The organism is Streptomyces sp. NPDC093089 (genome assembly GCF_044754405.1).
GTDB lineage: Bacteria > Actinomycetota > Actinomycetes > Streptomycetales > Streptomycetaceae > Streptomyces.
Genome location: NZ_JBIVPA010000005.1, coordinates 481,933 through 536,640, shown reverse-complemented (window position 1 = coordinate 536,640; position 54,708 = coordinate 481,933). Strand labels below are relative to the sequence as shown.

The 54,708-nt window shown below is 72.5% G+C and carries 58 protein-coding genes (1 of these 58 only partly in view); 22 read left to right on the top strand and 36 right to left on the bottom strand.

Features of this window, described 5'->3' with window-relative positions; translation table 11 throughout:
• The 3 genes from ACIQFX_RS15145 to ACIQFX_RS15135 form a co-directional block, all read right to left on the bottom strand.
• Positions 1-850: the 5' portion of an SPFH domain-containing protein gene (locus ACIQFX_RS15145; RefSeq protein WP_402462807.1), read on the bottom strand. The gene continues 92 nt to the left of window position 1, outside the view; only the first 850 of its 942 coding nucleotides appear in the window; it begins with the start codon at positions 848-850; its stop codon lies off the left edge, out of view.
• 93 nt (positions 851-943) lie between these two features.
• Positions 944-1,372: an NfeD family protein gene (locus tag ACIQFX_RS15140; RefSeq protein ID WP_402462804.1), complete on the bottom strand. Its 429-nt coding sequence runs from the start codon at positions 1,370-1,372 to the stop codon at positions 944-946.
• 76 nt (positions 1,373-1,448) lie between these two features.
• Positions 1,449-2,246, bottom strand: a complete 798-nt coding sequence (locus ACIQFX_RS15135; RefSeq protein ID WP_402462802.1) for an ABC transporter ATP-binding protein — start codon at positions 2,244-2,246, stop codon at positions 1,449-1,451.
• Between the two features lie 135 nt (positions 2,247-2,381).
• Here ACIQFX_RS15135 and ACIQFX_RS15130 point away from each other — a divergent pair, with 135 nt between their 5' ends.
• Complete coding sequence (locus ACIQFX_RS15130) at positions 2,382-3,173, top strand: hypothetical protein (RefSeq protein WP_402462799.1); 792 nt, start codon at positions 2,382-2,384, stop codon at positions 3,171-3,173.
• Positions 3,174-3,449: 276 nt separating this feature from the next.
• Here ACIQFX_RS15130 and ACIQFX_RS15125 read toward each other — a convergent pair whose 3' ends face one another.
• The 3 genes from ACIQFX_RS15125 to ACIQFX_RS15115 form a co-directional block, all read right to left on the bottom strand.
• Positions 3,450-3,695: a chaplin gene (locus ACIQFX_RS15125; RefSeq protein WP_402462797.1), complete on the bottom strand. Its 246-nt coding sequence runs from the start codon at positions 3,693-3,695 to the stop codon at positions 3,450-3,452.
• Positions 3,696-3,847: 152 nt separating this feature from the next.
• Positions 3,848-4,492, bottom strand: coding sequence for a response regulator (locus ACIQFX_RS15120; RefSeq protein ID WP_402462794.1), 645 nt, complete (start codon positions 4,490-4,492; stop codon positions 3,848-3,850).
• Complete coding sequence (locus ACIQFX_RS15115; protein WP_402462791.1) at positions 4,485-5,630, bottom strand: GAF domain-containing sensor histidine kinase; 1,146 nt, start codon at positions 5,628-5,630, stop codon at positions 4,485-4,487. The genes ACIQFX_RS15120 and ACIQFX_RS15115 overlap by 8 nt, the downstream gene beginning before the upstream one ends.
• A gap of 429 nt (positions 5,631-6,059) precedes the next feature.
• Between ACIQFX_RS15115 and ACIQFX_RS15110 the strand changes: the two genes are divergently transcribed.
• On the top strand, positions 6,060-6,872 hold the full coding sequence (locus ACIQFX_RS15110) for a transglycosylase SLT domain-containing protein (protein WP_402462788.1): 813 nt from the start codon (positions 6,060-6,062) through the stop codon (positions 6,870-6,872).
• A 77-nt stretch (positions 6,873-6,949) separates the two neighbouring features.
• Here the strand turns inward: ACIQFX_RS15110 and ACIQFX_RS15105 are convergent, their stop codons facing one another.
• Positions 6,950-9,499 (bottom strand): FHA domain-containing protein, encoded by a 2,550-nt coding sequence (locus tag ACIQFX_RS15105; protein ID WP_402462785.1) that lies wholly within the window; start codon positions 9,497-9,499, stop codon positions 6,950-6,952.
• Positions 9,500-9,696: 197 nt separating this feature from the next.
• Here ACIQFX_RS15105 and serB point away from each other — a divergent pair, with 197 nt between their 5' ends.
• Positions 9,697-10,911 (top strand): phosphoserine phosphatase SerB, encoded by a 1,215-nt coding sequence (serB, locus tag ACIQFX_RS15100; protein ID WP_402462782.1) that lies wholly within the window; start codon positions 9,697-9,699, stop codon positions 10,909-10,911.
• Positions 10,912-10,989: 78 nt separating this feature from the next.
• Here the strand turns inward: serB and ACIQFX_RS15095 are convergent, their stop codons facing one another.
• The 4 genes from ACIQFX_RS15095 to ACIQFX_RS15080 form a co-directional block, all read right to left on the bottom strand.
• The gene (locus ACIQFX_RS15095) at positions 10,990-11,508 is read right to left on the bottom strand and encodes a SixA phosphatase family protein (protein WP_402462780.1); all 519 of its coding nucleotides are present in this window, start codon (positions 11,506-11,508) and stop codon (positions 10,990-10,992) included.
• A gap of 35 nt (positions 11,509-11,543) precedes the next feature.
• On the bottom strand, positions 11,544-11,747 hold the full coding sequence (locus ACIQFX_RS15090; RefSeq protein WP_402462777.1) for a hypothetical protein: 204 nt from the start codon (positions 11,745-11,747) through the stop codon (positions 11,544-11,546).
• Between the two features lie 228 nt (positions 11,748-11,975).
• The gene (locus ACIQFX_RS15085) at positions 11,976-12,092 is read right to left on the bottom strand and encodes an SGM_5486 family transporter-associated protein (protein WP_367828203.1); all 117 of its coding nucleotides are present in this window, start codon (positions 12,090-12,092) and stop codon (positions 11,976-11,978) included.
• Between the two features lie 17 nt (positions 12,093-12,109).
• On the bottom strand, positions 12,110-13,462 hold the full coding sequence (locus ACIQFX_RS15080) for a CynX/NimT family MFS transporter (RefSeq protein WP_402462774.1): 1,353 nt from the start codon (positions 13,460-13,462) through the stop codon (positions 12,110-12,112).
• A 63-nt stretch (positions 13,463-13,525) separates the two neighbouring features.
• Between ACIQFX_RS15080 and ACIQFX_RS15075 the strand changes: the two genes are divergently transcribed.
• Positions 13,526-14,227 (top strand): FadR/GntR family transcriptional regulator, encoded by a 702-nt coding sequence (locus ACIQFX_RS15075; protein WP_402462771.1) that lies wholly within the window; start codon positions 13,526-13,528, stop codon positions 14,225-14,227.
• Here the strand turns inward: ACIQFX_RS15075 and ACIQFX_RS15070 are convergent.
• From ACIQFX_RS15070 to fabG, 3 genes are all read right to left on the bottom strand, one after another.
• Complete coding sequence (locus ACIQFX_RS15070) at positions 14,175-14,582, bottom strand: hypothetical protein (protein ID WP_402462768.1); 408 nt, start codon at positions 14,580-14,582, stop codon at positions 14,175-14,177. The genes ACIQFX_RS15075 and ACIQFX_RS15070 overlap by 53 nt on opposite strands.
• Positions 14,583-14,755: 173 nt before the next feature.
• Entirely contained in the window at positions 14,756-15,532 is a 777-nt protein-coding gene (fabI, locus tag ACIQFX_RS15065) for an enoyl-ACP reductase FabI (RefSeq protein WP_402462766.1), read from the bottom strand.
• A 5-nt stretch (positions 15,533-15,537) separates the two neighbouring features.
• On the bottom strand, positions 15,538-16,254 hold the full coding sequence (gene fabG / locus ACIQFX_RS15060) for a 3-oxoacyl-[acyl-carrier-protein] reductase (RefSeq protein ID WP_376488679.1): 717 nt from the start codon (positions 16,252-16,254) through the stop codon (positions 15,538-15,540).
• A gap of 228 nt (positions 16,255-16,482) precedes the next feature.
• Between fabG and ACIQFX_RS15055 the strand changes: the two genes are divergently transcribed.
• The 3 genes from ACIQFX_RS15055 (at position 16,483) to tyrS (ending at position 20,806) form a co-directional block, all read left to right on the top strand.
• Complete coding sequence (locus ACIQFX_RS15055) at positions 16,483-18,006, top strand: TldD/PmbA family protein (protein ID WP_402462763.1); 1,524 nt, start codon at positions 16,483-16,485, stop codon at positions 18,004-18,006.
• An 82-nt stretch (positions 18,007-18,088) separates the two neighbouring features.
• The gene (locus ACIQFX_RS15050; RefSeq protein WP_402462760.1) at positions 18,089-19,480 is read left to right on the top strand and encodes a metallopeptidase TldD-related protein; all 1,392 of its coding nucleotides are present in this window, start codon (positions 18,089-18,091) and stop codon (positions 19,478-19,480) included.
• Between the two features lie 51 nt (positions 19,481-19,531).
• On the top strand, positions 19,532-20,806 hold the full coding sequence (gene tyrS, locus ACIQFX_RS15045; RefSeq protein WP_402462757.1) for a tyrosine--tRNA ligase: 1,275 nt from the start codon (positions 19,532-19,534) through the stop codon (positions 20,804-20,806).
• Positions 20,807-20,879: 73 nt separating this feature from the next.
• Here the strand turns inward: tyrS and ACIQFX_RS15040 are convergent, their stop codons facing one another.
• A complete protein-coding gene (locus ACIQFX_RS15040; protein WP_367828212.1) occupies positions 20,880-21,155 on the bottom strand; it encodes a GlsB/YeaQ/YmgE family stress response membrane protein in 276 nt (91 codons plus the stop codon).
• A gap of 169 nt (positions 21,156-21,324) precedes the next feature.
• Between ACIQFX_RS15040 and ACIQFX_RS15035 the strand changes: the two genes are divergently transcribed.
• Positions 21,325-21,669, top strand: coding sequence for a DUF3099 domain-containing protein (locus ACIQFX_RS15035; RefSeq protein ID WP_402462754.1), 345 nt, complete (start codon positions 21,325-21,327; stop codon positions 21,667-21,669).
• A 125-nt stretch (positions 21,670-21,794) separates the two neighbouring features.
• The gene (locus ACIQFX_RS15030; RefSeq protein WP_402462751.1) at positions 21,795-22,070 is read left to right on the top strand and encodes a hypothetical protein; all 276 of its coding nucleotides are present in this window, start codon (positions 21,795-21,797) and stop codon (positions 22,068-22,070) included.
• Here ACIQFX_RS15030 and moaA read toward each other — a convergent pair.
• From moaA to ACIQFX_RS15015, 3 genes are all read right to left on the bottom strand, one after another.
• Positions 22,053-23,042 carry a GTP 3',8-cyclase MoaA gene (gene moaA / locus ACIQFX_RS15025; protein WP_402462748.1) on the bottom strand — a complete coding sequence of 330 codons (990 nt, stop codon included), beginning with the start codon at positions 23,040-23,042 and terminating at the stop codon, positions 22,053-22,055. The genes ACIQFX_RS15030 and moaA overlap by 18 nt on opposite strands.
• Before the next feature lie 151 nt (positions 23,043-23,193).
• The gene (locus ACIQFX_RS15020; protein WP_402462744.1) at positions 23,194-24,819 is read right to left on the bottom strand and encodes a cation acetate symporter; all 1,626 of its coding nucleotides are present in this window, start codon (positions 24,817-24,819) and stop codon (positions 23,194-23,196) included.
• Positions 24,816-25,190 carry a DUF485 domain-containing protein gene (locus ACIQFX_RS15015; RefSeq protein WP_402462741.1) on the bottom strand — a complete coding sequence of 125 codons (375 nt, stop codon included), beginning with the start codon at positions 25,188-25,190 and terminating at the stop codon, positions 24,816-24,818. The genes ACIQFX_RS15020 and ACIQFX_RS15015 overlap by 4 nt, the downstream gene beginning before the upstream one ends.
• Before the next feature lie 274 nt (positions 25,191-25,464).
• Between ACIQFX_RS15015 and ACIQFX_RS15010 the strand changes: the two genes are divergently transcribed.
• Positions 25,465-27,000 (top strand): S8 family peptidase, encoded by a 1,536-nt coding sequence (locus ACIQFX_RS15010; RefSeq protein ID WP_402462738.1) that lies wholly within the window; start codon positions 25,465-25,467, stop codon positions 26,998-27,000.
• 84 nt (positions 27,001-27,084) lie between these two features.
• Complete coding sequence (locus ACIQFX_RS15005; RefSeq protein WP_402462735.1) at positions 27,085-28,383, top strand: CoA transferase; 1,299 nt, start codon at positions 27,085-27,087, stop codon at positions 28,381-28,383.
• A 216-nt stretch (positions 28,384-28,599) separates the two neighbouring features.
• Here the strand turns inward: ACIQFX_RS15005 and ACIQFX_RS15000 are convergent, their stop codons facing one another.
• The 8 genes from ACIQFX_RS15000 to ACIQFX_RS14965 all read right to left on the bottom strand — a co-directional run bounded on the left by ACIQFX_RS15000 (position 28,600) and on the right by ACIQFX_RS14965 (position 36,314).
• Complete coding sequence (locus tag ACIQFX_RS15000; RefSeq protein ID WP_402462732.1) at positions 28,600-29,643, bottom strand: zinc-dependent alcohol dehydrogenase family protein; 1,044 nt, start codon at positions 29,641-29,643, stop codon at positions 28,600-28,602.
• 18 nt (positions 29,644-29,661) lie between these two features.
• Positions 29,662-30,327, bottom strand: coding sequence for a lysoplasmalogenase (locus tag ACIQFX_RS14995; protein ID WP_402462730.1), 666 nt, complete (start codon positions 30,325-30,327; stop codon positions 29,662-29,664).
• Entirely contained in the window at positions 30,324-31,211 is an 888-nt protein-coding gene (locus ACIQFX_RS14990; RefSeq protein ID WP_402462727.1) for a sterol desaturase family protein, read from the bottom strand. Before ACIQFX_RS14990 ends, ACIQFX_RS14995 begins: the two co-directional genes overlap by 4 nt.
• A gap of 114 nt (positions 31,212-31,325) precedes the next feature.
• Positions 31,326-32,051, bottom strand: a complete 726-nt coding sequence (locus ACIQFX_RS14985; protein WP_402462724.1) for a VIT family protein — start codon at positions 32,049-32,051, stop codon at positions 31,326-31,328.
• Positions 32,052-32,075: 24 nt separating this feature from the next.
• Positions 32,076-33,320 (bottom strand): amidohydrolase family protein, encoded by a 1,245-nt coding sequence (locus ACIQFX_RS14980; protein ID WP_402462721.1) that lies wholly within the window; start codon positions 33,318-33,320, stop codon positions 32,076-32,078.
• Positions 33,320-34,600 carry an amidohydrolase family protein gene (locus tag ACIQFX_RS14975; RefSeq protein WP_402462718.1) on the bottom strand — a complete coding sequence of 427 codons (1,281 nt, stop codon included), beginning with the start codon at positions 34,598-34,600 and terminating at the stop codon, positions 33,320-33,322. Before ACIQFX_RS14975 ends, ACIQFX_RS14980 begins: the two co-directional genes overlap by 1 nt.
• An 18-nt stretch (positions 34,601-34,618) precedes the next feature.
• Positions 34,619-35,503, bottom strand: a complete 885-nt coding sequence (locus ACIQFX_RS14970; protein ID WP_402462715.1) for an SDR family NAD(P)-dependent oxidoreductase — start codon at positions 35,501-35,503, stop codon at positions 34,619-34,621.
• The gene (locus ACIQFX_RS14965) at positions 35,490-36,314 is read right to left on the bottom strand and encodes an acetoacetate decarboxylase family protein (RefSeq protein ID WP_402462712.1); all 825 of its coding nucleotides are present in this window, start codon (positions 36,312-36,314) and stop codon (positions 35,490-35,492) included. The genes ACIQFX_RS14970 and ACIQFX_RS14965 overlap by 14 nt, the downstream gene beginning before the upstream one ends.
• Before the next feature lie 96 nt (positions 36,315-36,410).
• Between ACIQFX_RS14965 and ACIQFX_RS14960 the strand changes: the two genes are divergently transcribed.
• The 6 genes from ACIQFX_RS14960 (at position 36,411) to ACIQFX_RS14935 (ending at position 41,841) form a co-directional block, all read left to right on the top strand.
• The gene (locus tag ACIQFX_RS14960) at positions 36,411-37,079 is read left to right on the top strand and encodes a TetR/AcrR family transcriptional regulator (RefSeq protein ID WP_402462710.1); all 669 of its coding nucleotides are present in this window, start codon (positions 36,411-36,413) and stop codon (positions 37,077-37,079) included.
• Complete coding sequence (locus ACIQFX_RS14955) at positions 37,076-38,050, top strand: DEDDh family exonuclease (RefSeq protein ID WP_402462707.1); 975 nt, start codon at positions 37,076-37,078, stop codon at positions 38,048-38,050. The genes ACIQFX_RS14960 and ACIQFX_RS14955 overlap by 4 nt, the downstream gene beginning before the upstream one ends.
• A gap of 64 nt (positions 38,051-38,114) precedes the next feature.
• A complete protein-coding gene (locus ACIQFX_RS14950; protein ID WP_402462705.1) occupies positions 38,115-38,348 on the top strand; it encodes a hypothetical protein in 234 nt (77 codons plus the stop codon).
• Positions 38,349-38,443: 95 nt separating this feature from the next.
• On the top strand, positions 38,444-39,259 hold the full coding sequence (locus tag ACIQFX_RS14945) for an SURF1 family protein (protein WP_402462702.1): 816 nt from the start codon (positions 38,444-38,446) through the stop codon (positions 39,257-39,259).
• Positions 39,260-39,293: 34 nt separating this feature from the next.
• On the top strand, positions 39,294-41,081 hold the full coding sequence (locus tag ACIQFX_RS14940) for a glycoside hydrolase family 15 protein (protein WP_402462699.1): 1,788 nt from the start codon (positions 39,294-39,296) through the stop codon (positions 41,079-41,081).
• A 4-nt stretch (positions 41,082-41,085) separates the two neighbouring features.
• Positions 41,086-41,841 (top strand): SDR family oxidoreductase, encoded by a 756-nt coding sequence (locus tag ACIQFX_RS14935; protein WP_402462696.1) that lies wholly within the window; start codon positions 41,086-41,088, stop codon positions 41,839-41,841.
• Positions 41,842-41,989: 148 nt separating this feature from the next.
• Here ACIQFX_RS14935 and amaP read toward each other — a convergent pair whose 3' ends face one another.
• From amaP to ACIQFX_RS14910, 5 genes are read right to left on the bottom strand one after another with little or no spacing between them, the layout of a single operon-like run.
• Complete coding sequence (gene amaP / locus ACIQFX_RS14930; protein ID WP_402462693.1) at positions 41,990-42,577, bottom strand: alkaline shock response membrane anchor protein AmaP; 588 nt, start codon at positions 42,575-42,577, stop codon at positions 41,990-41,992.
• Between the two features lie 36 nt (positions 42,578-42,613).
• Complete coding sequence (locus ACIQFX_RS14925) at positions 42,614-43,255, bottom strand: DUF6286 domain-containing protein (RefSeq protein WP_402462690.1); 642 nt, start codon at positions 43,253-43,255, stop codon at positions 42,614-42,616.
• Positions 43,252-43,596, bottom strand: a complete 345-nt coding sequence (locus tag ACIQFX_RS14920; protein ID WP_402462687.1) for an Asp23/Gls24 family envelope stress response protein — start codon at positions 43,594-43,596, stop codon at positions 43,252-43,254. Before ACIQFX_RS14920 ends, ACIQFX_RS14925 begins: the two co-directional genes overlap by 4 nt.
• 7 nt (positions 43,597-43,603) lie before the next feature.
• Positions 43,604-43,795 (bottom strand): hypothetical protein, encoded by a 192-nt coding sequence (locus tag ACIQFX_RS14915; protein WP_376489442.1) that lies wholly within the window; start codon positions 43,793-43,795, stop codon positions 43,604-43,606.
• Positions 43,796-43,837: 42 nt separating this feature from the next.
• Positions 43,838-44,314 carry an Asp23/Gls24 family envelope stress response protein gene (locus tag ACIQFX_RS14910; RefSeq protein WP_402462683.1) on the bottom strand — a complete coding sequence of 159 codons (477 nt, stop codon included), beginning with the start codon at positions 44,312-44,314 and terminating at the stop codon, positions 43,838-43,840.
• Between the two features lie 92 nt (positions 44,315-44,406).
• Here ACIQFX_RS14910 and ACIQFX_RS14905 point away from each other — a divergent pair, with 92 nt between their 5' ends.
• Complete coding sequence (locus ACIQFX_RS14905; RefSeq protein ID WP_402462680.1) at positions 44,407-45,102, top strand: hypothetical protein; 696 nt, start codon at positions 44,407-44,409, stop codon at positions 45,100-45,102.
• 122 nt (positions 45,103-45,224) lie between these two features.
• Here ACIQFX_RS14905 and ACIQFX_RS14900 read toward each other — a convergent pair whose 3' ends face one another.
• The 3 genes from ACIQFX_RS14900 to ACIQFX_RS14890 all read right to left on the bottom strand — a co-directional run bounded on the left by ACIQFX_RS14900 (position 45,225) and on the right by ACIQFX_RS14890 (position 48,353).
• Positions 45,225-46,025, bottom strand: a complete 801-nt coding sequence (locus tag ACIQFX_RS14900) for an enoyl-CoA hydratase/isomerase family protein (protein WP_402462677.1) — start codon at positions 46,023-46,025, stop codon at positions 45,225-45,227.
• Between the two features lie 130 nt (positions 46,026-46,155).
• Positions 46,156-46,377 (bottom strand): helix-turn-helix domain-containing protein, encoded by a 222-nt coding sequence (locus tag ACIQFX_RS14895; RefSeq protein WP_024756249.1) that lies wholly within the window; start codon positions 46,375-46,377, stop codon positions 46,156-46,158.
• A gap of 377 nt (positions 46,378-46,754) precedes the next feature.
• Complete coding sequence (locus ACIQFX_RS14890; RefSeq protein WP_402462675.1) at positions 46,755-48,353, bottom strand: ABC-F family ATP-binding cassette domain-containing protein; 1,599 nt, start codon at positions 48,351-48,353, stop codon at positions 46,755-46,757.
• 268 nt (positions 48,354-48,621) lie between these two features.
• Here ACIQFX_RS14890 and ACIQFX_RS14885 point away from each other — a divergent pair, with 268 nt between their 5' ends.
• Positions 48,622-49,509, top strand: a complete 888-nt coding sequence (locus tag ACIQFX_RS14885; RefSeq protein WP_402462672.1) for a neutral zinc metallopeptidase — start codon at positions 48,622-48,624, stop codon at positions 49,507-49,509.
• Between the two features lie 67 nt (positions 49,510-49,576).
• The gene (locus ACIQFX_RS14880) at positions 49,577-49,981 is read left to right on the top strand and encodes a VOC family protein (protein WP_402462670.1); all 405 of its coding nucleotides are present in this window, start codon (positions 49,577-49,579) and stop codon (positions 49,979-49,981) included.
• Positions 49,982-50,002: 21 nt separating this feature from the next.
• On the opposite strand, the gene ACIQFX_RS14875 is transcribed toward ACIQFX_RS14880, so the two are convergent.
• Both ACIQFX_RS14875 and ACIQFX_RS14870 read right to left on the bottom strand, forming a co-directional pair.
• On the bottom strand, positions 50,003-51,415 hold the full coding sequence (locus tag ACIQFX_RS14875) for a hypothetical protein (RefSeq protein WP_402462667.1): 1,413 nt from the start codon (positions 51,413-51,415) through the stop codon (positions 50,003-50,005).
• Between the two features lie 115 nt (positions 51,416-51,530).
• A complete protein-coding gene (locus tag ACIQFX_RS14870; protein WP_402462664.1) occupies positions 51,531-52,658 on the bottom strand; it encodes an alpha/beta hydrolase in 1,128 nt (375 codons plus the stop codon).
• Positions 52,659-53,033: 375 nt separating this feature from the next.
• Here ACIQFX_RS14870 and ACIQFX_RS14865 point away from each other — a divergent pair, with 375 nt between their 5' ends.
• Positions 53,034-54,305: an anion permease gene (locus ACIQFX_RS14865; protein ID WP_402462661.1), complete on the top strand. Its 1,272-nt coding sequence runs from the start codon at positions 53,034-53,036 to the stop codon at positions 54,303-54,305.
• 12 nt (positions 54,306-54,317) lie between these two features.
• Positions 54,318-54,539: a hypothetical protein gene (locus ACIQFX_RS14860; protein ID WP_402462658.1), complete on the top strand. Its 222-nt coding sequence runs from the start codon at positions 54,318-54,320 to the stop codon at positions 54,537-54,539.
• Positions 54,540-54,708 lie beyond the last annotated feature (169 nt).

Genomic DNA, 54,708 nt, shown 5'->3' with positions numbered 1-54,708 from the left:
CGGAGAGGCCCTTGAGGGCGTCGCCGATCTCGCTGGGCACGATCCAGAGCTTGTTGGCGTCGCCCTCGGCGATCTTCGGGAGCATCTGGAGGTACTGGTACGACAGGAGCTTCTGGTCGGGGTCGCCCGCGTGGATGGCCTCGAAGACCGTGCGGACGGCCTGGGCCTCGCCCTCGGCGCGCAGTGCGGCGGCCTTGGACTCGCCCTCGGCGCGGAGGATCGCCGACTGCTTCTCGCCCTCGGCGGTGAGGATCGCGGACTGGCGGGTGCCCTCGGCGGTGAGGATCGCGGCGCGCTTGTCGCGCTCGGCGCGCATCTGCTTCTCCATCGAGTCCTGGATGGAGGTCGGCGGCTCGATCGCCTTCAGCTCGACGCGGTTGACGCGGATGCCCCACTTGCCGGTGGCCTCGTCGAGGACGCCGCGGAGGGCCGCGTTGATCTCCTCGCGGGAGGTGAGGGTCCGCTCCAGGTCCATGCCGCCGATGATGTTGCGCAGGGTGGTGACGGTGAGCTGTTCGATCGCCTGGATGTAGCTGGCGACCTCGTACGTCGCCGCGCGGGCATCGGTGACCTGGTAGTAGATGACCGTGTCGATGTTGACGACCAGGTTGTCCTGGGTGATCACCGGCTGGGGCGGGAACGGTACGACCTGTTCGCGGAGGTCGATCCGGTTGCGGATCGAGTCGATGAACGGGACGACGATGTTCAGCCCGGCGTTGAGCGTGCGCGTGTAGCGGCCGAAGCGCTCCACGATCGCCGCACTCGCCTGCGGGATGACCTGGATCGTCTTGATCAGGGCGATGAAGACGAGCACCACCAGAATGATCAGGACGATGATGACTGCTGACATCGTGTTCCCCGTGCCCTTCGCTGCCGGTTGACTGCCGGGTGGCCTTACGTGATCAAGTTTCCCAGATGGCGTAGCGTCATGGGTGAGGTTCGGTCACATGACGACCGCTGTCGCCCCGTCGATCTCGACCACGTCGACCTGTTCGCCGGGTTCGAAGCTCTGTCCGATGTCGAGCGTGCGGGCGGACCAGACCTCGCCGGCGAGCTTGATGCGGCCTCCGCCGCTGTCCACCCGTTCCAGCACCACGGCCTGACGCCCCTTCAGGGCGTCGACGCCGGTGGCGAGTTCGGGCCTGCCGTCGCGATGGCGGGCGGCGATCGGGCGTACCACCGCGATGAGCGCCACCGACACCGCGACGAAGACGAGCACCTGCGGGACGACGCCGAAGCCGAGGGCCGCGGTCACCGCCCCCGCGACCGCCCCCACGGACAGCATGCCGAACTCCGGCATCGCGGTCAGGACCAGCGGAATGCCGAGCCCCACCGCGCCGATCAGCCACCAGACCCACGCGTCGATGTCCACGTGGTCATGGTAGGGCGGGTGGGGCTCTCCGGGACAGGGCGCGGGCGGCTGTGCGGGACGCCGGCGCTCCGTACGGCTACTTCAGGGGCAGACCGTGCGCGGTCCAGCGGTCGCCGACGCGCTCGACGACGAGCGGCAGGCCGAAGCAGCGCGAGAGGTTGCGGGAGGTCAGCTCCATCTCGACGGGGCCGGCCGCGAGGACCTTGCCCTGACGGATCATCAGGACGTGGGTGAAGCCCGGGGCGATCTCCTCGACGTGGTGGGTCACCATGATCATGGAGGGGGCGTACGGGTCGCGGGCGAGGCGGCCGAGGCGGCGGACCAGGTCCTCGCGCCCGCCCAGGTCGAGGCCGGCGGCGGGCTCGTCCAGGAGGAGGAGCTCGGGGTCGGTCATCATCGCGCGGGCGATAAGGGTGCGCTTGCGCTCGCCCTCGGAGAGGGTGCCGAACCTGCGGTCCAGGTACTCGTTCATGCCGAGCCGGTCGAGGAAGGCCTTGGCGCGGTCCTCGTCGACCGGGTCGTAGTCCTCGTGCCAGGTCGCCGTCATGCCGTACGCGGCGGTCAGCACCGTCTGGAGGACGGTCTGGCGCTTGGGGAGCTTCTCCGCCATCGCGATGCCGGCCATGCCGATGCGGGGGCGGAGCTCGAAGACGTCGGTGCCGACGCCGCCGAGCTGCTCGCCCAGGATCCGGGCGGTGCCCTTGGTGGGGAAGAGGTAGCTGGAGGCGATGTTCAGAAGGGTCGTCTTGCCGGCGCCGTTGGGTCCGAGGATCACCCAGCGCTCGCCCTCCTTGACCGACCAGGAGACCTCGTCCACCAGAGCCCGTCCGTCGCGGACCACGGATACGTCCACCAGCTCCAGTACATCGCTCATGAGCGCGTTGTCTCCCCTTGCGGTCGAGTCGTGTCGTCGCCTTGCGCCGATGGGCGCGGCGTCCAGGGGAAAACCTACGTTATCGACGGAGCGGACCGGTCCGTAGGGCGTCCTTAGAGTCCTTAGTCTGGAGGGATGCTTTCGGAACCACGTTCAGGACGCCTGGCCGCCTGGGGCAACGCCCTGCTGGCCGGGGCGGTGTCGCCGGACGACGCGGCGCTGGCCATTGTCGGGGAGGACGCGGTGCACCGCGTGGAGGGGCTGCCGGGTGAGGCGGGGCCGGTGGGGCTGACGCTCGCGCTCGGCCGGCTGCGGCGGCTCGGGGTCACCGGGTGGCGGGTGGCGCTGCCCGCGCCGGGGCATCCGCTGGGACTCAGCGGCCCGCCCGACTTCAACGCGCGCGCGTTGGAGGCGGAGGAGGCCGTGGTGGGCTTCGGCGCGCCGTACGGCCTCGTGCCGGAGGTCTCCGAGGCCGGGCCGGTGGGCGACGTGCACGTGGAGGTCCTCTGGCGGTGTCTCGCGGTACGGGAGGCCCCGCCCGCGGACGTGCCCTCGCTCGGCGAGGCGGAACGGGAACTCGCCGAGGCGCTCCGCGACGCGACGGCCGTCCTCACCCGGCTCGACGTCGCCGCCTCCGGCCCCGCGGCGGACGCGGCCCGCGAGGCGTACCGGGCCCGGGCGGAGGTGGGCCGCGAGGTCCTCGCGCCCGGCTACCCGCCGCGGGCGGTGCGGGTCCTCGAACTCGCCCAGCGCATCGGGCTCCTCGTGAACCTCGCGTACGACCACGGGCACGGGGGTGCGGTGAGTGCCTCGGAGATGGCGGCGCGGGGGGAGGCGTTGCGGCCGGTGGAGAGGGTGGCTCGGAGGGCGCAGGTCGCGGCGTACAACGCGTACGTGGAGGAAAGGGAGCAGGAGCGGGGGTTCTAGGCGGTCGCCCTTGGCCCTCGGCCGGATTCTCGGCGCTCGGACGTGGACCGGGTGAAGGGGACGGGTCGGGGGCCCGTGGGGTCGGGGGGCGGGGGCGGGCGGCGCCCTATGGGGGTTGTGCCCACCCGTTCCGCCCTGCGGAACGATTGCCCACAACCGGGGGGGGCCGTAGCCGGCTGGCTGCGAGCGGGGCAGCGGGGGCGGGCGGCTGACGCAGGGGTGGTGCCGGGGAACGGCGGCGGCCCCCGGGGGTGTCCGGGGGCCGCGGGGGGTGGGTCAGGCGTTGAGGGCGGTGTTGCCGAAGGCCGGGTTGAGCAGGCCGATGACGTTGATCGTGTTGCCGGAGACGTTCACGGGGACGTGGACGGGGGCCTGCACGAGGTTGCCGGAGGCGACGCCGGGAGAGTTGAGGGCCTTGCCCGTGGCGTCGGCACCGCCGTGGGCGGAGGCGACGCCGGCACCGGCGGCGACGATGCCACCGGCGACCATGGTGAGGGCGGCGGCCTTCTTGAGGTTCTTCACTTGGTACATCCTCCTGGTCATCGCTGCGGCAGGTCCGCCGCAGTACGCCTTGGAGAACGCCGGATCCCCCGTCGGGTTGCGCCGAACGGGGGATATACACACGACGGTATGAAGTACTGAACGGTCGTGCGCCCGGCGCGTAGGGGGGCGCGTCAGTCGGTGAGACCGTGGCGTACGGCCCAGAGGGCGGCCTGGGTGCGGTCCGCGAGGTCGAGCTTCATGAGGATGTTCGAGACGTGGGTCTTGACCGTCTTCTCGGAGAGGACGAGGGCGCGGGCGATCTCGCGGTTGGAGCGGCCGTCCGCGATGAGCCCGAGGACCTCGCGCTCCCGCTCCGTGAGGGTGGTGCCCCGCCCCGTGCCCCCCGGTGAGTCGTCCTGGGCGAGGAGCGCGCCGGCGACCTCGGGCTGGAGCAGGACGTGTCCGGCGTGGACGGAGCGGATGGCGCCGGCGAGGGCGTCGGGGTCGATGTCCTTGTAGACGTATCCGGAGGCTCCGGCGCGGAGCGCGGGAACGACCGTGCGCTGCTCGGTGAAGCTGGTGACGATCAGGACCCTGGCCGGGTTGGCGAGCTCGCGGAGCCGCTTGAGCGCCTCGATGCCGTCGGTGCCGGGCATCTTCACGTCCATGAGGACGACGTCGGGGCGGAGCTCCTCGGCGCGGGCGACGCCCTCGGCGCCGTCGGCGGCCTCCCCCACCACCTCGATGTCGTCCTGCACCTCAAGGAAGGTGCGCAGGCCGCGGCGGACGACCTGGTGGTCGTCGACCAGCAGGACTCGGATCGGCCGGTCAGCCACCGGGAACCTCCATCTCGATCGTGGTGCCCTCGCCGACGGCGGAGGTCACGGTGAGCGCTCCGCCGACGCCGCTCGCCCGGTCCCGCATGGAGACCAGGCCGAGGTGGCGGCCGGCCTTGCGGACCGTACGCGGGTCGAAGCCCTTGCCGTCGTCGGTGACGGTGAGCCGGGCGCCCTGGCCGCTGCGGGCGAGGGTGACGGTGACGTGTGCGGCGTCGGCGTGCCGCAGGGCGTTGTGCAGGGCCTCCTGGGCGACCCGGAGCACGGCCTCCTCCTGGGAGGCCGGCAGGGCCCGGGCGCCCCGGCCGTCGAAGGTGACCCGGGCGGTGTGGGCGCGGTCGAGGACCTGCACCTGGGTGCGGAGGGTGTGGACGAGGCCGTCCTCGTCGAGGGCCGCGGGGCGGAGCTCGACGACGGCGGCGCGCAGTTCGTCGGCGGCTTCGGCGGCGAGGGCGGCGACCTGCTGGAGCTCGCCCTTGGCGCGGGCCGGGTCGCGGTCGACGAGTGCGGCGGCGGCCTGGGCGGTCAACCGCAGCGAGAACAGCTTCTGGCTGACGGCGTCGTGCAGCTCGTGGGCGAGGCGGGAGCGCTCCTCGGCGATGGTGAGCTCGCGGCTGCGCTCGTACAGGCGGGCGTTGGTGAGGGCGATGGCGGCGTGCTGGGCGAGGATCGACAGCAGTTCCTCGTCCTCGGCGGTGAAGCCGCAGCCGCCGCTCTCCTTGGGGCAGCGCTTGTTGGCGAGGAAGAGGGCGCCCAGGATCTCGTCGCCGTCCCGGACGGGGAGGCCGAGGAAGTCGGACATCTCGGGGTGGGCGGCCGGCCAGCCCTCGAAGCGGGGGTCGAGGCGGACGTCGGCGAGCCGTTCGGTCTCGGCCTTCTGGAGCATGGCGGCGAGGATGCCGTGCTGCCGGGGCAGGGGGCCGATCGCCTTCCACTGCTCCTCGCTGACCCCGTCGACCACGAACTGGGCGAAGCCGCCGTGGTCGTCGGGGACGCCCAGGGCCGCGTACTCGGCGTCGAGCAGCTCGCGGGCGGAGGCGACGATCGTCTTGAGGACGTCGCGGACCTCCAGGTGGCGGCTCATCGCGAGGAGGGCGGTGCTCACGGCGGCCAGGCCGGAGCTCGGTCGATGGCTCATGTGTTCACCGTACCGGCGGGGTGTGACCGTCCGTATCCGTCCGGGGACGGCGTGGGAGGGGCCCGGGGACCTAGGTCGCAGGACCGGGGAGGGCGTCTCGCCCCTGGGAGGACGGGCGCTCACCGTGTGCATTGCCGCTGCAACGACCGGTGAGGTTGTTACGGGGTCGATGTGAGGCCGGGCATAGGACCCACATCACTTACGAAGCCGCCTAGTGGAGGCGAGAGGCGCAGGAAGGGGCAGTGAGGGCTGGCCCGGGAGGGGTGTCGGCGGCCGGTGCGCAGGCCCCTGATCCACTACCCGGGATCGTACGTCACACCTTTGCCACGAGATTTTGCGGCCGCTAAGAATTGCCCCCGTCGCCGTCGAGCAAGGCGAAGCAGCACCGCCCCGGCGGAGCGACCCCCAGCGATTCGAAGAGGTTTCTGCATGTCTGCGAACACCCCTGGCCACAGTCGTGGTCTGAAGAAGACCCACAAGGCCACGATCGCCGGCGTCGCCGCTCTGGGCGCCGCAGCGCTCACCCTCTCCCTGGTGCCCGGCAACGGTTCCACCGAGACCGAGCCGCAGGCCCTGTCGGGCACGCAGCAGGTCGCCTGGTCGTACGACGCGGCCAGCCCGCAGGCGAAGGCGCTGGCCGCCAGCGTCAGCGAGCAGCAGAGCACCGTCGGCCTGAAGGCCAAGCAGGAGGCCGACGCGAAGGCGAAGGCCGCCGCCAAGGCGAAGGCGGACGCCAAGGCCAAGGCGGACGCCAAGGCCAAGGCCGCGGCGAAGGCCAAGGCCGACGCGAAGGCGAAGGCGGCCGCGAAGGCGAAGGCCGACGCCAAGGCCAAGGCGGCCGCGAAGGCCAAGGCCGACGCGAAGAAGCGTGCCGCGGCGAAGACGGCCGCGAGCCGTTCCGTCGCCCGTACCCCCGTCTTCGCGAACAACCTCGACGGCTGGATCCGCGAGGCGCTGTTCATCATGGACAAGCACAACATTCCGGGCAGCTACAACGGCCTGCACAAGAACATCATGCGCGAGTCCAGCGGCAACCCGCGGGCCATCAACAACTGGGACATCAACGCCATCAACGGCGTCCCGTCCAAGGGCCTGCTCCAGGTCATCTACCCGACCTTCAAGGCCTACCACGTGAAGGGCACCGCGTTCGACCAGTACGACCCGGTCGCCAACATCGTCGCCGCGGCCAACTACGCCGCCGACCGCTACGGCTCGATCGACAACGTCAACAGCGCGTACTGATCCGCTGTCGCACCCCGTACGCCGGAGGGCGGCACCCCTGTGCGGGGTGCCGCCCTCCGGCGTACTGCCGTGCGTGACTACTTGCGCATGACCTCGGGCTCGTGGCGGCGCAGCAGACGCGCCACGGCGACGCAGCAGACGGTGGCCATGAACAGCTGGATGCCGAGGTCGAGGCTCCACTGGCCGACCGTGTGCTCCCACAGCGGGTCGGTGTTCGTGGGGTCCTTGTGGTCCCACGGCGGCATCAGGTGCGCCAGGTCCAGGGTGGCGCCGGCGCCGGCGATGCCCCAGCGGGAGGGCATGAGCCAGGCGAACTGCTCCAGGCCGGGCGAGTCGTACACCTGGAAGAGGATGCCGGTGAACACGACCTGGATGATCGCGAACATGACGAGCAGCGGCATGGTCTTCTCGGCGGTCTTCACCAGCGCGGAGATGACCAGGCCGACCATCATCGAGGTCAGGCCGAGCCCGATGACCTGGATGCACAGCTCGACGGCCGGCGGCATGAGCAGGCCCTCTTCGGGCAGCGCCCGCGTGGAGAAGCCGATGGCGCAGATGATCACGCCCTGGAAGGCCGTGATCAGGCCGAGGACGATGACCTTGGACATCAGGTACGCGGAGCGGGACAGGCCGACGGCACGCTCCCGCTCGTAGATGACCCGTTCCTTGATCAGCTCACGGACCGAGTTGGCCGCGCCGCTGAAGCACATGCCGACCGCGAGGATCAGCATGATCGTGCCGGCGTCGCCGTTGAACCGGGACGGGGGCGTGGGCTTGCCGAGGCCGAAGTCGGCGGGGATGACGACGGACACCGCGCCGAGGACGGCCGGCAGGATCACCATCAGGGCCATGAAGCCCACGTCGGAGGCGATCACCGAGACGTAGCGGCGGATCAGGGTCCACAGCTGGGAGCCCCAGCCCTGCGGCTTCGGCGGGCGGGACATCGCCTGCTGCGGCATCTGGACGGGCTGGGCGGCGACGGCGTCGATGTCCGCGGCGTACATCTGGTAGTGCTGCGAGCCCTTCCAGCGGCCCGCCCAGTCGTAGTCGCGGTAGTTCTCGAACGCGGAGAAGACGTCGGCCCAGGTGGAGTAGCCGAAGAAGTTCAGCGCCTCCTCCGGCGGACCGAAGTAGGCCACCGAGCCGCCGGGGGCCATGACGAGGAGCTTGTCGCACAGGCCGAGCTCGGCCACCGAGTGGGTGACGACGAGGACCGTGCGGCCGTCGTCCGCGAGGCCGCGCAGCAGCTGCATGACGTCGCGGTCCATGCCCGGGTCGAGGCCGGAGGTCGGCTCGTCCAGGAAGATCAGCGACGGCTTGGTGAGGAGCTCCAGGGCGACGGAGACGCGCTTGCGCTGGCCACCGGAGAGGGAGGTGACCTTCTTCTCCTTGTGGATGTCGAGCTTGAGCTCGCGCAGCACCTCGTCGATGCGGGCCTCGCGCTCGGCCGTGGCGGTGTCGCCGGGGAAGCGGAGTTTGGCGGCGTAGCGCAGCGCCTTCTGGACGGTCAGCTCCTTGTGCAGGATGTCGTCCTGCGGGACCAGACCGATGCGCTGGCGCAGCTCGGCGAACTGCTTGTAGAGGCTGCGGTTGTCGTAGAGGACGTCGCCCTCGTTGGCCGGGCGGTAGCCGGTCAGCGCCTTGAGCAGGGTGGACTTTCCGGAGCCGGAGGGGCCGATGACGCCGATCAGCGACTTCTCGGGGACACCGAAGGTGACGTCCTTGAGGATCTGCTTGCCGCCGTCGACGGTGACCGTGAGGTGGCGGGCCGAGAAGGAGACGGAGCCGGTGTCGACGAACTCCTCGAGCTGGCCGCCGACGATCCGGAACGTGGAGTGGCCGACGCCGACGATGTCCTGCGGGCCGAGGAGGGCGGTGCCGCCCTTGGCGATCGGCTGGCCGTTGACGTACGTGCCGTTGTGCGAGCCGAGGTCGCGGATCTCGAAGCGGCCGTCGGGCGTGGCGTGGAACTCGGCGTGGTGCCGGGAGACCTGGAGGTCGGAGACGACCAGCTCGTTCTCCAGGGCACGGCCGATGCGCATGACGTGGCCGAGGGAGAGCTGGTGGAACGTGGTGGGGCTGCGGTCCGCGTAGGCCGACGACGCCCCCGCGGCGGCGCCGTGACCGGGCCCGCCCTGGGGGGCGCCCTGCTGGTGCGGGAACTGCGGCTGCTGCGCGGGCGGCTGCTGCCAGCCCTGCTGCTGCGGCGGGCCCTGCGTGGCCCAGTCCGCCTGGGCGGCGGCCTGGTCGGCGGCCTGGTGCGCCGCCACGGGCTGTGCCACCGGAGGCTGCTGGGCCTGCGCCTGCTGCGGCGCCGCCTGGGCGCCGGCGGCGAGATTGAGCCGCGGACCGTCGGTCGCGTTGCCCAGGTGCACGGCCGAGCCGGGGCCGATCTCCATCTGGTGGATCCGCTGCCCCTGGAGGAACGTGCCGTTGGTGGAACCGTGGTCCTCGATGACCCAGCTCCGGCCGCCCCAGCTGATCGTGGCGTGCCGCCACGAGACCCTGGCATCGTCGATGACCAGGTCACCCTGCGGGTCCCTGCCCAGGGTGTACGACCGGGACGGATCGAGCGTCCAGGTCCTGCCGTTCAATTCCAGTACGAGTTCTGGCACTCCGAGCCCCACTACTTGTCCCCCGATGTACCCCCGCCTGCGGGAGTCCAGGGATGTCGAATCATCCTGGGGAACTATTTCAGGCCCGGTCCCGTCTCGGAAAGTCGGGCCGTGTGAAGACCTTCGGGGCGTCCCCTCGACGACTCGGGTGTCCGCTACGCGGGACGGGGGGTCAGGCGGCGCGCGGTCACCGATACGGTGGAACCACCATGAGCGCATCGCAGACCTCAGACGTTCCCACCCTTCTCGTCAAGATCTTCGGGAAGGACCGTCCCGGGATCACCGCGGGACTCTTCGACACCCTCGCCGCCTACTCCGTCGACGTCGTGGACATCGAGCAGGTGGTCTCCCGGGGCCGCCTCGTCCTGTGCGCGCTCGTCACGGAGCCGACCGTCGCCACGGCCGGCGAACTCCGGGCCACCGTGCACAGCTGGGCCGAGTCGCTGAAGCTCCAGGCCGAGATCATCTCCGGCACCGGTGACAACCGGCCGCGCGGCGAGGGCCGCTCGCACGTCACCGTGCTCGGGCACCCCCTGACGGCGGAGCAGACGGCTGCCATAGCGGCCAGGATCGCGGAGACCGGCGGCAACATCGACCGCATCTTCCGCCTGGCGAAGTACCCGGTGACGGCCGTCGAGTTCGCGGTCTCCGGCTGCGAGACCGAGCCGCTGCGGACGGCCCTGGCCACCGAGGCGCACTCCATCGGGGTCGACGTAGCCGTGGTCTCGGCCGGACTGCACCGGCGCGCGCAGCGGCTGGTGGTGATGGACGTCGACTCGACCCTGATCCAGGACGAGGTGATCGAGCTCTTCGCCGCGCACGCGGGCTGCGAGGACAAGGTCGCCGAGGTGACGGCGGCGGCGATGCGCGGCGAGCTGGACTTCGAACAGTCGCTGCACGCGCGGGTGGAGCTGCTGGCCGGCCTCGACGCGTCGGTGGTCGACAAGGTCCGCGCCGAGGTGCGGCTGACGCCGGGGGCCCGGACCCTGATCCGTACGCTCAAGCGGCTCGGCTACCAGGTGGGTGTCGTGTCGGGCGGTTTCACCCAGGTCACCGACGACCTGAAGGAGCGGCTGGGGCTCGACTTCGCCTCGGCCAACACGCTGGAGATCGTGGACGGCAAGCTGACCGGCCGGGTGACGGGCGAGATCGTGGACCGTGCGGGCAAGGCGCGGCTGCTGCGCCGGTTCGCCACGGAGGCGGGTGTGCCGCTGGCGCAGACGGTGGCGATCGGCGACGGGGCCAACGACCTGGACATGCTGAACGCGGCCGGGCTCGGGGTGGCGTTCAACGCCAAGCCGGTGGTGCGCCGGGCCGCCGACACGGCGGTGAACGTGCCCTTCCTGGACACCGTGCTGTACCTGCTCGGCATCACGCGCGAAGAGGTCGAGGCCGCGGACGGCGGCGAGGAACTGCTGCACTGAGCCGTCGCCGCGGTACGGAGGAGGGCCCGGTCGTCGTGGGACGGCCGGGCCCTCCTCCGTACGGGCGGAGCGTGCGGGTCAGGCGTGCGGGGCCCAGAAGGCGACGAGGCGGCCGACGCCGTGCTCCACGGACTTCCAGGAGCCGTCGAAGGTGAGGACGGCGAAGGCGGAGGTCGGGAAGCCGCTGCGGTTCATGCGGGCCAGGGCGTCGCCCTCGGCCTCGCCCGCGAGGGCGTCGGCGAGCGCGTGCATGCCGGGGTTGTGGCCGATGACCAGGAGGTCGGACACCTCGTCCGAGGTCTCGTTGAGGAGGGCGATGAGCTCGCCGAGCGAAGCCTCGTACAGCCGGTCCTCGTACACGGTCCTGGGTCGCTGCGGCAGTTCCGGTACGGCGAGCTTCCAGGTCTCGCGCGTCCTGGCGGCGGTGGAGCAGAGGGCCAGGTCGAAGGGGATGCCGGTCTCGGAGAGGCGGCGACCCGCCACGGGGGCGTCCTTGCGGCCCCGTTCGGCGAGGGGGCGCTCGTGGTCGGACTCGTCGTTCCAGTCTGCCTTCGCGTGGCGGAGGAGCACGATCCTGCGGGGTGTATCGACGCTCATGGTCAACAGCTTCGCACGAAACGGGTCGCGGCGGCTCAGAGAGAGAGCGTTTGCTGGAGGTGGTCGATGACCCTGCCGACCCCCGGGTCACCCGTGGTCGCCCGGGCCTCACCCGAACCCGCTATCAGCAGCAGGAGGGCGACGAAGGCGGCCACCGGCAGGGCGAGGGCCCACCAGGGCAGCCGGGTGTCGACACCGGCCGTCGTGGTCCTGACGCGGGGGTGTGTGGGGGCCGACATGGCCGCCTCCGTAGGTGAGATCGCGTGCTTGCGCTGATGTCTCCAACGTACGGAGCGCGGGACCTCCGGCCCATCCGGTGATCCACCCACTTCACCCTGACACTCACCCCCTAGGGGATGCGGGGGCTACCCCCACCCCGCGGCGGCCTCACGACCGGCGCGCGGCGGCGGGTGCGGGCCCACGCGAGGCGATGGGCGCGGGCCCACGCCCTGTGGCGGGCGACGGGCTCACGGCGAGAAGGCGGAGGCGATGACGGCGATCACGACCGTGATGCCGAGCATCGCGCCGAGCACGACGAGCAGCTTCTTCTGGCCGTTCGGGGGGTTGGGTTCGAGGACTGGCATGGGACCAGTCTCGCATCTCAGCATTCGTCCTCGACGGTCCGGTCCCGTCCCGCCAGGGAACCGATGATCATCTGCGGCACCATCAGCCCGCCCATGAGCGCGATCGGCAGGCCCCAGCCGCCGCTGTGCTGGTAGAGCACGCCGACGAGGAGGGGGCCGGGGATGGAGATCAGGTAGCCGACGCTCTGCGCGAAGGCGGAGAGCCGGACGACGCCGGCGCCGGTGCGCGAGCGCATGCCGATCATCGTGAGGGCGAGCGGGAAGGAGCAGTTGGAGACGCCGAGGAGCACCGCCCAGACCCAGGCGCCCGCGGCGGGGGCGAAGAAGAGGCCGGTGTAGCCGGCGAGGCCGCACAGGCCGAGCGCGACGACGATCGGGCCCTGGTTCCTCATCCGGGTGGCGAGCCGGGGGATGACGAAGGCGAGCGGGACGCCCATGACCATCGTGACGGCGAGGAGGACGCCCGCGGTCGAGGCGGGGACGCCGGCGTCGCGGAAGATCTGCGGCATCCAGCCCATGGTGATGTAGGCGCCGGTGGCCTGGAGGCCGAAGAAGCAGCCGAGGGCCCAGGCGGTGCGGCTGCGGGCGACGCGCGGCGGCGCGGCGGCCTCGGCCGGGGCGGCGCCCCGCTCCCCCGTACCGCCGGCGGCTCCGTCGCGGGCGCGGTCGCGGAGGAGCGGCATCCAGGGCAGGACGGCGAGGGCGGCGAGGGCGGCCCAGACGCCGAGGCCCAGGCGCCAGTCCCCTCCGAGGGCGTCGGTCATCGGGACGGTGGCGGCCGCGGCGACGGAGGTGCCGAGGGCCAGGGCCATGGAGTAGAGGCCGGTCATGCTGCCGACGCGGTCGGGGAAGTACCGCTTGACGATGACGGGCATCAGGACGTTGCTGACGGCGATGCCCATGAGCGCGAGGGCGCTGGCGGCGAGGAAGCCGGCGGTGCCGGTGGCGAAGGGCCGGAGGACGAGGCCGGTGAAGATCGCGGCCATGCCCGCGCAGACGACGGCGGCGGGGCCGAAGCGGCGGGCGAGGCGCGGGGCGGTGATGCCGAAGACCGCGAAGCAGAGCGGCGGGACCGAGGTCAGGACGCCGGCGACGCTGCCGCTCATGTGGAGGCCGTCGCTGACGTCCTGGAGGAGGGCGCCGAAGCTGGTGATGGCCGGGCGCAGGTTGAGCGCGGCCAGGACGAGTCCGACGGTGACGAGGGCGAGGGCCCAGCGGGGGCCGGGGGCGGCCGCCGGGAGCACCGGGGGCGTGCCGCGCCCGTGGGGCCGGGCCGGCGCGATGGGGTCCGCGGCGGTGACGGTCGTTCCGGTCGGGGTCGTGAGGGCCGGTGGTGCGGCGGGGTCGAGGGTCTTCGGCTCGTCAGGCATGGGGCCATCATAGAATCATGGGATGATTGGTTGTCCAATCTCGAACGAACAGGAAGGTGCTCCATGGCCCTCGGTCACCCCCGGCGCGCAGGACTCTCCGATCAGGTGATCGCCGAGCTGCGGAACCAGATCACCTCCGGCGAGTGGCCGGTGGGTTCGCGCATCCCGACCGAACCCGAGCTGGTCGAGCAGTTGGGCGTGGCCCGCAACACGGTCCGCGAGGCCGTCCGGGCGCTCGCCCACAACGGGCTGCTCGACATCCGCCAGGGCTCCGGGACGTACGTCATCGCCACCAGCGAACTGGCCGGGGTGATGCACCGGCGCTTCGCCGGCTCCGACCCCCGGCACGTCGCCGAGCTGCGCTCGACGCTCGAGTCCGCCGCGGCCCGGTTCGCCGCCGAGCGGCGCACGGAGCGGGACCTGAAGCAGCTCGACACCCTGCTCGAACGGCGCGAGCAGGCATGGGAGTCCGGGGACGCGGAACGGTTCGTGACGGTCGACGCGGCCTTCCACCACGCGGTCGTCGCCGCCTCGGGCAACGAGGTGCTCACCGAGCTCTACGCGGACCTGGGCGATCTGCTGCGGGACTGGCTGCGCGACGACGTCGGGCAGGAGCTGCGGCCGGAGAACCACATGGATCACGGGCGCCTGGTGGACGCGATCCGGGACGGCGACGCCGACCGGGCCGGCACGGAGGCGGCCGGCTACCCCTTCATGTGCCTGAAGAGCCCCGAGCCGGAGCAGGGTCCGCCGGCTGGTGCGTGACCCAGGCCGACCGGACCTCCTTCCAGCAGCGGCCGGTCAGCTTGGCGTGGTCGGCGGGGCCGACCTCCACGGGGGCGCTGTCGGAGTCGACGTCCCACCAGCGGTCGCACTCGACGTGCAGCCGGACGCTGTCGGTGCGGGGGTACGGGTTCCGGCAGTGGGCGGTGACGCGGGAGCCCTGGACGACGGTGCGACAGGAGGCCTCGAAGACCTCCGGCTCCCCCGCCCCGGGGGCGGCGGCGGGACCCTCCTCGGCCGGGGCGGGCGCGGTGCGCACCTCGTCGGCGACGGCTATCCCGGTGAGCAGAACGGCGACGGTGGCGAACGCGCCGAACCCGTGACGTATCGCGCGCATGCCCGCACCTCCTCCCCATCAGCAGCAGGAGCATTACGCTCTGCCCCAGTCTGGGGTGATTCGTTCGACTTTTCGAGTCGTGCAGGGGTTGCGGAACGACGAGGGCCGTGTGTCCGCCTCCGGGAGGCGGGCACACGGCCCTCGGTGCTGCTCGTGCCGTTCTCGGGGAGCCGTCAGGCGCCGATCGCGTGCAGGCCGCCGTCGACGTGGACGATCTCGCCCGTCGTCTTCGGGAACCAGTCGGAGAGCAGCGCCACGACACCGCGGCCGGCCGGCTCGGGGTCGGAGAGGTTCCACTCCAGCGGGGAGCGGCTGTCCCAGACGGCGGCCAGCTCGCTGAAGCCCGGGATGGACTTGGCGGCCATCGAGCCGATCGGGCCGGCCGAGATCAGGTTGCAGCGGATGTTCTGCTTGCCCAGGTCGCGCGCCATGTAGCGGCTGGTGGCCTCCAGGGCGGCCTTGGCCGGGCCCATCCAGTCGTACTGCGGCCAGGCGTACTGCGCGTCGAAGGTGAGGCCGACGACGGAGCCGCCCTCGGTCATCAGCGGCAGCAGCGCCGTCGTCAGCGACTTCAGCGAGAAGGCGGAGACGTGCATGGCCGTGGCGACGGACTCGAACGGCGTGTTGAGGAAGTTGCCGCCGAGCGCGTCCTGCGGGGCGAAGCCGATCGAGTGCACGATGCCGTCGAGACGGTCGCCGAGCTGCTCGCGGACCTGGCCCTCCAGGCGCGCGAGGTGCTCGTCGTTGGAGACGTCGAGCTCCAGGACCTTCACGTTCTCGGGCTTGGGGAGCTTCTTGGCGATGCGCTCGGTCAGCGACGGACGCGGCCACGCGGTGAGGATGATCTCCGCACCCTGCTCCTGGGCCAGCTTCGCGGTGTGGAAGGCGATGGAGGACTCCATCAGCACACCGGTGATCAGGATGCGCTTGCCCTCGAGAATTCCGCTCATGGTGATCAGTGACCCATGCCCAATCCGCCGTCAACCGGGATGACGGCTCCAGTGATGTACGAGGCGTCGTCGGAGGCGAGGAACTTCACCGCGGCGGCGATCTCCTCCGGCTGCGCGTAGCGGCCCAGCGGAACCTGGGACACGATGCCCGCACGCTGCTCGTCGGTGAGCACCGCGGTCATGTCGGTGTCGACGAAACCGGGGGCGACGACGTTGAAGGTGAGGTTGCGCGAGCCCAGCTCACGCGCGAGGGAGCGGGCGAAACCGACCAGGCCGGCCTTGGAGGCGGCGTAGTTGGCCTGGCCCGCGGAGCCCAGCAGACCGACGACCGACGAGATCAGGACGACGCGGCCCTTCTTGGCGCGCAGCATCCCGCGGTTGGCCCGCTTGACGACCCGGAAGGTGCCGGTGAGGTTGGTGTCGAGGACGGACGTGAAGTCCTCCTCCGACATCCGCATGAGGAGCTGGTCCTTGGTCACGCCGGCGTTGGCCACGAGGACCTCGACCGGGCCGTGCTTCTCCTCGATCTCCTTGTAGGCCTGGTCGACCTGCTCGGAGTCGGTGATGTCGCACTTGACGGCCAGCAGACCGGCCTTCTCCAGTTCAGCGGGATCGCCGGAGCGGTACGTGATCGCGACCTTGTCGCCGGCCTCGACGAACGCGCGGGCGATGGCGAGGCCGATGCCCCGGTTTCCTCCGGTGACGAGAACCGAGCGGCTCAACGGATCACCCTTTCGATAGCGGTCTGAACACCGAAAACCTATCGGGCCGGTGCGCCATACAGAGAATCGGGCCCCGACAGTGCAGTGAGGCCCACCCTGTCGGGTCCCTACAGACCGCCTGGTCGGCACACCACGAAACGGCGGGTTCGTGTCCGGGAAACGTGTGGCAGCCCATGAGGAAGGGCCCGCATGATTCACTGCGGACACAACTCGAGAAGGGGATACTTCGTGGCCCATCAGGTCGATCAGACGTTTCTGGCGCTGCCGTTGCGGGCGCTCGCGGACGCGGCGCTCGCACGGGCGCGGGCGCTGGGCGCCGAGCACGCGGACTTCCGGCTGGAGCGGGTGCGAAGCGCCTCGTGGCGCCTGCGGGACGCCAAGCCGTCCGGATCGTCGGACACCACGGACCTCGGCTACGCGGTGCGGGTGGTGCACGGCGGGGCCTGGGGCTTCGCGTCCGGGGTGGACCTGACCATGGACGGGGCCGCGCGGGTGGCCTCGCAGGCGGTCGCCATGGCCAAGCTGTCGGCGAAGGTGATCGCGGCGGCGGGCTCGGACGAGCGCGTGGAGCTGGCCGAGGAGCCGGTGCACGAGGAGCGCACCTGGGTCTCCTCGTACGAGGTCGACCCGTTCTCCGTCCCCGCCGAGGAGAAGAGCGCGCTGCTCGCCGACTGGAGCGCACGGCTGCTGCGGGCGGACGGCGTGGCGCACGTGGACGCGTCGCTGCTGACCGTCCACGAGAACAAGTTCTACGCGGACACGGCCGGCACGGTCACCACCCAGCAGCGCGTCCGGCTGCACCCGCAGCTGACGGCGGTCGCCGTCGACGAGACGACCGGCGAGTTCGACTCGATGCGGACGATCGCGCCGCCGGTCGGGCGCGGCTGGGAGTACCTGACCGGGACCGGCTGGGACTGGGACAAGGAGCTCGACGAGATCCCGGGGCTGCTCGCCGAGAAGATGCGGGCGTCGAGCGTCGAGGCGGGCCGCTACGACCTGGTCGTCGACCCGTCGAACCTCTGGCTGACGATCCACGAGTCCATCGGGCACGCCACCGAGCTGGACCGGGCCCTCGGTTACGAGGCCGCATACGCGGGCACCTCCTTCGCCACCTTCGACCAGCTGGGCAAGCTGGCGTACGGCTCCTCGATCATGAACGTGACGGGTGACCGGACCGCCGAGCACGGCCTCGCGACCATCGGGTACGACGACGAGGGCGTCGAGGCGCAGTCCTGGGACCTGGTGAAGGACGGCACGCTCGTCGGCTACCAGCTCGACCGGCGGATCGCGAAGCTGACGGGCCTCGGCCGCTCCAACGGCTGCGCGTTCGCGGACTCCCCCGCGCACGTGCCGGTGCAGCGGATGGCGAACGTCTCCCTCCAGCCGGACCCGGGCGGTCTGTCGACCGAGGACCTGATCGGCGGGGTGGAGCGCGGCATCTACGTGGTCGGCGACCGGTCCTGGTCGATCGACATGCAGCGCTACAACTTCCAGTTCACCGGCCAGCGCTTCTTCCGCATCGAGAACGGCCGCCTCGCCGGTCAGCTGCGGGACGTGGCCTACCAGGCGACGACCACCGACTTCTGGGGCTCGATGGAGCAGGTCGGCGGCCCGCAGACGTACGTCCTCGGCGGCGCCTTCAACTGCGGCAAGGCCCAGCCGGGCCAGGTCGCCGCCGTCTCGCACGGCTGCCCCTCCGCCCTCTTCCGGGGCGTCAACATCCTGAACACGACGCAGGAGGCCGGTCGATGAGCGCGCACCACCAGATTTGCCGGGGGTCCGGGGGGCGCCTCCCGGGCCAGCACAGTCTGAACACGACGCAGGAGGCCGGTCGATGAGCCGCGTCAGCAAGCCGTACGAGATCGTCGAGCGGGCACTCGAGCTGTCCCGCGCGGACGGGTGTGTCGTGATCGCCGACGAGGAGTCGTCGGCGAACCTGCGGTGGGCGGGGAACGCGCTCACCACCAACGGGGTGACCCGGGGCCGGACGCTGACGGTGATCGCGACCGTGGGCGGCGCGCAGGGCACGGCCTCCGGTGTCGTGTCGCGGTCGGCGGTGACGGCCGACGACCTGGAGCCGCTGGTGCGGGCCGCCGAGGCCGCCGCCCGCGCCGCCGGGCCCGCCGAGGACGCGCAGCCGCTGGTGGAGGGCGTGCCGGCGTCGCCGGACTTCACGGACGCGCCGGCGGAGACGTCCTCCGCGGTCTTCGCGGACTTCGCGCCCGCGCTGGGCGAGGCCTTCGCCCGGGCGAGGGCCGGTGGCCGTGAGCTGTACGGCTTCGCCAACCACGAGCTGACCTCCACCTACGTGGGTACGTCGACGGGGCTGCGGCTCCGCCACGACCAGCCCAACGGGACGCTGGAGCTGAACGCGAAGTCGCCGGACCGCTCGCGGTCCGCGTGGGCCGGCCGCTCGACGCGGGACTTCAAGGACGTCGACCCGGGCGCGCTCGACGCGGAGCTGGCGACCCGCCTGGGCTGGGCGGAGCGGCGGATCGAGCTGCCCGCCGGGCGGTACGAGACGCTGCTGCCGCCGACGGCCGTGGCCGACCTGATGATCTACCAGCTGTGGTCGTCCGCGGCCCGGGACGCGGTGGAGGGCCGTACGGTCTTCTCCAAGCCCGGCGGCGGCACCCGGCTCGGCGAGACGCTCTCCCCGCTGCCTCTGACGCTGCGCAGCGACCCGAACGAGCCGGGCCTGGAGTCCGCGCCGTTCGTGATCGCGCACTCCTCCGGCGACGACTCCTCCGTCTTCGACAACGGTCTGCCCGTCGGGCCGATCGACTGGATGAAGGCCGGCGCCCTGGCGCACCTGATCACCACCCGGCACACCGCGGGCCTCACCTCTCTGCCCGTGGCGCCGGGAGCGGGGAACCTGATCCTGGACGGCGGCGGTGAGCGCTCCCTGGAGGAGATGGTCGCCTCGACCGAGCGCGGACTGCTGCTGACCTGCCTCTGGTACATCCGCGAGGTCGACCCGGCGACGCTGCTGCTGACCGGTCTGACCCGGGACGGCGTCTACCTCGTCGAGAACGGCGAGGTGGTCGGCGAGGTGAACAACTTCCGGTTCAACGAGTCGCCGGTGGACCTGCTGTCGCGGGCCTCGGAGGCGGGCCGTACGGAGAAGACGCTGCCGCGCGAGTGGAGCGACTGGTTCACCCGGGCCGCGATGCCGGCGCTACGGGTGCCCGACTTCAACATGAGCTCGGTCAGCAAGGGGGTCTGACCCACCTAGACTGAGTCGTCGACCATCCACAACCTGAGGAGACTGACGATCGTGACGGACATCGTCGACGAGCTGAAGTGGCGCGGGCTCTTCGCCCAGTCCACCGACGAGGACGCACTGCGCAAGGCTCTCGCGGACGGTCCCGTCACGTTCTATTGCGGTTTCGACCCGACCGCGGCCAGTCTCCACGTCGGCCACCTGGTCCAGGTGCTCACCGTGCGCCGGCTCCAGCAGGCCGGGCACCGGCCGCTGGCGCTGGTCGGCGGGGCCACCGGGCAGATCGGCGACCCGCGGCCGACGGCCGAGCGCACCCTGAACGACCCCGAGACGGTCGCGAACTGGGTGAACCGGCTGCGTTCGCAGATCGAGCCGTTCCTCTCCTTCGAGGGAGAGAACGCGGCGGTCATGGTGAACAACCTGGACTGGACCGCCGGCCTGTCGGCGATCGAGTTCCTGCGGGACATCGGCAAGCACTTCCGGGTCAACAAGATGCTGACCAAGGACTCCGTGGCCCGGCGCCTGGAGTCCGAGCAGGGCATCAGCTACACGGAGTTCAGCTACCAGCTGCTCCAGGGCATGGACTTCCTGGAGCTGTACCGCCGCTACGGCTGCACGCTCCAGCAGGGCGGCTCGGACCAGTGGGGCAACCTGGTGGCCGGGCTCGACCTGATCCACCGCCTGGAGCCGGGCGCGCAGGCGCACGCGCTGGCGACCCCGCTGATGGTCAAGGCGGACGGCACCAAGTTCGGCAAGACCGAGGGCGGGGCCGTCTGGCTGGACCCGGAGATGACGACGCCGTACGCGTTCTACCAGTTCTGGCTGAACGTGGACGACCGGGACATCTCGACGTACATGCGGATCCTGTCCTTCAAGTCCCGTGAGGAACTGGAGGAGCTGGAGGCGCAGACCGCCGAGCGGCCGCAGGCGCGGGCCGCCCAGCGGGCGCTGGCCGAGGAGCTCACCACGCTGGTGCACGGGGCGGACCAGTGCGCGGCCGTCATCAACGCCTCCAAGGCGCTGTTCGGCCAGGGCGAGCTGGCGGACCTCGACGAGGCGACGCTGGCCGCCGCCCTGTCCGAGCTGCCGCACGCGCGGGTGACCGAGCTCGGCCAGGTCGTGGACCTGTTCACCGAGGTGGGCCTCGCGCCGAGCAAGTCGGGCGCGCGGCGCACGGTGAAGGAGGGCGGTGCCTACGTGAACAACGTGAAGGTCACCGCCGAGGACGCCGAGGTGTCGGCGGACGAGCTGCTGCACGGCCGCTGGCTGGTGCTGCGGCGCGGCAAGAAGAACCTGGCGGCGATCGAGTTCGCCGGCGCGGAGGGCTGACCCGCCCGACGCGCACGCCGGAGGCCCGGTGCGGCACCCCCGCGGGTGCCGCACCGGGCCTCCGGTCACAGCACTAGGTGCGCTGCCTGTTGCCCTTCATCGAGGCCCAGAGCATGTCGCCCACTCCGACCACGGCGACGGCGCCGATCAGCTGGAGCAGGTGGCGGGTCCAGTCGATGCCCTTGGTGTCGTTGACGCCGATCCAGGTCGCGACGGCGTTGCCGAGCACGCTGCCCAGAATGCCGAACACGGTCGTCAGCCAGAGCGGGATCTGCTGCTTCCCCGGCAGGATCGCCTTCGCGATCAGGCCGAGGACGAATCCCACGATGATCGCCCACAACCAACTCATCGTCGCCTCCTTGTACCTCTGTGCGCCCAGTCTCGGCCCGTCGGCCGTACGGCGCATGTTGGACAGCGCCATATGTGCCCCGGTCTCGTCGGTGCGGTGGGGCGGGCGTACGGTGGAAAGAGGACCGGACCAGGGAGGGTCCGGCGCGATCAGTGGGTGGTGGACGGCGATGCCGAAGCGTGGCGGGACCGAGGTCTTCCGGATCACGGGGGCGCGACAGGGGCTCGCCGACGACGTGCGGGGGCGGCAGCGGCGCTACGTCATCTCGATGACGGTGCGGACGCTGTCCGTGATCGCCGCGGCGGTGCTGTGGAACGTCGAGCGGCACGTGGCCATCGTGGCCCTCGCCCTGGGCATCCTGCTCCCCTACGTGGCCGTGGTCATCGCCAACGCGGGCCGGGAGTCCACTCCGTCCCTTCCCTCCACCTTCGTACCGACTCCGGTGCGGCCCGCGCTCGGCGAGGCGGAGGCGACCGAGGAGGATGACGCAGAGCGACCGCACGGCCGGAACTGATCACGCACAGCGGTCGGAAAGCTCAAGAAAAGCTCAGATCAATCATGTAGTTCCAGTGCACCACACCCCATGTGCCGTGACATACTTCCTACGCGCTCCGCATCCCCCGTCGGAGCGACGGACCGATGCCGGGCAGCTCCCCCCGTGGCTGCTCGGCATCGCCCTTGCCGGACAATGATCCGGTGAGTGAAGAGAATCCGATCTGTTCCGCCAAGGGCTGCCGTGTCGACGCCGTCTGGGTCCTCGCGTGGAACAACCCCAAGCTGCACACGCCCGAGCGGCGCAAGACCTGGCTCGCGTGCGAGGAGCACCGCGAGCACCTCTCCCAGTTCCTGGGCGTACGGGGCTTCCTGAAGGACGTCGTCCCGCTGGACGACTGGGACTCAGCCTCCGATGGCTGACATCGGGCGGTCGGGCTGGAGGAAGCTCGGGTCGTCGAGGCCGGAGCCGGCCTTCTTGCCCCACATGGCCTTCTTCCAGATCTCCGCGACCGCCTCGTCCGGGGCGTCCGAGCGGAGTGCGGCCCGCAGGTCCGTCTCCTCGGTGGCGAAGAGGCAGGTGCGGACCTGACCGTCGGCGGTGAGCCGGGTCCGGTCGCAGGCCCGGCAGAACGGCCGGGTGACGGAGGCGATGACGCCGACCGTGTGCGGTCCGCCGTCGACGACCCAGCGCTCGGCGGGCGCGGAGCCCCGCTCGTCGGCGCCCTCGGCGGTCAGCGTGAAGCGGGTGCGGAGGGACTCCAGGATGTCACCGGCGGTGATCATGCCGTCGCGCTTCCAGCCGTGCTGGGCGTCGAGGGGCATCTGCTCGATGAAGCGGAGCTCGTATCCCTCGTCCATCGCCCAGGCGAGGAGGTCGGGCGCCTCGTCGGCGTTGAGTCCGGGCATCAGAACGGCGTTGACCTTGACCGGGGTGAGGCCGGCGTCGCGGGCCGCGGCCATGCCGTCGAGGACGTCCTGGTGGCGGTCGCGGCGGGTGAGGGTCTTGAAGACGTCGGGGCGCAGGGTGTCCAGGGAGACGTTGACCCGGTCCAGCCCGGCGGCCTTGAGGGCGCTCGCGGTGCGCTTGAGCCCGATGCCGTTGGTGGTGAGGGACATCCGGGGCCGGGGCTCCAGGGCGGCGCAGCGCTCGACGATCCCGACGAGGCCGGGGCGGAGCAGCGGCTCGCCGCCGGTGAAGCGGACCTCGGTGACGCCGAGGTCGGTGACCGCGATGCGGATCAGCCGGACGATCTCGTCGTCGGTCAGCAGGTCCGGCTTGGCCAGCCACTGGAGGCCCTCTTCGGGCATGCAGTAGGTGCAGCGCAGATTGCAGCGGTCGGTGAGCGAGACGCGCAGGTCGGTGGCCACCCTGCCGTAGGTGTCGATGAGCACTGTGGGCCCCCTCCCCGTCGTGTGGATGCGTGTGGTCCGAGCCTACGTGAGCCCACGGCCGACGAGCAGGGTGGATTGTCACGAGGACCGGGGCGGTCGCGTCGTAGAACTCTACGACGCGACCGCTCGACGACCGCGCACCGTATCCGGATCAGTGCGCTCCGACGCCGGTGAGGGACTTGACCTCCAGCTCCGCGTACTTGCCCTTGTCCGGCTCCTCCTTGGAGAGGATCGAGCCGAGCCAGCCGAGCAGGAAGCCGAGCGGGATGGAGACGAGGCCGGGGTTCTCCAGCGGGAACCAGTAGAAGTCGACCGTCTTGAACATCGACGTGGGCTTGCCGGAGACGACCGGCGAGAACAGCACGAGGACGACGGCGGAGATCAGGCCGCCGTAGATCGACCACAGCGCGCCCTGGGTGGTGAAGCGCTTCCAGAAGAGCGAGTAGAGGATCGTCGGCAGGTTGGCGGAGGCGGCGACCGCGAAGGCGAGGGCGACCAGGCCGGCGACGTTGAGGTCGCGGGCGAGGGCGCCGAGGGCGATGGAGACGATGCCGATGAGGACGGTCGCCCAGCGGGCGGCCCTGACCTCCTCCTGCTCGGTGGCCTGGCCGCGCCGGATGACGTTGGCGTAGATGTCGTGCGCGAACGACGACGAGGAGGCCAGGGTCAGGCCGGCGACGACGGCGAGGATGGTCGCGAAGGCGACGGCGGAGATGACGGCGAGGAGGATCGCGCCGCCGGTGGAACCGGCTCCGCCGCCGATCTCCAGGGCAGCGAGCGGGGCGGCGGTGTTGCCGGCCTTGTTGGAGGCGACGATGTCGCTGTTCTTGAGCAGGGCGGCGGCACCGAAGCCGAGGACGATCGTCATCAGGTAGAAGGCGCCGATGATGCCGATGGCCCAGTTCACGGACTTGCGGGCGGCCTTGGCCGTCGGGACCGTGTAGAAGCGGATCAGGATGTGGGGCAGGCCGGCGGTGCCGAGGACGAGCGCGATGCCGAGCGAGAGGAAGTCCAGCTTGGAGATGGCGGTGGCGCCGTACTTCAGGCCGGGCTCCAGGAAGGCCGGTCCCTTGCCGCTGTTGGTGGCGGCGGCTCCGAGCAGCTCGGAGACGTTGAAGTGGAACTTGAGGAGGATGAGGAAGGTGATCAGGAGGGTGCCCGCGATGAGCAGGACCGCCTTGACCATCTGCACCCAGGTGGTGCCCTTCATGCCGCCGATGGTGACGTACACGATCATCAGGAGGCCGACGAGCGCGACGATCGCGATCTTGCCGCCGTCGCTGGTGATGCCGAGCAGCAGCGAGACGAGGACGCCGGCGCCCGCCATCTGGGCCAGCAGGTAGAAGATCGAGACGACGATGGTCGAGGTGCCCGCGGCGGTGCGGACGGGCCGCTGGCGCATCCGGTAGGCGAGGACGTCGCCCATGGTGAAGCGGCCGGAGTTGCGCAGGGGTTCGGCGACCAGGAGCAGGGCGACGAGCCAGGCGACGAGGAAGCCGATCGAGTAGAGGAAGCCGTCGTAGCCGAAGAGGGCGATGGCGCCGGCGATGCCGAGGAAGGACGCGGCGGACATGTAGTCGCCGGAGATCGCGAGGCCGTTCTGGAAGCCGGTGAACTGGCGTCCGCCGGCGTAGAAGTCGGCGGCGCTGCGGGTCTGGCGGCCGGCCCAGACGGTGATGACGAGGGTGGCGACGACGAAGGCGCCGAAGAGGGCGATGATCAGCGGCCGGTGCTCGGCGGTGGCGTTGTCGGCGGCGAGCAGGACGGGGGTGCTCATGCGTCGCCCTCCATGCGGTGTCGGATGGCCTCGGACCGGGGGTCCAGGCGGTTCGCCGCGTGCCGGGAGTACAGCCAGGCGATGAGGAAGGTGGTGAGGAACTGGCCGAGGCCGAGGACGAGCGCCACGTTGATGTTGCCGAAGACCTTGGTCCCCATGAAGTCGCCGGCGTAGTTGGAGAGCAGGACGTACAGCAGGTACCAGGCGATGAAGGCGAGGGTGAGGGGGAAGGCGAAGGAGCGGTAGGTCCGGCGGAGTTCGCCGAACTCCGCGCCTTGCTGCACCTCGATGAACTCCTCCGTCGTGGGCGACGCGGGACCGTGGTCGGTCTCCGTCCCGTTCCTGGGCGGCGGCGGTGCTTCGGTAGCCACGGAATCTCCTCGTGACGCGGGGGCGGACGGCATGGTCAAGGGGGCCTCACCGGGGGGTGCGGGAACCGGGGCTCCGTGCGGAGCCCCTCCCCTGACCAACGGCACGGAGCCGGATGCGAAGCGGTTCACACGGGGGAATTCCTTGGGCAGATCTTCATGAAGTCTTCTCAACTCATTGAAGGTTCGGGAAGATCAGCGATAGCTTCACTCGTCATGCACCTGCTCACGCGTAAACCCGCGTGCGAGCAGTACATACGGATGATGTGGAGAACCCATGGCTCATCTGGGATCGAGGCGCGGCCGAGCTCTTGCTCTGCCGGTCGGTCTCGCGCTCACGGCCTCGCTCGGCTTCCTTGCCCCCGGCGCCGCCTCCGCCGCGGAACTGAGCGGCGCCACGGCCACCGTGACGGCGAACGGCCCGAAGCTGTCGTACGTCGTCAACGTCGAGGGGGGTCGCTGGACCGCCGCCTCGGTGAAGAAGGCGATAGCCGCCGCCGGCGGCGAGGTGGTCATCTCGTACGACCAGATAGGCGTGATAGTCGTCCACTCGCAGAACCCCGAGTTCGCGAAGACGATCCGTCAGGCGCGCGGCGTGGTGTCGGCCGGCTCGACCCGTACCGCCCCGCTCTCCGTCCAGTCCGACGACTCCGTCGACGAGGGCGCGCAGACGCTGTCCGCGGCCGAGGCCAAGGCCGCCGCCGCCAGCGCCACGGACGGGCAGGACCCGCTGGAGCCCCTGCAGTGGGACCTCCCGGCGATCAAGGCCGACAAGGCCCACCAGCGGACGCTGGGCAGCAAGCGCGTCACCGTCGGCGTCATCGACACGGGTGTCGACGACACCCACCCGGACCTCGCGCCGAACTTCGACGCCGCCGCGTCCGCCAACTGCGTGTCCGGCAAGCCGGACACGACCCCCGGATCGTGGCGCCCCAACCCGGGCGAGAGCGACCACGGCACGCACGTCGCCGGCACGGTCGCCGCCGCCAAGAACGGCATCGGCATCACCGGTGTCGCCCCGGGCGTCAAGGTCTCCGGCATCAAGGTGTCCACCCCGGACGGCTACTTCTACACCGAGGCCGTCGTCTGCGGCTTCGTGTGGGCGGCCGAGCACGGCGTCGACGTCACGAACAACAGCTACTACACCGACCCGTGGATGTTCGCCTGCAAGAACGACGAGGACCAGAAGGCCCTCATCGAGGCGGTCACCCGCGCGAGCCGGTACGCGGAGAAGAAGGGCGCGGTCAACGTCGCCGCGGCCGGCAACTCCAAGTTCGACCTGGCCGCCGACTCGATCGTCGACAACAGCAGCCCGAACGACAGCACTCCGGGCAACCGGGTCATCGACCCGAAGGAGTGCTTCGACTACCCGGCCATGCTGCCGGGCGTCGTGACGGTCTCCGCGACCGGAGCCAAGGGCATCAAGGCGTCCTACTCCAACTACGGTCTCGGCGTCGTCGACATCACCGCCCCCGGCGGTGACCGCACCGAGTACCAGACGCCGGACGCCCCGGCGGTCAACGGCCGCATCCTGTCGACCACGGTCAACGGCGGCTACAACTACAAGGCCGGCACGTCGATGGCCGCGCCGCACGTGGCGGGCGTCCTGGCGCTGCTCAAGTCGACGCACCCCTACGCGAGCCCGGCGGCCCTCAAGGCGCTGATGTACGCGCAGGCCGACGACCTCGCCTGCACCAACCCGTACGACATCGAGGGCGACGGCAAGATCGACGCCGTCTGCGAGGGCGGCAAGAACAAGAACGGCTTCTACGGGGCCGGTCTGCTCGACGCGCTGGACGCCGTCCGCCGCTAGTCGCGGAGGTGCGGTGACGGAGGGCCCCGGTGTGGTGTGCCACACCGGGGCCCTTTGCGTGGCACTGAGTGCCATAGTGCCGTCATGGACAACACAGTGCGTTCCGGTACGGAGTTGCTGTGGTCGGCCCTCGGCGGCGATCCCGCCCTGGTCGACCGCGTGGAGTACGGCGGGACCTCCGGGCTGCTGCCCGCCCGGCTGCCCGTGATGGACCTGGCGCGGGCCTCCGTCGCCGCCTGCTCGCTCGCCGCCGTGGAGCACGCGGGCCTTCCCGGGCCCGTACGGGTGGACGACGGGGCCGTCGCCACCGCCTTCGTGAGCGAGCGCCACCTGCGGGTCGACGGGCGGGCACCGGTGAGTTTCGCGCCCCTGTCGCGGTTCTGGCGGGCCGCCGACGGCTGGGTCCGCACCCACGCCAACTACCCGCACCACAAGGCCTCGCTGCTCGCCGCGCTGGACGCCTCCGACTCCGTCGAGGCCGTCGCGGCGGCGATCGGCGAACGGAAGGCCGTCGAGGTCGAGACGGCGGTGTACGCGGCCGGGGGCCTCGCCGTCGCCCTGCGCACGCCCGACGAGTGGGCCGCGAGCGAGCAGGGCCGCCAGGTGGCGGGCCGGCCGCTGCTGACCCGGGAGCGGCTCGACGACGCCCCGCCCCGGCGCCGTACGGGGCCGCTGCGGGTCCTCGACCTGACCCGGGTCATCGCCGGTCCCGTCGCCACCCGGACGCTCGCGCTGCTCGGCGCGGACGTGCTGCGGATCGACCCGCCGCACCGCCCCGAACTCCCCGACCAGCACGCGGACACGGACGTCGGCAAGCGGACCGCCGCGCTCGACCTGGACCGGCCGTCGGACCGGCGTACCTTCGGCGAACTCCTCGACTCCGCCGACGTCCTGGTCACCGGCTACCGGCCGGGCGCGCTCGACCGGTTCGACCTCCACCGGCCCGGCCTCGTGACCGCCCGGCTCTCCGCCTGGGGCGACTACGGGCCCTGGGGCGAGCGGCGCGGCTTCGACTCCCTCGTCCAGGTCGCCACGGGCATCGCCGCGGTGGAGGGCTCGGCGGCGGAGCCGGGAGCGCTGCCGGCACAGGCCCTGGACCACGGGACGGGGTACCTGCTGGCGGCGGCGGTGCTGCGGGCGCTGACGGAGCAGGACCGGGACGGCGGGACCCGGCTCGTCCGGCTGGCGCTGGCCCAGACGGGCCACTGGCTGACGCACGCGCTCCCGCGGTACGAGCCCGGGCGGTACCTCGGCGAGTCCGAGGGTCCGTTGGGGCGCCTGCGGTACGCGCTGTCCCCGGTGTCCTACGAGGGCGGGCCCGCGGGGTGGTCGCGGGCGCCGGGGCTCGCGGGGGCGGACGCTCCGGAGTGGGTCGGGGCCTGACGGGGGCGGGGCCTGACGGGGGCGGGCCTGCCTCCGGGGTGCGCGGGGGCGGACGCTCCGGAGGGGCTCGGGGCCTGACGGGGGGGCGCGTACGGGCGGAGCGGGGCCGGGACGGTGCCCAGCAACGGACGTGTGCCCACCCGTTCCGCCCTGCGGAACGTTGCCCACACTGGAGGGGTACGACCACGAGGGCCCCATGACGGGGCCCCCTGGGGGTTACGGCTTGATCAGGACCTTGAGGGCGGAGCGGTCGTCCATGGACTTGTAGCCGTGGGGGACGCCGTCGAGGTCGACGGTGAGGTCGAAGACCGGGGAGGGGTCGATGGCGCCGGAGAGGATGTCGGGGAGGAGCTCGGGGATGTAGGCGCGGACGGGGGCGACGCCGCCGCGGAGGGCGATGTTGCGGTCGAACATGACGTCGAGGTCGAGGCCGGTGCCGCTGCCGTGGGGGACGCCGACGTAGCCGATGGAGCTGCCGTCGCGGGCGATGGCGATCGCGGTGCGCATGGACTGCTCGGTGCCGACGGCCTCGATGACGCCGTGGGCGCCCTGGCCGCCGGTGAGTTCGCGGACGGCGGCCTCGGCGGCCTCGCCGCGTTCGGCGACGACGTCGGTGGCGCCGAAGAGGCGGGCGATGTCGGTGCGGGCGGTGTGGCGGCCGAGGGCGATGATCCGCTCGGCGCCGAGGCGCTTGGCGGCGAGGACGCCGCAGAGGCCGACGGCGCCGTCGCCGACGACCGCGACGGTGGAGCCGGGCTTCACCCCGGCGCCGAGGGCGGCGTGGTGGCCGGTGCCCATGACGTCGGAGAGGGCGAGCAGCGCGGTGAGGAGCCGGTCGTCGGAGGCGGCCTCGGCGGGGAGCTTGACGAGGGTGCCGTCGGCGAAGGGGACGCGGACAGCCTCGCCCTGGCCGCCGTCGGAGCCGCCCGAGCCCCAGAAGCCGCCGCGCGGGCAGGAGGTCTGGAGGCCCTCGGCGCAGTAGTCGCAGGTGCCGTCGGACCAGACGAAGGGGGAGACGACGAGGTCGCCGGCGGCGAAGCCGGTGACGTCGGAGCCCGCCGCCTCGACGATGCCGAGGAACTCGTGGCCGATGCGCTGGCCGGGCTGCCGGGGGGACTCGCCGCGGTAGGCCCACAGGTCGCTGCCGCAGATGCAGGCGCGCAGGACGCGCAGGACGACGTCCGTGGAGTCCTGGATCACCGGGTCGGGCACGTCCTCCACGCGCATGTCGAACGGGGCGTGGATGGTGGTGGCGCGCATGCGGGGCGGTCCTCCCTGTCAGACGTTTGTACGACGCTCACCGTACATCGCCTGGAGCGCTCCCGCAGTCAAAAGGTACTGCGCCGCGATGTAGGTCAGCATGACCCAGAAGTCGGGTGCGGGCAGTTGCGGCCACTCGGCGACGCCGGTGGCGATGAGGGTGTCGGACAGCAGGAAGAGGGCGCCGCCGAGGCCGGCCAGGAGCCCGAGGGCGCTGGACCGGTAGGCCATGGCGGTGAGGAGCAGGGAGTAGCCGGCGACGGGGATCCGCAGGTCGGCGGGGAGGTCGGGCCAGAGGAGGACGACGGTTCCGACGAGGGCCGCCGCGTAGAGGGCGCCGAGTGCCGGGGAGGTGCGCCGGCGGCCGAAGAGGACCAGGTAGCAGACGTGTCCGGCGGCGAAGGAGCCCATGCCGACGAGGAAGGCCCAGTCGGCGTCGGAGAGCAGGAAGACGTCGCCGCCCCAGCCGAAGAGGAGGGCGGCGGTGAGCGTCTTCGGGGCGCCGAGGGTGAGCGCGTACGCGGCGAGCAGCGGCATCAGGAGCGGCTTGGCGATCTGGTGGCCGAGGTCGGCGCCGGCGAGCAGGGAGACGAGGTCGACGGCGGCGGCGACCGCGAAGGCGGCGAGCAGCGCGCGGGAGACGGTGGCCGGGACGGCGCGGACGGCCGTGGGTGCGGTGCTCACGCGGCGGCCTCCGGGGCGGTCGTGTTCCCGGCGACGGGGTGCGTCGGGGCGGCGGGGGACGGCTGCCAGCCGGGGCCGCGGAAGACGCGGCCGGCGCGCTCGCGCCAGTTGTGCGCGGCCCGGACGTCGCGGGCGATGGCGGCGTACTCGTGGGTGGCGACGCGCAGCGGGTTGTAGGTCTCGATGTTCTTGGTGAGCCCGTAGACGGGCCGGTCGGTCTCGCCGACCCAGGAGCCGAACATCCGGTCCCAGACGATGAGGATGCCGCCGAAGTTGCGGTCCAGGTAGCCGCCCTGGGAGGCGTGGTGGACGCGGTGGTGCGAGGGGGTGTTGAGGACGTACTCGAAGGGGCGGGGCAGCCGGTCGACGCGCTCGGTGTGGATCCAGAACTGGTAGACGAGGTTGAGCGAGTAGCAGAAGGCGACGGCCGCCGGGTGCACGCCGAGGGCGATCATCGGCAGGTAGAACGGCCAGCCGGTCACGCTGGTCCACGGCTGGCGCAGCGCGGTGGTGAGGTTGAACTTGCGGCTGCTGTGGTGGACGACGTGGCAGGCCCAGAGGATCCGGATGACGTGGTGGCCGCGGTGCTGCCAGTAGTAGAGGAAGTCCTGCGCGAGCAGCATCAGCGGGATCGTCCACCACAGGACGGGCACGCGGAGCGGGGTCAGCTCGTACACGGCGGTGTAGACCGCGACGATCGGGATCTTCCACAGCGCGTCGAAGGCGAGGCTCCCGAGGCCCATGCCGAGGCTGGTGGCGGCGTCCTTGGTCTCGTATCCGGCGGCGTCCTCGTCGGGGTGGATCCGGTGGCTGACCATCTCGACGACGGTGAGCAGGACGAACGCCGGTATGGACCAGAGCACGACATCGGGCAGGTTCGGCATGGCGTCGACGGTAGGCGGGACGGGCGGGGCCCCGCTAGACGTGGTTACCAACAAGTATGCGAGACGACTTGTCAGCAAGCTTTGGCACCTTCCGACAACCGTCCGCGCCGCCCGCTACACCCCGGCCGCGCCGAGGAGCGATCCGGCCCCGTAGGTGACCGCCATCGCGAGGGCGCCGCCGGCCACGTTGCGGAGGATCGCGGGGCCCGTGGGGGCGCTGCCGAGGCGGGCGCTCCACCAGCCGGTGAAGGTGAGCGCGGCGAGGACGGAGAGGACGGTGACCCAGAGACGGGCGGAGGCAGGCGGGAGGACGATCGCGAGGAGCGGCAGCAGGGCGCCGACGGTGAAGGCGAGGAAGCTGGCGCCGGCCGCGTGCCAGGGGTTGGTGAGGGCGTCGGGGTCGATGCCCAGCTCCACGCGCGCGTGGGCGCGCAGCGCGTCGCGCTCGGTGAGCTGTTCGGCCGCCTCGCGGGCCACGTCCTCCGAGAGGCCGCGGGCGGCCAGGAGGCCGGTGAGTTCACGGAGTTCGGCCTCCGGCCGTTCGCGCAGTTCGCGCTTCTCCTGGGCGAGCGCGGCCTTCTCGGAGTCGCGCTGGGTGGAGACGGAGACGTACTCCCCCGCCGCCATCGACATCGAGCCGGCGAGCAGCCCCGAGAGGCCGGCCGTGAGCAGGGCGGCCCGGGACTCGGTGGCGCCCGCGACGCCGACGACGAGGCCGGCGGTGGAGACGACGCCGTCGTTGGCTCCGAGCACGGCGGCCCGGAGCCAGTTGAGACGGGAGCCGAGGCCTCCGCCGTGGTCCTCGTCGTGGGCGGTGTCCGGTACGGGGGGTGACGTCACGTCAGGAGGGTCGCACCCGGCGGGTCACCAGACGCGGACCGACCCGCCCGGGGCGAACGCCGGACTGGTGGCGTCCGCGGGGACCTCCTTCAGCGGCTCGGCGATCTCCTCGACGGTCGGGCCGTGGACGGCGGCCAGCGCGTCGAGGAGGTCGAGGTCGAAGCCGTAGACGCGGGCCGCGTTGCCGCCGACCATGGCGGCGACCTCGTCCCTCGGCACGCCCGCGTAGGCGATCCGCAGCCCCTCGCGGGAGTACGGCGTGGTGCCCTCGTCGTGCGGGTAGTCGCTGCCCCACATGATCTTGTCGAGGCCGATCCGGTCGCGCAGCGGCACCTCGTGCGGACGCATGAAGCTCGCACCGACGTAGCAGTTGTCGCGCCAGACCTCGCTGGGGCCCTTGCCCATGGAGGCGGCGAGACCGGCACCGAACCGGGACTCGGCGGTCGTGGCCCGCGTCGCGGCCGCCACGAGCCGGGCGTGGTAGTAGTCCAGCATGTCCATGACCCCGGGGATCCAGCCGGAGCCCTGCTCCGTCAGGACGAGCTTGAGGTCCGGGTGGCGGCGGAAGGCGCCGCCGAACACGAGGTGCCACAGGGCCCGGTGGGAGAACCAGGTGGTCTCCACCATGAAGACGGCGCGGGCCGCGGGTTCGTCGCCGAGCGGCGGCGAGGCCGAGCCGCCGTGGTGGTTGACCGGCACGTCGAGCTCCGCGCAGACCGCCCAGATCGGGTCGTACGCCTCCGAGTACAGCTCGGGCACGCCGGATCCGGGCGGGGCGCCCGGCAGCAGGATGCCGCCGGTCAGGCCCGCCTCCTTCGCGCGGCGGATCTCCCGTACCGCCTCGTCCACGTCGTTGAGCAGGATCTGCGCCACGCCCGCCCGGCGGCCCGGCGCGTCCGCGCAGAAGTCGGCCAGCCAGCGGTTGTGGGCGCGCAGGCCCGCCCAGCGGAGCTCGTACTCCTCGCGGGTCGGCGGCGGGGCCATCAGGGAGGCGGAGGGGAAGAACGGCGGGATGGTGTTGGGGAAGACGACCTCGGCGACGATGCCGTCCGCCTCCAGCTCGGTCAGCCGGCGCCGCGAGTTCCAGTTACGGTCGGCGGTGTCGGCGAGCAGGTCCTCGTACGGGTTGACGTAGCCGGCCGCCCAGGCGTCGAAGGCCTCGTGGTGCCGCCGTTCCAGGTACGGCCGGTAGTCGAGGAGGTCGGCGCCCGCGTGGCAGTCGGCGGAGATGACGGTGTACCGGTCCGTGTCCATCGCTTCGCCGCCCATCAGCGCGTCCCGAGGACCGGGAAGTCGTGGTCCGTCAGCCAGTGGCGGCCGACCTCGCGCGAGCGGGCCCAGGAGGCCTCGACGGCGGCCTGGTCGGCGGACTGGCCGAGGTCGGCGGGGGTGGGGCCGATCCGGCGCGCGATCGGCGCCAGGGCGCCGGGGTCGAAGCCGAAGACCTCCGCCGCCGCCAGGCCGAGCATCCGCCGGGTCTCCTCGACCGGGATGTCGTGGAACGTCCTCCGCAGCCACGCGCGCGTGTCGGGCCAGGTGCCCTCCGGGTGCGGGAAGTCGGAGCCCCACAGGATGTTGTCGACGCCGATCTCGTAGCGCTGGGCGAGTTCGCGCCGCTTGGTGTTGGTGGCGCAGACGAAGACCTGCCGGTCCAGGTACTCGCTCGGCGGCCGCTTCAGCTCGGCGAACGGGGACAGCTTCTTGCCGCCGTGCGCGCCGAGGTAGAGCCGGTCCATGAACCAGAGCAGGTTCGGCAGCCACCAGCAGCCGGACTCCGCGACGCCGAACCGGAGCCCGGGGTGGCGCTCGAAGGCCCCGGACCAGAGCAGGAACCAGAGCGGCCTGGCCGGCCACCAGGTGACCTCGGAGACGTAGATCCCGAGGTGGTCGCCGTACTCCTCGCGGGGCGCGGCCCCGGAGTGGGTGACGACCGGCATGCCGGTCTCGGCGGCGGCCGCCCACACCGGGTCGTAGTGCCGGTCGTGGTACGGCGTCTTGTCGACCCACATGGAGGGGATCATGAGCGCGCCGAGTCCGGACTCCTTGGCCCGGTGGATCTCGGCGACGACCTCGCGGACGTCGGCGGTGACGGGGAGCAGGGCGACCCCGCAGTGCCGCTCGGGGTTCTGCCCGACGAACTCGGCGAGCCAGCGGTTGTGCGCCTTCGCGCCCGCCATGCCGAGTTCCGGGTCCTGGTCGCCGGAGAGGCCGAGGCCGACGCCGAAGGGCGCGGCCGTCTGGCTGTCGACGGCGTCCGCGTCGGGGAAGACGACCTCGGCGGCCACCCCGTCGCCGTCGAGCTCCTTGATCCGCTGGGCGGCGTCCCAGCCGCCGCGCAGGCCTTCCTCGTTGTCGCTGAACCACTTGTTCGCGAAGGCCTCGTTGCGCACCCCGAGCCGGGTCATGGCCTCCCGGCGGGCCTCGCGTCCCGCCAGGAAGTCGTCGAAGTCCCGGTGGAAGCGGGGGTCGAGGTAGGGCCGGTACTCCTCGGTGGGGAGCCCGGCATGGCAGTCGGAGGAGATGATCAGGTACGGGTCTTCGAAGCTCACGTCGGGCTCCTTGGCCGGTCAGTCGAGGATGAACTTCTCCAGGTAGGACGGGTTGGCGCGGTCGAGCATCGCCTGCGAGCGCGCCCTGATCTGCCGGTCGCTGTGCTCGCTCTCGGGCAGCATCCAGAAGCGGTCGGCGCGGATGCCGTCGACGACGTGCCCGGCGACCTCCTCGACGGGCGTGAAGGCCACCTCGTGCCCGGCCTCCTTCATGGCGGCCTCCCACTGGTCGAGGCTGCGGTAGGGGGTCCGGCGCGGCCGCTGCTTGGCGTACCGCTCGGGCCGGTTGCGGTGCGACTCCCACAGGCCGGTGCGGAGCATGTGGGGTCCGGGGAAGAGCACGGACGCGCCCACGCGCGCGTGCTCGGCCCTGAGGTGGGCGTAGAGCGACTCGGTCATGGTGACGACGGCCGCCTTGGTGACCGCGTACACGGAGGCGGTGGGCAGCGGGGCGATGCCGCCGTCGCCCGAGGAGGTGTTGACGACGTGGCCGGGCTCGCCGCTCGCGAGCATGCGCGGGACGAAGGCCTGGATGCCGTGGAAGACGCCCCAGACGTTGACCGAGAACGCCCACTTCCAGTCGTTGGGCTCGTGCTCCCACATGCGGCCCTCGGCGCCGGAGCCGACGCCTGCGTTGTTGCAGAGGACGTGGACGGCGCCGAAGGTGTCGTACGCGGCGTCCGCGAAGGCCCGGACCTCGTCGGGGTCGGAGACGTCGACGGTGCGGGCGAGGACCTGCGCCCCGCTCGCCATCAGCTCGTCGGCGGCCTCCTCCAGGGCGGCCCGCTCGACGTCCCCGAGGACGACGGCGAGGCCCTCGGCGGCGAAGCGGCGGGCCATCGCGAGCCCGATGCCGCTCGCCGCGCCCGTGACGACGGCGACCTGCCCCTCACGCAGCTCCATCGGGCGCCTCCTTCGGGACGCTCGTCTCGGGGGGTCCGTCGAGAATCTGGAGCGGGTCGTCGTAGCGCTGGTGGACGTAGGGCAGCAGGGCCCGCGCGGAGACGCGTTCGGCGACCGTGCCCTTCTGGTCGGTGGTCTTCTCTCCGATGGTGATCTCGACGAGCCGGCGTACGGGGAGGTCGGCGACCGGGTCGTACATGGACTCGCGCAGCACCACGTCCCCGGTGACCCGCTCCAGCTTCCGCACCTTCTCGTTGCGGACGCAGTGGACGAGGACGGGGTCGGCGTCGAAGCCCGCTCCCTCCACGCCCGGCAGGAACTTGAAGTAGAAGTCGGTCTTCTCGACGGGCTCCGGCAGCGGCAGCGGGCCGGAGACGGCGCCGCGCACCTCCACGAACGCGATGCCGTGCCGGGCCAGGGCGGCGCGGACCACGAGCCCGTCGCGCTCGACCGTGACCTCGCCCAGCTTCTTCGGCTCGCCGAAGACCTCGCGCCCGCCGGTCAGGGCCCGCTCGTGGGTCATCGGCATGACCAGCGGGTACCAGCCCTCCTTGTCGCCGTGGGCGGCGGCGACCGCCACCGAGCCGGCGCCGAGGGGGTAGCCGGGCAGGTCGACCCGGCTGATGTTGGCGCGCACGAGGGGGCGCGCAGTGGGTTTCAGCGGGGGCGGCAGGACCGCCGCGACGACGTCCGGGTCGGTCTCCCAGACGGCGACCACACCGGTGGACCAGATGTCGGGGAGCCTGGCGGACCGCTCGCGGGCCGCTGCCGCCTCCGCGTCGCTGCGCGCCCCGTACCGTACTCGTGCCATGACGTACCACCCTTCGGGATCGTCGGCCTGTAACACAGTTACACCGATGGCGATGAACGGTAAAGGCCCGTGCACGCAGAGGAGTTGGGGGATGCGATGGCGCGCTCCGCACTGAGCCGCGACGAGGTGCTGGACGCCGCCGCCGCCCTGGTGAGGGAGCACGGCCCGGCCGCCCTGACCATGCGCAGGCTGGCGGCCGAACTCGGCACCGCCGTCACCTCGATCTACTGGCACGTCGGCAACCGCGAGTCGCTCCTCGACGCGCTCGTCGCCCGCACGGTCGCCGACCTCGGCGCCATCCGCCCGCACGGGGCGACCCCGGCCGAGCGGATGGTCTCCGTCGCCCGCTCGCTGCGCCGCGCCCTGCGCGAGCGCCCGCACCTCGTCGCGATGGTGCACGAGCGGGGCCTCACCGAGCGCATGTTCCTGCCGGCCCAGCGCGCCCTGGTCCACGAGGCCCACGCCGCCGGTCTGCGCGGCGCGGCCGCCGCCCGGTCCGTCCGCGCCCTCCAGTTCCAGGTCGTCGGCTACGTCCTCGTCGAACGCAACCGCGAACGCGCCCCGGCCCAGTCCCCCGCAGAGGAGGAGCTGTGGCGCGGGGAGGACGCCGAGGCCGACGGGCCGCTGGCACGCGCCCTGGCCGCCCCGATCGACACCGAGCAGCTCTTCGTGGACTCCGTGCGGGCGCTCGTGGACGGGCTGCTCGCGGGGGCCGCCGGGGGCACCGGGGACGGAGATGTCGGCCGCGGGCCGTATTCTCTGTGACCGTGCTTGACGACCGTACGACAGCAGCGACGTGGCCGGCCGCCTACCCGCAGGGGTACGCGGTCGTCGACGTGGAGACCACCGGACTCGCCCGCGACGACCGGATAGTGTCGGCTGCCGTCTACCGGCTGGACGCCCAGGGGAACGTCGAGGACCACTGGTACACGCTGGTCAATCCAGAGCGGGACCCGGGACCGGTGTGGATCCACGGTCTGACCAGCGACGTCCTGGAGGGCGCGCCGCTGTTCCCGGAGATCGCGGCGGAGTTCGCGGCGCGCCTCGACGGGCGGGTGCTCGTGGCGCACAACGCGATGTTCGACTGGCAGATGATCGCCAGGGAGTACGCGCGCGCCGAGTCGGCGGCGCCGGTGCGCCAGCGGCTGTGCACGATCGCGCTCGCCAAGGAGCTGTCGCTGCCGCTGCCCAACCACAAGCTGGAGTCGCTCGCCGCGCACTTCGGCGTGGTGCAGCAGCGCGCGCACAACGCGCTGGACGACGCCCGGGTCCTCGCGGAGGCGTTCCGGCCGAGCCTGCACGCGGCGGCCGAGCGGAACGTGCGGCTGCCGCTCCTGGAGTGCCGGCCGCTGACGGAGTGGGCAGCGACGCCCGCGCAGTCCCAGGTCGGCCACCAGTCCTCCTACCGGGCCAACAGCTGGCGCCCGTCGCGGAAGCGCCCGGCGTGCCCGTACCCCAACCCCGGCCGCTACGAGTCGGACAAACCACTCAAGCAGGGCATGCGGATCGCCTTCTCCGGGGACACCTCGGTCGACCGGGAGCTCCTGGAGGACCGCACGGTCGACGCCGGGCTCCACGTCGCCACCAGCGTCTCCCGGCTGACGAGCCTGCTCGTCACCAACGACCCGGACGCGGCGACGTCCAAGACGGTCAAGGCCAGGTCCTTCGGCACGCCGGTCGTCGACGAGGCCGCCTACACGCAGCTGCTGCGGGACGTGACCCCGGCAGACGGGTGACACACCCGCCCCGGCGGGCGCGGCGTGCTGCGCGCGCCGGGGCGGGAGCCCCACCCTGTGGCGCATGGCACGTTGCGAGGTCTGCGGAAACGATTACGGCATGTCCTTCGAGGTGCACGCGCAGGGCGCGGTGCACGTCTTCGACTGCTTCTCCTGCGCCATCCACCGCATGGCGCCCATCTGCGAGCACTGCCGGGTCCAGATCATCGGACAGGGCGTCGAGGTCGACGGCAGCTGGTACTGCGGCGGCCACTGCGCCCGCGCGGAGGGAAAGGTGGGCATCGTCGACAGGGTGTGAGCGGGACAGGACCTGAGGAAACGATCCTGGGCTCGCCCCCGGGCGAGCCGAACCCCCCTGCGTACGCCCCGGGGAGCCGGATGTACGGTCATGGGGTGTACCGCTTCCTGTTGTCCCGGCAGTGGGTGATCCTCACCCTCATCGCCCTCGTCCTCGTCCCCACGATGATCGAGCTGGGCTTCTGGCAGTTCCACCGGCACGAGCGCCGGGTCGCCCAGAACGCCCTGATCGCGGACAACATCGCCGCCGCGCCGGTACCGGTCGAGGAGCTCACCTCCCCCGGCCACACCGTCCCGCGCACCGACTACTGGCGCCGGGTCACCGCCACCGGCACCTTCGACACGGCGCACGAGGTGGTCGTCCGCCGCCGCACCAACGCCGACGACCGGGTGGGCGTGCACGTCCTCACCCCGCTGGTCCTGAAGGACGGCAGGACCGTCCTGGTCAACCGGGGCTGGGTACCGGCCGCCTCCGACCAGCACGCCTTCCCCGAGGTGCCGCCCGCCCCCGGGGGCGAGGTCACCGTCACCGGCCGGCTCAAGGCGGACGAGACCACCGGAGCCAGCGGCATCAAGGACCTGAAGGGCCTGCCGGACCGCCAGGTGATGCTGATCAGCAGCCGGCAGCAGGCCGAGCTGATCGGCCGCGAGGTGCTCGGCGGCTACCTGGAGCAGACCGAGCCCGCCTCCGCGAACGACACCCCCGAGCAGATCGCCGAACCCGACCACGACTCGATCGGCGCCCACATGGCGTACGCCGTCCAGTGGTGGCTGTTCGCGGCCGGGGTACCCGTCGGTTGGGTGATCCTGGTGCGCAGGGAGAAGCGCGACCGGCAGTCCGGGCAGGCCTCCGACGTCCCCGGCTCCCCGGAAGGCGACACGGCTGCGGTCGAGGCCGTCCCGTCCCGCTGATTGACCGGCGCCGCTTCCGGGAACAGCCCAAAGCGTGACGCAACGTATCGACGACTACGCCCTCATCGGCGATCTCCAGACCGCCGCGCTCGTCGGCCGCGACGGGTCGGTCGACTGGCTGTGTCTACCCCGCTTCGACTCGGCCGCCTGCTTCGCCGCGATCCTCGGGGACGAGAACAACGGCCACTGGCAGATCGCCCCCAAAGGCGCCACGACCTGCACGAGCCGCCGCTACGCCGAGGACTCCCTCGTCCTGGAGACGTACTGGGAGACCCGTACGGGCACCGTCAAGGTCGTCGACTTCATGCCCCAGCGGGACAGGGCGCCGGACCTGATGCGGATCGTCGAGGGAATCAGCGGCAGCGTCGAGATGAGCGCCGTCCTGCGGCTGCGCTTCGACTACGGCTCGATCGTGCCCTGGGTGCGCCGCTCCGACGGCCACCGGGTCGCGATCGCCGGTCCTGACTCGGTCTGGCTGCGCAGCGAACCCCACGTCAAGACCTGGGGCCAGCAGTTCTCCACCTGCTCCTCCTTCACCGTCGGCGCCGGCGAACGGGTCGCGTTCGTCCTGACCTGGCACCCCTCGCACGAGCCGCGCCCCGAGCTCATCGACCCCCACGAGGCCCTGGAGCTGACCCTCGCCGACTGGCGGGAGTGGTCCGCCCGCTGCACCTACCGGGGCCCCCACCGGGAGGCCGTGATGCGCTCCCTCATCACCCTCAAGGCCCTCACGTACGCCCCCACCGGCGGGATCATGGCCGCCCCCACCACCTCGCTGCCGGAGGAGCTCGGCGGCGTGCGGAACTGGGACTACCGCGCCTGCTGGCTGCGCGACTCCTCCCTGACTCTCGGCGCGCTCCTGGCCGCCGGGTACGTCGAGGAGGCCGCCGCCTGGCGGGACTGGCTGCTCCGCTCCGTGGCCGGCGACCCCGCCGACCTCCAGATCATGTACGGCCCCGCCGGGGAGCGCCGGCTCCCCGAGACGACCCTGCCGTGGCTGCGCGGCTACGCCGACTCGGCGCCGGTGCGGACCGGGAACGCGGCCGTCGACCAGTTCCAGCTCGACGTGTACGGCGAGGTGATGGACTCGCTCCACCGCGCCCGCGAGGCCGGCATCCCACCCGAGCGGCACGCCTGGAACCTCCAGCTGAGCCTGCTCGGCTTCCTGGAGTCGACCTGGCGGGAGCCCGACGAGGGCCTCTGGGAGGTCCGGGGGCCGCGCCGCCACTTCACCCACTCGAAGGTGATGGCCTGGGTGGCCGCCGACCGCGCCGTCCGCACCCTGGAGTCCGATCCCTCGCTGCCGGGCGACGCCGCGCGGTGGCGGGCCATGCGGGACGAGATCCACGCCCAGGTGTGCGCCCGGGCGTACGACCCGGCCCGGAACACCTTCACCCAGTCGTACGGCTCGAAGGAGCTGGACGCCGCCACCCTGCTCATCCCGCAGGTCGGCTTCCTGCCGCCGGACGACCCCCGGGTGGTGGGCACGGTGGACGCGGTACGGGCGGAGCTGACGCACGACGGGTTCGTCCGGCGCTACAGCGTCGACTCGGCGGGGGCCGTGGACGGACTGCCGGGGCAGGAGGGGACGTTCCTCGTCTGCTCGTTCTGGCTCGCCGACGCCCTGTGGCTGACCGGCCGGCCCGACGAGGCCCGCGAGCTCTTCGAGCGGCTGATCGCGCTCCGCAGCGACGTGGGACTCCTCGCCGAGGAGTACGACCCGGCGACCGGCCGCCAGCTGGGGAACTTCCCGCAGGCGTTCAGCCACATCGGCCTGGTGGGCACGGCCTTCGCGCTCGCCGCCGGGGAGGCGGCAGGATAGGGCCATGGATCTTGGACTGAAGGACCGTGTGTACGTGGTGACCGGCGCGACGCGGGGGCTCGGCAGGGCCTCGGCGGAGGCGCTGCTCGCGGAGGGCGCCCGGGTGCTGATCACCGGGCGCGAGGAGAAGGCGGTCGCCGACGCGGTCGCCGAGCTGGGCGAGGGCGCCGCCGGGATCGCCGCCGACAACGCCGACCCGGGGACCCCGGCCCGGCTGATCGCCGAGGCGCGGGCCCGGTTCGGCGGCTTCGACGGCATCCTGATCAGCGTCGGCGGCCCGGCGCCCGGCTTCGCGGCGGACAACACCGACGAGCAGTGGACGGCCGCCTTCGACACGGTCTTCCTCGGCGCGGTGCGGCTGGCGCGCGCGGCGTCCGAGACGCTCGCCGAGGGCGGGGTGATCGGCTTCGTGCTGTCCGGTTCGGTCCACGAGCCGATCCCCGGCCTGACCGTCTCCAACGGCCTGCGCCCCGGCCTCGCCGGCTTCGCCAAGTCCCTCGCCAACGACCTGGGGCCGCGCGGCATCCGGGTGGTCGGCCTGCTGCCGAGCCGGATCGACACGGACCGGGTCCGCTCGCTCGACGCGCTCTCCGGCGACGCGGAGGCGTCCCGCGCGGCGAACGAGGCCAGGATCCCGCTGCGCCGCTACGGCACCCCGGAGGAGTTCGGACGGACGGCGGCCTTCCTGCTGTCCCCGGCCGCCTCGTACCTGACCGGGCTGATGCTCCCGGTGGACGGCGGGGCGCGCAGCGGCTTCTGAGCCGCCGTCGCACGGGAACCGGGCCCGTACGGACCGGGCCGCACGGACCTGGCCGCACGGGCCCGGTCGGTGCGGGCCCGGTCGTGCGGGCCCGGCCCGTACGCGCCCGGTTTCCGTACCGGCCGTCGGCCCGCCGGTCCGCCGCTCCTCAGGTGACGCGGCGGGCCCGGTGCTTGACCGCCCGCAGGCGTGCCTCGGTGGGCAGTGCGGGCAGGCCCGTCGCCGTACGGGCGTGGGCGAGGGCCTGGGTGCTGAGAGTGGTCAGGGCGTCGCCCGGGGAGGCGTACGGCTCCAGGAGCAGGGCGACCCGGGTGCAGGGGGCGGTACGGCGGCCGGTGAGGGAGATCCGGGCCTTGGAGACGCCCTCCTGGGCGGTGGCGTCCGCCTCCAGGACGCTCTCCAGGGCCCGGCCGCGCAGGACCGCCTCCTCCCCGTCGCCGGTGTCGACGAGGACCTCGGCGAGCCGGGCACGCCGGAACTGGACGAGCAGCCACCACAGGGCGAGCAGCACGACGAGCCCGAGGACGGCGATGACCACCGGCCACCACCAGCTCTCGGCGCGCCAGTGCTGCCGCTGGGACGCCGTGAGCAGCACGTCGGAGGGGCCGGACCAGGGCCACCAGGACGGCACGGACAGGTCGAGGGCGGCGGCGAGGACTCCCCCGCCGCCGAGGACGAGGAGCAGCCCGGCGAGCCCGAGCAGGGCGCGGTTGACGCGCCGGAGGACGACCCTCACCGGCTGCTCCTCTCGTGGTCCTCGGACCTCATCGGTTCATCCCTTCTTGCGCGGGCGGGCCACCCGTACGGTCAGCGCCGGCGGGTGGGCGAGGCCCAGTTCGTCGATGCCGGTGGCGAGGACCGCCTCGACGTCGGCGCGGACCTCGTCGAGCGCCCGGAAGTGCGAGACCGCCCGGACGACGGCCTTGGACCGGCCGACGCGCACCTGGACCGACTGGACCCCGGAGACCTCCATCGCCCGGTCGCGCAGGGTCAGGGCCGCGGCCTCGCGGTCGAGGCCCGCCCGTACGTCGGCGTGCTCGCGGCGCATGGGGAGGACGGCGCGGAGCCCGGGGGTGGCGGCCAGGACGAGCAGCCAGACGCCGACCACGACCGCGACGGCGGCGCCGACGACGACCCCCGTGCTGTCCAGCGGCCGGGTCGCGAGGGCGTCCGCGAGCTCCCGCCGCCAGGTCATCGCCGGGTGGTCGGCCCGCACGGCGGCCACGTCGTACAGGAGCAGGCCCGTGCCGCCGAGGACGACCGCCGCCAGGAGTGCGGCGGGGATGCGGCGCACCGCCCAGAAGCGGCGGACCGGCACGGCGGGGGCGTCCGCGAGCACGGGGACGGGACCCGGGGCGTCCGGGCTCCCGGTCCCCGGCCCGTCGGCCCGGGGCGGTTCCGTGGGCGCCGTCATGAGAGGCGGTCCCGGTGGGCGGCCTGGCGGGTGAGCGCGGAGTGGAGGCGCTCGACGTGCACGGTGACCTCGTGGACCTCCATGCCGGCGAGCTCCTCCACCCGGGTGCGGACCCGGCCGCGGACGGCCCCGCACTGGCGGCCGACGTCCGTGGGGTAGTCCAGGTCGAGACTGACCGAGACCCGGGCGACGTCCCGGTGGACGACGACCGAGGCGTGCGGCCGAGAGCCGCCCTCGGGGACGGCGTCCAGGGCTTCCTTGGCCGCTTGGGCGGCGATCTTCGCGACGACCCGGTCGGCGATCCTCGTCGCCCCCCGGTCCCGCGGCAGGTCCGTCACCACCCCGGGCTCACCGCCGCCGTTCGCCGCGCTCGCGACCCCGGAACAGGTCGCCCGGTTCGAGGTCGCCGTCGAGGAACCGACCGGCCACGAAGCCGATCGCTCCCAAGGCCGCGACCAGGAGAAACGCCCCGAAGCCGCCGAAGTATCCGGCGAAGCCGAGGGCCATGCCGGCCACCAGGCCGACCACCGCCATGCTCATCCTGTGCCCCTTCCGTGCCCGTGCCGCCGGAGCGGCCCGGGGCTACTGGAGCCGGGACTCCGGCTCTTCGTCCTCTTCGTCGGGCAGCTTCACGTCGCTGACCGCGATGTTGACCTCGACGACCTCGAGGCCGGTCATCCGCTCCACGGCGGCGATGACGTTCTCCCTGACCTCGCCGGCGACGTCGGCGATGGAGACGCCGTAGTCGATGACGATCTCCAGGTCGAGTGCGGTCTGGACCTCGCCGACCTCGGCCTTCACGCCCCGGGTGACCGCCTTGCCGCCGCCTCCGCCGGGGACCCGGTCGCGGACGGCGCCGAAGGTGCGGGAGAGCCCGCTGCCCATGGCGTGGACGCCGACGACGTCGCGTGCGGCGAGGCCGGCGATCTTCTCGACGACGCCGTCGGCGATCGTCGTCCGGCCCCGGGAGGCCGGGGCGCCGCCACCGCGTTTGGTCACGCTGGCGCGGCGCGGTTCGTCGGGCGCGGGGTTCGCGGGGGTAGTGGTGGCATCAGCCATGGGTATCGCCCCTTCTGTGATAGTTCGGGGTTCCTCGCCCACACTAAGGGCGCTTGCCCCGATCCGCCCCGGGGATGCGGCAGGCTGGGGGAATGACGACGGCTGAGGGTTGGACTGCGGCGGTACGGGATCGGCTCGCGCCGGGCAGGCTGCTGCCCCTGGGGGCGGCGGCGGACGGCGCGTGGATCACCGAGCGGGCCGCGCGGACGGTGCTCGACCGGGCCGTGTGGGCCGTACGGGGGGTGGTACCCGGAACACTCCGGGTCGGGCCCGACCCGGATGCAGATCCGGGCCCCGAGGCGCCGGCACCGGACGCGCCCCCGGTGCCGCCGGGCGGGCTGCCGCCGGGGCCGCTGCGGATCACCGCGGACTTCGCGGCGGTGGCGGGCCGCCCGCTGCCGGAACTGGCCGAGGAGCTGCGCTCCGCCCTGCTGGGGGCGGCGGCGGACGGGCTCGGGCTGTCGGTGGCGGGGGTGGACCTGCGGGTGACGGAGCTTCTCGACACCGCGCCGGCCGCGGCCGGTCCCGCCGCTCCCCCACCGGGGCGGCCCTCACCGGCCACGGACGACCCGGTGGCCCTCGCGGCCCTGCGCGTCGAGGGCGTCGCGGGGGTGACGGACGCCCTGGGACCGCCGGTGCGCCGGGGGCCGGACGGCGGGGTGCGGATCGAGCTGGCCGTCACGGCGGGCCGGCGGCCGCTGGACGTGGCCCGCGCCGTCCGGAACGCCGTGACCGCGGCCGCCGGTGGGGCGACCGCGGTCACGGTGCTGGTGTCGGAGCTGCGCTGAACGCGTACGCGGCGGCCGAATGCGCGCTCGTACGCCGACTGAACGCGCGCGTACGTCGGCCGAATGCGCGCACGTGCGTGAGCCGGACCCGCGTGTACGTCAGCCGGACCCGTGCTCGTGCGTCAGTCGCCGATCCCCGCCAGGTCCCGCAGGCGGCGGGCCTGGGCGGCGCGCTCGGCGGTGCGCTGCTCCTCGTAGGAGCGGCCGGAGACGCCCTGGAGCAGCGCCTTGGTCTCGGTGACCGCGTCGCGGGGCGCCGCGAGCAGGGCGGCTCCGAGGTCCCGTACGGCCGCGTCGAGTTCGTCGGCGGGCACGGACAGGTTGGCGAGGCCGATGCGCTCGGCCTCCTCCGCGTGGACGGAGCGGCCGGTGGCGCAGATCTCGAGCGCGCGGGCGTAGCCGACGAGCGAGACGAGCGGGTGCGTCCCGGTCAGGTCCGGGACGAGGCCCAGGCTGGTCTCGCGCATGGCGAACTGCACGTCCTCGGCGACGACCCGCAGGTCGCAGGCGAGGGCGAGCTGGAAGCCCGCGCCGATGGCGTGGCCCTGGACGGCCGCGATCGACACGAGGTCGCTGCGGCGCCACCAGGTGAACGCCTCCTGGTACTCGGCGATGACCGCGTCGAGGTCCGCGTCGGAACCGCGCGCGAGATCGAGGAAGGACGGCTCTCCGTCGAAGCCCTCGGGCGTGAACGCCTGCCGGTCGAGCCCGGCGGAGAAGGACTTGCCCTCACCGCGCAGGACGACGACCCGCACGCTGCCCGGCAGAGACCGGCCGGCTTCCGTCAACGCCCGCCACAGAGCGGGAGACTGAGCGTTGCGCTTCGCCGGGTTGGTCAGGGTCACCGTGGCAACGGCGTCTTCGACGGTGAGCCGTACACCGTCCTTGTCGAATACGGGCTCGGAGTCTTCGAGCGTGGACATGGGGCGCCTCCGGTTCCTGTGCGGCACTGCATGGGGATGCTAAGTGACTGCACAGTAACCACCCGGACGACCGCAGGACCGACCGGGTGGCCACCGAGAGACCCGGTGGCCCGATCGAGCCGCCCCGACGTCAGACCGAGGCCGCCTTCTTGCCCCGTGTCGCTCCGCCGCGTCCACGCAGCGTGACTCCGGACTCGCTGAGCATCCGGTGGACGAATCCGTAGGAGCGGCCGGTTTCCTCGGCCAGCGCCCGGATGCTCGCACCGGAGTCGTACTTCTTCTTCAGGTCTGCCGCGAGCTTGTCGCGCGCGGCGCCGGTCACCCGGCTGCCCTTCTTCAGAGTCTCGGCCACCCGTGCCTCCTCATGGGAAGTGCGCTCTGGACTTCTCATGATCACCCCTCCCCGCCCTCCTGGCCACCCATTCGACAAGGTCCGTGCCGCCGGGTTTGCGGAGGAGTACGGCGTCATCACAGACGGAAGCCGGCATTCCACAGGAACGAAACACCCCGTCCGTACCGGTCGGAACGGGAAGTGCCAGGTCAGCGACGAAAGGGGAACACACGTACGGCGCGGGTCTGCCGGAAGGATTCGGCAGAGCACCGCGCCGGGGTGTACCAGAGACCCTCACTCAGATGAAGGATCGGCGATGAGCCGAATGATCCAGCCCCGCATGATCACTCCGGGCTCCGGAAGCACCCCTTCGGACGCATCCGGAGCCGTGCGCCGGGTCAGGCCAGGGACACCAGGTCCGCGTAGTCCGCGCCCCAGAGGTCCTCGACGCCGTCCGGGAGCAGGATGATCCGCTCCGGGTCGAGCGCCTCGACGGCGCCCTCGTCGTGGGTGACGAGGACGACGGCGCCCTTGTACGTCCGCAGGGCGCCGAGGATCTCCTCGCGGCTGGCCGGGTCCAGGTTGTTGGTGGGCTCGTCGAGGAGCAGCACGTTCGCCGAGGAGACGACCAGGGTCGCGAGCGCGAGCCGGGTCTTCTCGCCGCCGGAGAGCACCCCGGCCGGCTTGTCGACGTCGTCGCCGGAGAAGAGGAACGAGCCGAGCGTCTTGCGCACGTCGACGAGGTCGAGGTCGGGCGCGGCCGAGCGCATGTTCTCCAGGACGGTCCGCTCGGGGTCGAGCGTCTCGTGCTCCTGGGCGTAGTAGCCGAGCTTCAGGCCGTGGCCGGGGGTGACCTCGCCCGTGTCGGGCTTCTCCACGCCGCCGAGGAGGCGCAGCAGGGTCGTCTTGCCCGCGCCGTTGAGGCCGAGGATGACGACGCGGGAGCCCTTGTCGATGGCCAGGTCCACGTCGGTGAAGATCTCCAGCGAGCCGTACGACTTGGAGAGCCCCTCGGCGGTCAGCGGGGTCTTGCCGCAGGGCGCGGGGTCCGGGAAGCGGAGCTTGGCGACCTTGTCGGAGGCGCGGACGGCCTCCAGGCCGGAGAGGAGCCGCTCGGCGCGCTTGGCCATGTTCTGCGCGGCGACGGTCTTGGTGGCCTTGGCGCGCATCTTGTCGGCCTGCGAGTTGAGGGCGGCGGCCTTCTTCTCGGCGTTCTGGCGCTCGCGCTTGCGGCGCTTCTCGTCGGCCTCGCGCTGCTGCTGGTAGAGCTTCCAGCCCATGTTGTAGACGTCGATCGTGGAGCGGTTGGCGTCCAGGTAGAAGACCTTGTTGACCACGGTCTCGACGAGGTCGACGTCGTGGGAGATGACGATGAAGCCGCCGCGGTAGGTCTTCAGGTAGTCCCGGAGCCAGACGATGGAGTCGGCGTCGAGGTGGTTCGTGGGCTCGTCGAGCAGGAGCGTGTCGGCGTCCGAGAAGAGGATCCGGGAGAGCTCGACGCGGCGGCGCTGGCCACCGGAGAGGGTGTGCAGCGGCTGGCCCATGACCCGGTCGGGCAGGCCGAGGGCGGCGGCGATGGTGGAGGCCTCGGCCTCGGCCGCGTATCCGCCCTTGGTGAGGAACTCGGTCTCCTGGCGCTCGTACTGCCGCATCGCCTTGTCGCGGGTGGCGCCGGAGCCGGTCGCGATGCGCTCCTCGTTGGCCCGCATCTTCTTGAGGAGGGTGTCGAGGCCGCGGGCGGAGAGGATGCGGTCGCGGGCCAGGACGTCGAGGTCGCCGGTGCGCGGGTCCTGCGGGAGGTAGCCGACCTCGCCGGAGCGGGCGATGGCGCCGGCGGCCGGCTGGCCCTCGCCCGCGAGGCACTTGGTGAGGGTGGTCTTGCCCGCTCCGTTGCGGCCGACGAGGCCGATGCGGTCGCCCTTGGCGATGCGGAAGGAAGCGGATTCGATGAGGACGCGGGCGCCGGCGCGCAGCTCGATACCGGAAGCGGTGATCACGGACAGACTCCAGGGCGGTGGGAAACGGCGGAAGGACGACTGGTGGCGGGCTTCGACGCCGCTAATGCACCCAGGGGAGAATGGCCATACAGCCAGTCTAACGGGCTTCTGCAACTGGTTTTCGGCCATGTGGGGCACGGGAGCACCCTCCGATCTTCCTCGCAATACCGCCGATGCCTCGGAAAAGGGGCGATGCGGTAGAGATCACCCGATACTCGGCGAAGGGCGGCGGCCACTGCCGCGGCAGTGACGCGGAGGGTGGTGGACCGTGCAGTTCGACGACGACGCCGACCTGGACACCTCGGAGGTGCGGGACGTCCGCGGCAGCCGGATCCCCGGCGGCAGGGCGACCGTCGGCGGCGGCCTCATCGGCCTCGTCGCGCTGGTCCTGGGCGTCCTCTTCGGGGTGGGCCCCGACCAGCTCGGGCTCTCCGGCGGCGACGAGCCGGTCGCGAGCTCCTCGTCCGCGGCCCAGGTGAGCCGGACCTGCCGGAAGGGCTCGGACGCCAACACCCGCGAGGACTGCCGGATCGTCGCCGTGGTCAACAGCCTCCAGGACTACTGGCGGACCGAGTACGCGCGCCGCGGCGGCACCTACGGCGGCGCCGCCACCGTGATGTTCACCCAGCGGGTCGGGACCGCGTGCGGCTCGGCGACCTCCGCGGTGGGGCCCTTCTACTGCCCCGGCGACCGACAGGTCTACCTGGACCTCGGCTTCTTCGACGAGCTGCGCACCACGTTCGGGTCGAGCGGCGGACCCTTCGCCCAGGCGTACGTGGTCGCCCACGAGTACGGCCACCACGTCCAGAACCTGATGGGGACCCTCAGCCGCGCCCAGGACGGGCGGACCGGCGCGGACTCCAACGCCGTCCGGGTCGAGCTCCAGGCCGACTGCTACGCCGGCGTCTGGGCGCGCCACGCGACGACCACCCCCGACGACAGGACGGGCCGGCCGCTGCTGACCCGGCTGACCGACGACGACATCCGGGACGGCCTGGAGGCGGCGGCCGCGGTGGGCGACGACCGGATCCAGGAGCGGTTCCAGGGCCGGGTGACGCCGGAGAACTGGACGCACGGCTCCGCGGCCCAGCGGCAGCAGTGGTTCCACCAGGGCTACCGGACCGGCGACATGGCCCAGTGCAACACCTTCCGCTGACTTGTCAGTGGCGACTGCCAGACTGAGATCCAGGTCACATTCGGCTGCACGAGAGGAAGCGATCGGGATGACCGTCACGCCCGACATCTGCCCGGCCCTGCGGTACGAGGACGCGAAGGCGGCGATCAAGCAGCTCACGGAGGGCTTCGGATTCACCGAGCGCGCCGTCTACGAGGGCGAGGACGGCCGTGTGGTGCACGCCGAGCTCGCGTACGGGAACGGCATGGTGATGCTCGGCAGCAAGGGCAGCGGCACCGACTTCGACAAGCTCATGGCCGGCGCCGGCCCCGTCGCGGTGTACGTGCGCGTGGCCGACGTGGACGAGCACCACGCCCGCGCGGTGGCCCGGGGCGTCGAGATCGTCGTGCCGCCGGCGGACCAGGAGTACGGCTCCCGGGACTACACGGCCCGGGACGCCGAGGGCAACGTATGGAGCTTCGGTACGTACGCCCCCGGCGCGACGACGGGCTGACCGTCCGGCACGGGCCCCGGATCAGGCTCCCCCGGTGTGCACCTGGAAGGCGGCCCGGCGGACGGCCTTGGCCAGCGCCGGGTCCGGGTGGGCGGCGGCGAGGGCGACCAGCACCTGCACCGTACGGGGGTGGCCGACGGCCCTGACCTCGTCGAGCAGGGCCGGGACCGTGCCCTGCACCGCGGATTCGAGGTGGCGGACGAGCAGCGCGCTCTCGCCGTGGTCCGCGACGGCCGCCGCGGTGTCCACCCAGAGCCAGGTCGCCTCCTCGCGGGTCAGCACCTCCTGGGCGTCGTCCGGGTCCGCGCCGTCGTACTCCGCGAGCCAGAGCAGCGCGTACGGGCGCAGCGAGGGCTCGGCGACGGTGGCCCGGACCTCGGCCTCGGCAGGGGCTCCGACGACCCGGAGCGCCTCGAACGCGAGGCCGCGCAGCAGGGCGTCCTCGCCACGGGCGACGGCGAGGAGCTCGGCCACCGCGCTGGACAGCGTCCGGGCCGCGAGCCAGGCGCGGTACTCGTCGCGGGCCGGGCCCGGGGTGAGCCGGGCGCAGCCGCGGAGCATGTCCTCGGCGGACTGCTCGATGTTGCCCGCGGGGCTCTGAGCGGCGACGCAGATCTGCTCCAGCTTGACCCAGACCGCCCAGTTGCCGAGCGGGGTCAGGGTGGCGTGACGCCCCTCCGCGCCGGGGTCGAGGGTGAGCGCGCCGACGGCGGCCAGGCCCTCCAGCGCCCAGTCGAGCAGGGTGGGGAGTCCGTCGGTGCCGGGGGCGGCCGTCCCCGGCTCGGGGGCCGGTTCGGCCGCGGGAACCTCGCAGCGCTCCTCGCGGAGCTCCTCGACCCGCTGGCCGAGGAGGTCGAGGAGGACCGGGACGAGGACCGGGCCCTGGGAGAGCTGGAGCAGCGAGAGCACCTGCGGGACGGCCTCGACGACCTCGGCGACGGCGCTCGGCGCGACCCCTTCGGGGGCCGGGTGGACCAGGGACCAGGCGTCGAAGAGGGCGACCCAGCCGCGCAGCACGGCGGAGTCGTCGCGGTCCCAGGCGTGCAGCCGCCAGCCGGGGCGGACGGTGTCGCCGTGCAGCTCGACGAGGCCGGCGAGCCGGGCGCGGTCCCAGCCGGCCCTGATCTGGCCGGCTGTCAGGTCCAGTGCGGCCGCGGCCCGTTCCGGTGCGGGCACGGGCCCGGAGCCGGTGCGGGCGGCGATGTCGGCCCCGTGCTCCACGGCGGCCCAGCGGGCGAGCCGCACGGCGTCGGCGAGGACCTGCCGGGCCTGGCGGGCGAGTTCCGCGCGGGGCGGAGTGCCCTCGGGCGGCCGCGGCGCCGGCCGGGTGCGCCGGGTCGTCACGGCCCGTCGGGCGGTGGCCAGCGCCCGCGGGCGGACGAGTCGGAGTCTGGAGTTGCGCGCCAATGGTTCATCGGGCTTTCGAGACGTCACGGGGGCAGTCTTCCCGCTGACGGCCCGAAAGCCCAATCGGAATCCGCAGCCCCGTCAGAACGGCCCCCGAACCGCCGCCCGGGGCGGTCCTTCGGGGGCGTCGCGCGGACCGCCGTCAGAGCAGCGGGGTGAGGAAGCGGCGCAGGGACTCCTCGTAGGCGACCGGGTCGGCGTTCCACATGGCCGCGTGCGGGGCCTGCCGGACCGTCCGCAGGCTGACCAGGTCGGGGCGGCGGGCCGCGAGCTCGACCGACTTCTCCCAGGGGGCGATGGTGTCGTCGGGGCCGTGCAGCAGGAGGACCGGGACCCGCAGGGCGTCCGGCGCGGAGGCGGCCCCGAGGAGGTCGCCGTGCGGGCCCGTCCTGCCCTGGGCGGCGCGGACGGCGAGCGGGAGCAGCGGGCCGGGGACGTGCCGGGCCGCGGCGAGGTTGCGGAGGGTGGCCTCCCAGTCGAGGACCGGGGAGTCGAGGACGAGGCCGGCGATCCGGTCGCGCACGCCGGACTCGGCGGCGGCCCGCAGGGCCATCGAGGCGCCGGTCCCCCAGCCGTGCAGGACGACCTGGGAGGCGCCGCGGCGGACGGCGTAGCGGACGGCGGCGTCGACGTCCCGCCACTCGGAGTCGCCGAGGTGGGCGAGGCCGTCGGGGGACGGGGGCGCGCCCTCGTCGCCGCGGTAGGCGGGGACGAGGACGGGGATCTTGCGCCGGTTGAAGAAGGGGACGACGTTCAGCGGGTGCTCGCGGGTGGTGCCGAGGCCGTGCAGGGCGATCACCCAGGTGGTGCGCGGGCCGGGGACGAGCCAGGCGGGCAGGGGGCCGAGTTCGCCGGGGATCTCGACGTCCTCGTACGGGAGGCCGAGGGCGGTGGCCGGGGTGCCGCGGTGCAGCTGGGGGGTGAGGCGGACGCGGGCGCCGGGGCCCGGGGTGCCGAGCTCGACCCGTTCGAGGCGCCGGACGACGGTGTCGGCGGTGTGCGGGACCCGGTCGAGGACGGGGCCGACGACGGCGTGCAGGCCGGGGGCCTCCAGTCCGTACGTGCCGGGGCGCAGCGAGGCGAGGCTGCGGGTGAGGGTGATCCGTTCCGGTCCCGTGGCGTGCACGGTGAGCCGTGGATCTCCGGGCAGGGGACGTCCGGACGGCACCTTGAGGGCGACGTCGCTGGCGTACCGGCCGGCCGCCACCGCGGCCGCGCCGACACCGATCAGGGTGGTGACGGCCGCTGCCGTCGCTGTAGCCGGGCGCACGATCCCAGTGTCGGCAGGACGGCGGCGGGGTGCCACCGGACGGACCCGGTCGGGGGCCGCGTACCGGCGCGTCCGTGATCACCCCTGGGAGTGACATGGGTCTCCTCGGCGGGGTCCCCCGGTCGGATGGTCCGGTCCAGGGAGCGGAACGGGGTGGCGGGGGAGGAACCGGGGCAGGTCGCACGGGCCCGGGAACCGCCTGGATTACCCGGGGTCGCAGGGCGACCGCATCGTGGACAGGACCCCGGTCCGAGGGCTAAGCGGAATGTCTTGACACCGGATAGGGACACCCCACCGCCCGCCCCAGTTCATCTTCCGTTCACCCAGGTTGCCTACGTTCGACGAGCCACTGACGTCAAACGATTGCCTGGGTAAATGGAACACATCACGCTGCTGCTCGCCATTGTGGTCGTGACAGCTCTCGTGTTCGATTTCACGAACGGTTTCCACGACACCGCCAACGCGATGGCCACGACCATCTCGACCGGTGCGCTCAAGCCCAAGACGGCGGTGGCCATGTCCGCCGTGCTGAACCTCGTCGGGGCGTTCCTGTCCGTGGAGGTCGCCAAGACGATCTCCGGCGGGATCATCAACGAAGAGGGCATTCGCACAGAAGTGATCTTCGCGGCGCTCGTGGGCGCCATCCTCTGGAACCTGCTGACCTGGCTCCTGGGTCTGCCGTCCAGCTCCTCCCACGCCCTCTTCGGCGGCCTCATCGGCGCCGCGGTCATGTCCGCCGGCTGGTCGGCCGTGAACGCCCCGACCATCGTCACCAAGGTCCTGATCCCGGCCGTCGCCGCGCCGCTCGTCGCCGGCCTCGCCGCGATGCTCGCCACCCGGCTGACGTTCAAGCTCGGCGCCAAGACCGACGAGAAGCACACCGCCAAGGGCTACCGGGTCGGCCAGATCGCCTCCGCCGGTCTCGTCTCCCTCGCCCACGGCACCAACGACGCCCAGAAGACGATGGGCATCATCACCCTCGCCCTGGTCACGCAGGGCGTCGTCAGCCCCGGCTCGAACCCCCCGCTGTGGGTCGTCGTCTCCGCCGGTGTCGCCATCGCGCTCGGCACCTACCTCGGCGGCTGGCGCATCATCCGCACCATGGGCAAGGGCCTCACCGACCTCAAGCCGCAGCAGGGCTTCGCCGCCCAGACCAGCGCCGCCACGGTCATCCTGGCCTCCTCGCACCTCGGCTTCTCCCTCTCCACCACCCAGTCCTGCTCGGGTGCCGTGATGGGTGCCGGCCTCGGCCGCAAGGGCGGCGTCGTCCGCTGGTCGACCGCGACCCGGATGTTCGTCGCCTGGGGTCTGACCCTGCCCGCGGCGGGCCTGGTCGGCGCCGGCGCCGAGTTCCTCACCAAGCAGGGCACCTGGGGCATCGCCGCCGTCGCGGTCCTGCTGGTCGCCGGCTCGGCCGCCATCTGGGCGCTGTCCCGCCGCAAGCCGGTCGACCAGCACAACGTCACCGCCGACGACCTGGACGCCCACGCCGAGCCCGCCGGTGTCGTGACCACCGCCATCGCGGCCGTCACCCCGCCGCCGGCCGGCTCCGTCGCCGCCGTCGCGGACGAGGACCTCAAGACCACCATCCCCGCGCCGGCTCCCATCGACCCGGCCGCTCCCCCGGCCCCCGCGGCAGCGGTGTAAGGAACCAACGACATGAAGATCGACTGGGCAGCCCTCGGCTCCGTCTTCGGAGTCAGCCTCGTGGCGACCGTCGCCCTGGTGGGCCTCTTCACCCTCGGCGTCATCGGCCTCTCCAAGCAGGAGCAGGCCGCCGCCCAGGGCGGCTCCGCCACCCTGGCCCGCACCGGCGCCTACGCCTGCTTCGCCCTGTGCCTGGCGGCCGTGGCGTACGGCATCTACCTGATCGTCGTCTGACGGTCCCCGGTACCTCGGCCGGGGGGGGGGGGGGGGGGGGGGGGGGGGGGGCGGGGCGGCGGGGGGGGGGGGGGGGGGGGGGGGGGGGGGGGGGGGGGGGGGGGGGGGGGGGGGGGGGGGGCCCCGCCCCCCGGCCGGGGGGCCCCCCCACGGCCGGGGTCCGTCAGTC

Excerpts from the sequence above, each read along its gene's own strand:
- ACIQFX_RS15135 (WP_402462802.1), bottom strand. The coding sequence starts at position 2,246 with ATGAGCGATGTACTGGAGCTGGTGGACGTATCCGTGGTCCGCGACGGA.
- ACIQFX_RS15130 (WP_402462799.1), top strand. The coding sequence starts at position 2,382 with ATGCTTTCGGAACCACGTTCAGGACGCCTGGCCGCCTGGGGCAACGCC.
- ACIQFX_RS15115 (WP_402462791.1), bottom strand. The coding sequence starts at position 5,630 with ATGAGCCATCGACCGAGCTCCGGCCTGGCCGCCGTGAGCACCGCCCTC.
- ACIQFX_RS15110 (WP_402462788.1), top strand. The coding sequence starts at position 6,060 with ATGTCTGCGAACACCCCTGGCCACAGTCGTGGTCTGAAGAAGACCCAC.
- serB (WP_402462782.1), top strand. The coding sequence starts at position 9,697 with ATGAGCGCATCGCAGACCTCAGACGTTCCCACCCTTCTCGTCAAGATC.
- ACIQFX_RS15095 (WP_402462780.1), bottom strand. The coding sequence starts at position 11,508 with ATGAGCGTCGATACACCCCGCAGGATCGTGCTCCTCCGCCACGCGAAG.
- ACIQFX_RS15090 (WP_402462777.1), bottom strand. The coding sequence starts at position 11,747 with ATGTCGGCCCCCACACACCCCCGCGTCAGGACCACGACGGCCGGTGTC.
- ACIQFX_RS15085 (WP_367828203.1), bottom strand. The coding sequence starts at position 12,092 with ATGCCAGTCCTCGAACCCAACCCCCCGAACGGCCAGAAGAAGCTGCTC.
- ACIQFX_RS15080 (WP_402462774.1), bottom strand. The coding sequence starts at position 13,462 with ATGCCTGACGAGCCGAAGACCCTCGACCCCGCCGCACCACCGGCCCTC.
- ACIQFX_RS15075 (WP_402462771.1), top strand. The coding sequence starts at position 13,526 with ATGGCCCTCGGTCACCCCCGGCGCGCAGGACTCTCCGATCAGGTGATC.
- ACIQFX_RS15070 (WP_402462768.1), bottom strand. The coding sequence starts at position 14,582 with ATGCGCGCGATACGTCACGGGTTCGGCGCGTTCGCCACCGTCGCCGTT.
- fabI (WP_402462766.1), bottom strand. The coding sequence starts at position 15,532 with ATGAGCGGAATTCTCGAGGGCAAGCGCATCCTGATCACCGGTGTGCTG.
- ACIQFX_RS15050 (WP_402462760.1), top strand. The coding sequence starts at position 18,089 with ATGAGCCGCGTCAGCAAGCCGTACGAGATCGTCGAGCGGGCACTCGAG.
- ACIQFX_RS15040 (WP_367828212.1), bottom strand. The coding sequence starts at position 21,155 with ATGAGTTGGTTGTGGGCGATCATCGTGGGATTCGTCCTCGGCCTGATC.
- ACIQFX_RS15035 (WP_402462754.1), top strand. The coding sequence starts at position 21,325 with ATGCCGAAGCGTGGCGGGACCGAGGTCTTCCGGATCACGGGGGCGCGA.
- ACIQFX_RS15030 (WP_402462751.1), top strand. The coding sequence starts at position 21,795 with ATGCCGGGCAGCTCCCCCCGTGGCTGCTCGGCATCGCCCTTGCCGGAC.
- ACIQFX_RS15020 (WP_402462744.1), bottom strand. The coding sequence starts at position 24,819 with ATGAGCACCCCCGTCCTGCTCGCCGCCGACAACGCCACCGCCGAGCAC.
- ACIQFX_RS15010 (WP_402462738.1), top strand. The coding sequence starts at position 25,465 with ATGGCTCATCTGGGATCGAGGCGCGGCCGAGCTCTTGCTCTGCCGGTC.
- ACIQFX_RS15005 (WP_402462735.1), top strand. The coding sequence starts at position 27,085 with ATGGACAACACAGTGCGTTCCGGTACGGAGTTGCTGTGGTCGGCCCTC.
- ACIQFX_RS15000 (WP_402462732.1), bottom strand. The coding sequence starts at position 29,643 with ATGCGCGCCACCACCATCCACGCCCCGTTCGACATGCGCGTGGAGGAC.
- ACIQFX_RS14990 (WP_402462727.1), bottom strand. The coding sequence starts at position 31,211 with ATGCCGAACCTGCCCGATGTCGTGCTCTGGTCCATACCGGCGTTCGTC.
- ACIQFX_RS14980 (WP_402462721.1), bottom strand. The coding sequence starts at position 33,320 with ATGGGCGGCGAAGCGATGGACACGGACCGGTACACCGTCATCTCCGCC.
- ACIQFX_RS14970 (WP_402462715.1), bottom strand. The coding sequence starts at position 35,503 with ATGGAGCTGCGTGAGGGGCAGGTCGCCGTCGTCACGGGCGCGGCGAGC.
- ACIQFX_RS14965 (WP_402462712.1), bottom strand. The coding sequence starts at position 36,314 with ATGGCACGAGTACGGTACGGGGCGCGCAGCGACGCGGAGGCGGCAGCG.
- ACIQFX_RS14960 (WP_402462710.1), top strand. The coding sequence starts at position 36,411 with ATGGCGCGCTCCGCACTGAGCCGCGACGAGGTGCTGGACGCCGCCGCC.
- ACIQFX_RS14950 (WP_402462705.1), top strand. The coding sequence starts at position 38,115 with ATGGCACGTTGCGAGGTCTGCGGAAACGATTACGGCATGTCCTTCGAG.
- ACIQFX_RS14935 (WP_402462696.1), top strand. The coding sequence starts at position 41,086 with ATGGATCTTGGACTGAAGGACCGTGTGTACGTGGTGACCGGCGCGACG.
- ACIQFX_RS14925 (WP_402462690.1), bottom strand. The coding sequence starts at position 43,255 with ATGACGGCGCCCACGGAACCGCCCCGGGCCGACGGGCCGGGGACCGGG.
- ACIQFX_RS14915 (WP_376489442.1), bottom strand. The coding sequence starts at position 43,795 with ATGAGCATGGCGGTGGTCGGCCTGGTGGCCGGCATGGCCCTCGGCTTC.
- ACIQFX_RS14910 (WP_402462683.1), bottom strand. The coding sequence starts at position 44,314 with ATGGCTGATGCCACCACTACCCCCGCGAACCCCGCGCCCGACGAACCG.
- ACIQFX_RS14905 (WP_402462680.1), top strand. The coding sequence starts at position 44,407 with ATGACGACGGCTGAGGGTTGGACTGCGGCGGTACGGGATCGGCTCGCG.
- ACIQFX_RS14900 (WP_402462677.1), bottom strand. The coding sequence starts at position 46,025 with ATGTCCACGCTCGAAGACTCCGAGCCCGTATTCGACAAGGACGGTGTA.
- ACIQFX_RS14880 (WP_402462670.1), top strand. The coding sequence starts at position 49,577 with ATGACCGTCACGCCCGACATCTGCCCGGCCCTGCGGTACGAGGACGCG.
- ACIQFX_RS14865 (WP_402462661.1), top strand. The coding sequence starts at position 53,034 with ATGGAACACATCACGCTGCTGCTCGCCATTGTGGTCGTGACAGCTCTC.
- ACIQFX_RS14860 (WP_402462658.1), top strand. The coding sequence starts at position 54,318 with ATGAAGATCGACTGGGCAGCCCTCGGCTCCGTCTTCGGAGTCAGCCTC.